Origin of the sequence: Ligilactobacillus sp. LYQ60 (assembly GCF_045033015.1) — a bacterium.
In the GTDB taxonomy this organism is placed as follows: Bacteria; Bacillota; Bacilli; order Lactobacillales; family Lactobacillaceae; genus Ligilactobacillus.
Genome location: NZ_JBJFZV010000003.1, coordinates 115,343 through 165,220 on the forward strand (window position 1 = coordinate 115,343; position 49,878 = coordinate 165,220).

At 47.8% G+C, this 49,878-nt stretch carries 54 protein-coding genes, 11 tRNA genes, 1 riboswitch and 1 other annotated feature (1 of these 67 running past the window's edge); of the genes, 10 read left to right on the forward strand and 55 right to left on the reverse strand.

Annotation, left to right across the window (positions count from 1 at the left end; translation table 11 throughout):
- From recO to rpsU, 7 genes are all read right to left on the reverse strand, one after another.
- Positions 1–343 carry the 5' end (the start) of a DNA repair protein RecO gene (recO, locus tag ACI3EZ_RS04250; protein ID WP_405025636.1) on the reverse strand. The gene continues 464 nt to the left of window position 1, outside the view, so only the first 343 of its 807 coding nucleotides appear in the window; it begins with the start codon at positions 341–343; the stop codon falls past the left edge of the window.
- Positions 344–355: 12 nt separating this feature from the next.
- The gene (gene era, locus ACI3EZ_RS04255; RefSeq protein ID WP_405025637.1) at positions 356–1,261 is read right to left on the reverse strand and encodes a GTPase Era; all 906 of its coding nucleotides are present in this window, start codon (positions 1,259–1,261) and stop codon (positions 356–358) included.
- 18 nt (positions 1,262–1,279) lie between these two features.
- Positions 1,280–1,669, reverse strand: coding sequence for a diacylglycerol kinase family protein (locus ACI3EZ_RS04260; protein WP_405024206.1), 390 nt, complete (start codon positions 1,667–1,669; stop codon positions 1,280–1,282).
- The gene (gene ybeY / locus ACI3EZ_RS04265) at positions 1,659–2,129 is read right to left on the reverse strand and encodes an rRNA maturation RNase YbeY (protein ID WP_405024207.1); all 471 of its coding nucleotides are present in this window, start codon (positions 2,127–2,129) and stop codon (positions 1,659–1,661) included. The genes ACI3EZ_RS04260 and ybeY overlap by 11 nt, the downstream gene beginning before the upstream one ends.
- Positions 2,129–3,106 (reverse strand): PhoH family protein, encoded by a 978-nt coding sequence (locus tag ACI3EZ_RS04270; protein ID WP_405025638.1) that lies wholly within the window; start codon positions 3,104–3,106, stop codon positions 2,129–2,131. The genes ybeY and ACI3EZ_RS04270 overlap by 1 nt, the downstream gene beginning before the upstream one ends.
- A 137-nt stretch (positions 3,107–3,243) precedes the next feature.
- Positions 3,244–3,690 carry a GatB/YqeY domain-containing protein gene (locus ACI3EZ_RS04275; protein WP_405024209.1) on the reverse strand — a complete coding sequence of 149 codons (447 nt, stop codon included), beginning with the start codon at positions 3,688–3,690 and terminating at the stop codon, positions 3,244–3,246.
- Positions 3,691–3,711: 21 nt separating this feature from the next.
- Positions 3,712–3,897, reverse strand: a complete 186-nt coding sequence (gene rpsU, locus ACI3EZ_RS04280) for a 30S ribosomal protein S21 (protein ID WP_283581936.1) — start codon at positions 3,895–3,897, stop codon at positions 3,712–3,714.
- A gap of 183 nt (positions 3,898–4,080) precedes the next feature.
- Between rpsU and ACI3EZ_RS04285 the strand changes: the two genes are divergently transcribed.
- Complete coding sequence (locus ACI3EZ_RS04285; protein WP_405024210.1) at positions 4,081–4,908, forward strand: pyruvate, water dikinase regulatory protein; 828 nt, start codon at positions 4,081–4,083, stop codon at positions 4,906–4,908.
- Between the two features lie 268 nt (positions 4,909–5,176).
- Positions 5,177–6,592, forward strand: coding sequence for an amino acid permease (locus ACI3EZ_RS04290; protein ID WP_405024211.1), 1,416 nt, complete (start codon positions 5,177–5,179; stop codon positions 6,590–6,592).
- Between the two features lie 185 nt (positions 6,593–6,777).
- Here ACI3EZ_RS04290 and ACI3EZ_RS04295 read toward each other — a convergent pair whose 3' ends face one another.
- From ACI3EZ_RS04295 to hisS, 5 genes are all read right to left on the reverse strand, one after another.
- Positions 6,778–7,686: a deoxyribonuclease IV gene (locus tag ACI3EZ_RS04295; protein ID WP_405025639.1), complete on the reverse strand. Its 909-nt coding sequence runs from the start codon at positions 7,684–7,686 to the stop codon at positions 6,778–6,780.
- Between the two features lie 11 nt (positions 7,687–7,697).
- Positions 7,698–8,870: a CDP-glycerol glycerophosphotransferase family protein gene (locus ACI3EZ_RS04300; RefSeq protein WP_405025640.1), complete on the reverse strand. Its 1,173-nt coding sequence runs from the start codon at positions 8,868–8,870 to the stop codon at positions 7,698–7,700.
- Positions 8,871–8,881: 11 nt separating this feature from the next.
- On the reverse strand, positions 8,882–9,754 hold the full coding sequence (locus ACI3EZ_RS04305) for a YitT family protein (RefSeq protein ID WP_405024214.1): 873 nt from the start codon (positions 9,752–9,754) through the stop codon (positions 8,882–8,884).
- 186 nt (positions 9,755–9,940) lie between these two features.
- Positions 9,941–11,704, reverse strand: a complete 1,764-nt coding sequence (gene aspS / locus ACI3EZ_RS04310) for an aspartate--tRNA ligase (protein ID WP_405025641.1) — start codon at positions 11,702–11,704, stop codon at positions 9,941–9,943.
- A gap of 10 nt (positions 11,705–11,714) precedes the next feature.
- Positions 11,715–12,992 carry a histidine--tRNA ligase gene (gene hisS, locus ACI3EZ_RS04315; RefSeq protein ID WP_405025642.1) on the reverse strand — a complete coding sequence of 426 codons (1,278 nt, stop codon included), beginning with the start codon at positions 12,990–12,992 and terminating at the stop codon, positions 11,715–11,717.
- 372 nt (positions 12,993–13,364) lie between these two features.
- On the opposite strand from hisS, the gene ACI3EZ_RS04320 reads away from it, so the two are divergent.
- Positions 13,365–14,222 (forward strand): N-acetylmuramoyl-L-alanine amidase, encoded by an 858-nt coding sequence (locus ACI3EZ_RS04320; protein WP_405025643.1) that lies wholly within the window; start codon positions 13,365–13,367, stop codon positions 14,220–14,222.
- An 80-nt stretch (positions 14,223–14,302) separates the two neighbouring features.
- Here the strand turns inward: ACI3EZ_RS04320 and ACI3EZ_RS04325 are convergent, their stop codons facing one another.
- Genes ACI3EZ_RS04325 through prmA form a run of 5 tightly spaced genes read right to left on the reverse strand, consistent with a single transcriptional unit; the run spans position 14,303 to position 19,318 of the window.
- Positions 14,303–14,932, reverse strand: coding sequence for an HAD-IA family hydrolase (locus ACI3EZ_RS04325; protein ID WP_405025644.1), 630 nt, complete (start codon positions 14,930–14,932; stop codon positions 14,303–14,305).
- Positions 14,933–14,946: 14 nt separating this feature from the next.
- Complete coding sequence (gene dtd, locus ACI3EZ_RS04330; RefSeq protein ID WP_405025645.1) at positions 14,947–15,393, reverse strand: D-aminoacyl-tRNA deacylase; 447 nt, start codon at positions 15,391–15,393, stop codon at positions 14,947–14,949.
- A 10-nt stretch (positions 15,394–15,403) separates the two neighbouring features.
- The gene (locus ACI3EZ_RS04335) at positions 15,404–17,620 is read right to left on the reverse strand and encodes a RelA/SpoT family protein (RefSeq protein ID WP_405024220.1); all 2,217 of its coding nucleotides are present in this window, start codon (positions 17,618–17,620) and stop codon (positions 15,404–15,406) included.
- Between the two features lie 40 nt (positions 17,621–17,660).
- The gene (locus ACI3EZ_RS04340) at positions 17,661–18,437 is read right to left on the reverse strand and encodes a 16S rRNA (uracil(1498)-N(3))-methyltransferase (protein ID WP_405025646.1); all 777 of its coding nucleotides are present in this window, start codon (positions 18,435–18,437) and stop codon (positions 17,661–17,663) included.
- Complete coding sequence (gene prmA / locus ACI3EZ_RS04345; RefSeq protein WP_405025647.1) at positions 18,437–19,318, reverse strand: 50S ribosomal protein L11 methyltransferase; 882 nt, start codon at positions 19,316–19,318, stop codon at positions 18,437–18,439. The genes ACI3EZ_RS04340 and prmA overlap by 1 nt, the downstream gene beginning before the upstream one ends.
- A gap of 176 nt (positions 19,319–19,494) precedes the next feature.
- On the opposite strand from prmA, the gene ACI3EZ_RS04350 reads away from it, so the two are divergent.
- Both ACI3EZ_RS04350 and ACI3EZ_RS04355 read left to right on the forward strand, forming a co-directional pair.
- Positions 19,495–20,451 (forward strand): nucleoside hydrolase, encoded by a 957-nt coding sequence (locus tag ACI3EZ_RS04350; RefSeq protein ID WP_405024223.1) that lies wholly within the window; start codon positions 19,495–19,497, stop codon positions 20,449–20,451.
- Between the two features lie 12 nt (positions 20,452–20,463).
- Positions 20,464–20,814 carry a hypothetical protein gene (locus ACI3EZ_RS04355; RefSeq protein WP_405024224.1) on the forward strand — a complete coding sequence of 117 codons (351 nt, stop codon included), beginning with the start codon at positions 20,464–20,466 and terminating at the stop codon, positions 20,812–20,814.
- Positions 20,815–20,875: 61 nt separating this feature from the next.
- On the opposite strand, the gene ACI3EZ_RS04360 is transcribed toward ACI3EZ_RS04355, so the two are convergent.
- On the reverse strand, positions 20,876–21,262 hold the full coding sequence (locus ACI3EZ_RS04360) for an iron-sulfur cluster biosynthesis family protein (RefSeq protein WP_405025648.1): 387 nt from the start codon (positions 21,260–21,262) through the stop codon (positions 20,876–20,878).
- 104 nt (positions 21,263–21,366) lie between these two features.
- Here ACI3EZ_RS04360 and ACI3EZ_RS04365 point away from each other — a divergent pair, with 104 nt between their 5' ends.
- On the forward strand, positions 21,367–22,161 hold the full coding sequence (locus ACI3EZ_RS04365; RefSeq protein ID WP_405025649.1) for a hypothetical protein: 795 nt from the start codon (positions 21,367–21,369) through the stop codon (positions 22,159–22,161).
- Between the two features lie 79 nt (positions 22,162–22,240).
- Here ACI3EZ_RS04365 and ACI3EZ_RS04370 read toward each other — a convergent pair whose 3' ends face one another.
- The 6 genes from ACI3EZ_RS04370 to ACI3EZ_RS04395 all read right to left on the reverse strand — a co-directional run bounded on the left by ACI3EZ_RS04370 (position 22,241) and on the right by ACI3EZ_RS04395 (position 27,209).
- Entirely contained in the window at positions 22,241–23,611 is a 1,371-nt protein-coding gene (locus ACI3EZ_RS04370) for a DUF975 family protein (RefSeq protein WP_405025650.1), read from the reverse strand.
- Positions 23,612–23,623: 12 nt separating this feature from the next.
- Positions 23,624–24,073, reverse strand: coding sequence for a DUF805 domain-containing protein (locus tag ACI3EZ_RS04375; protein ID WP_405025651.1), 450 nt, complete (start codon positions 24,071–24,073; stop codon positions 23,624–23,626).
- A gap of 188 nt (positions 24,074–24,261) precedes the next feature.
- Positions 24,262–25,137: a translation elongation factor Ts gene (tsf, locus tag ACI3EZ_RS04380; RefSeq protein WP_405025652.1), complete on the reverse strand. Its 876-nt coding sequence runs from the start codon at positions 25,135–25,137 to the stop codon at positions 24,262–24,264.
- A gap of 96 nt (positions 25,138–25,233) precedes the next feature.
- Complete coding sequence (gene rpsB, locus ACI3EZ_RS04385; protein WP_405025653.1) at positions 25,234–26,034, reverse strand: 30S ribosomal protein S2; 801 nt, start codon at positions 26,032–26,034, stop codon at positions 25,234–25,236.
- A 145-nt stretch (positions 26,035–26,179) separates the two neighbouring features.
- Positions 26,180–26,467, reverse strand: coding sequence for a GIY-YIG nuclease family protein (locus ACI3EZ_RS04390; RefSeq protein WP_405025654.1), 288 nt, complete (start codon positions 26,465–26,467; stop codon positions 26,180–26,182).
- Positions 26,451–27,209 (reverse strand): tRNA1(Val) (adenine(37)-N6)-methyltransferase, encoded by a 759-nt coding sequence (locus tag ACI3EZ_RS04395; protein WP_405025655.1) that lies wholly within the window; start codon positions 27,207–27,209, stop codon positions 26,451–26,453. The genes ACI3EZ_RS04390 and ACI3EZ_RS04395 overlap by 17 nt, the downstream gene beginning before the upstream one ends.
- A 103-nt stretch (positions 27,210–27,312) precedes the next feature.
- Between ACI3EZ_RS04395 and ACI3EZ_RS04400 the strand changes: the two genes are divergently transcribed.
- The gene (locus ACI3EZ_RS04400; RefSeq protein ID WP_405025656.1) at positions 27,313–27,942 is read left to right on the forward strand and encodes a lysophospholipid acyltransferase family protein; all 630 of its coding nucleotides are present in this window, start codon (positions 27,313–27,315) and stop codon (positions 27,940–27,942) included.
- A gap of 152 nt (positions 27,943–28,094) precedes the next feature.
- Here the strand turns inward: ACI3EZ_RS04400 and ACI3EZ_RS04405 are convergent, their stop codons facing one another.
- A complete protein-coding gene (locus tag ACI3EZ_RS04405) occupies positions 28,095–28,322 on the reverse strand; it encodes a YneF family protein (protein WP_405024234.1) in 228 nt (75 codons plus the stop codon).
- 75 nt (positions 28,323–28,397) lie between these two features.
- Positions 28,398–28,658 (reverse strand): DUF896 domain-containing protein, encoded by a 261-nt coding sequence (locus ACI3EZ_RS04410; RefSeq protein ID WP_405024235.1) that lies wholly within the window; start codon positions 28,656–28,658, stop codon positions 28,398–28,400.
- A 150-nt stretch (positions 28,659–28,808) separates the two neighbouring features.
- Here ACI3EZ_RS04410 and lexA point away from each other — a divergent pair, with 150 nt between their 5' ends.
- Both lexA and ACI3EZ_RS04420 read left to right on the forward strand, forming a co-directional pair.
- A complete protein-coding gene (gene lexA, locus ACI3EZ_RS04415; protein WP_405025657.1) occupies positions 28,809–29,432 on the forward strand; it encodes a transcriptional repressor LexA in 624 nt (207 codons plus the stop codon).
- A 17-nt stretch (positions 29,433–29,449) separates the two neighbouring features.
- Positions 29,450–29,959 (forward strand): YbhB/YbcL family Raf kinase inhibitor-like protein, encoded by a 510-nt coding sequence (locus ACI3EZ_RS04420; protein ID WP_405025658.1) that lies wholly within the window; start codon positions 29,450–29,452, stop codon positions 29,957–29,959.
- An 87-nt stretch (positions 29,960–30,046) separates the two neighbouring features.
- Here the strand turns inward: ACI3EZ_RS04420 and recN are convergent, their stop codons facing one another.
- From recN to pepV, 14 genes are all read right to left on the reverse strand, one after another.
- On the reverse strand, positions 30,047–31,714 hold the full coding sequence (gene recN, locus ACI3EZ_RS04425) for a DNA repair protein RecN (RefSeq protein ID WP_405025659.1): 1,668 nt from the start codon (positions 31,712–31,714) through the stop codon (positions 30,047–30,049).
- A 3-nt stretch (positions 31,715–31,717) separates the two neighbouring features.
- Positions 31,718–32,176, reverse strand: a complete 459-nt coding sequence (locus tag ACI3EZ_RS04430) for an arginine repressor (protein WP_405025660.1) — start codon at positions 32,174–32,176, stop codon at positions 31,718–31,720.
- 8 nt (positions 32,177–32,184) lie between these two features.
- Positions 32,185–32,997: a TlyA family RNA methyltransferase gene (locus ACI3EZ_RS04435; RefSeq protein ID WP_405025661.1), complete on the reverse strand. Its 813-nt coding sequence runs from the start codon at positions 32,995–32,997 to the stop codon at positions 32,185–32,187.
- On the reverse strand, positions 32,994–33,896 hold the full coding sequence (locus ACI3EZ_RS04440; RefSeq protein WP_405025662.1) for a polyprenyl synthetase family protein: 903 nt from the start codon (positions 33,894–33,896) through the stop codon (positions 32,994–32,996). Before ACI3EZ_RS04440 ends, ACI3EZ_RS04435 begins: the two co-directional genes overlap by 4 nt.
- On the reverse strand, positions 33,883–34,122 hold the full coding sequence (locus ACI3EZ_RS04445; protein WP_405024242.1) for an exodeoxyribonuclease VII small subunit: 240 nt from the start codon (positions 34,120–34,122) through the stop codon (positions 33,883–33,885). Before ACI3EZ_RS04445 ends, ACI3EZ_RS04440 begins: the two co-directional genes overlap by 14 nt.
- Positions 34,097–35,467 carry an exodeoxyribonuclease VII large subunit gene (gene xseA / locus ACI3EZ_RS04450; protein ID WP_405025663.1) on the reverse strand — a complete coding sequence of 457 codons (1,371 nt, stop codon included), beginning with the start codon at positions 35,465–35,467 and terminating at the stop codon, positions 34,097–34,099. The genes ACI3EZ_RS04445 and xseA overlap by 26 nt, the downstream gene beginning before the upstream one ends.
- The gene (gene folD, locus ACI3EZ_RS04455) at positions 35,457–36,317 is read right to left on the reverse strand and encodes a bifunctional methylenetetrahydrofolate dehydrogenase/methenyltetrahydrofolate cyclohydrolase FolD (protein ID WP_405025664.1); all 861 of its coding nucleotides are present in this window, start codon (positions 36,315–36,317) and stop codon (positions 35,457–35,459) included. The genes xseA and folD overlap by 11 nt, the downstream gene beginning before the upstream one ends.
- A 215-nt stretch (positions 36,318–36,532) precedes the next feature.
- Positions 36,533–36,928, reverse strand: a complete 396-nt coding sequence (gene nusB / locus ACI3EZ_RS04460; RefSeq protein ID WP_405025665.1) for a transcription antitermination factor NusB — start codon at positions 36,926–36,928, stop codon at positions 36,533–36,535.
- Positions 36,915–37,358, reverse strand: coding sequence for an Asp23/Gls24 family envelope stress response protein (locus ACI3EZ_RS04465; RefSeq protein WP_405024246.1), 444 nt, complete (start codon positions 37,356–37,358; stop codon positions 36,915–36,917). Before ACI3EZ_RS04465 ends, nusB begins: the two co-directional genes overlap by 14 nt.
- Positions 37,359–37,377: 19 nt before the next feature.
- Positions 37,378–37,935 carry an elongation factor P gene (efp, locus tag ACI3EZ_RS04470; RefSeq protein ID WP_405024247.1) on the reverse strand — a complete coding sequence of 186 codons (558 nt, stop codon included), beginning with the start codon at positions 37,933–37,935 and terminating at the stop codon, positions 37,378–37,380.
- A gap of 166 nt (positions 37,936–38,101) precedes the next feature.
- Entirely contained in the window at positions 38,102–38,383 is a 282-nt protein-coding gene (rpmA, locus tag ACI3EZ_RS04475; RefSeq protein ID WP_283581975.1) for a 50S ribosomal protein L27, read from the reverse strand.
- Between the two features lie 17 nt (positions 38,384–38,400).
- On the reverse strand, positions 38,401–38,721 hold the full coding sequence (locus ACI3EZ_RS04480) for a ribosomal-processing cysteine protease Prp (RefSeq protein ID WP_405024248.1): 321 nt from the start codon (positions 38,719–38,721) through the stop codon (positions 38,401–38,403).
- 11 nt (positions 38,722–38,732) lie between these two features.
- Entirely contained in the window at positions 38,733–39,041 is a 309-nt protein-coding gene (gene rplU / locus ACI3EZ_RS04485; RefSeq protein WP_405025666.1) for a 50S ribosomal protein L21, read from the reverse strand.
- A gap of 14 nt (positions 39,042–39,055) precedes the next feature.
- Positions 39,056–39,132 (reverse strand) — a sequence feature (ribosomal protein L21 leader region).
- Between the two features lie 54 nt (positions 39,133–39,186).
- Positions 39,187–40,584, reverse strand: a complete 1,398-nt coding sequence (gene pepV, locus ACI3EZ_RS04490) for a dipeptidase PepV (RefSeq protein WP_405025667.1) — start codon at positions 40,582–40,584, stop codon at positions 39,187–39,189.
- 89 nt (positions 40,585–40,673) lie between these two features.
- Here pepV and ACI3EZ_RS04495 point away from each other — a divergent pair, with 89 nt between their 5' ends.
- The gene (locus tag ACI3EZ_RS04495; protein WP_405024251.1) at positions 40,674–41,501 is read left to right on the forward strand and encodes an NAD(P)H-hydrate dehydratase; all 828 of its coding nucleotides are present in this window, start codon (positions 40,674–40,676) and stop codon (positions 41,499–41,501) included.
- A 79-nt stretch (positions 41,502–41,580) separates the two neighbouring features.
- Here the strand turns inward: ACI3EZ_RS04495 and ACI3EZ_RS04500 are convergent, their stop codons facing one another.
- The 15 genes from ACI3EZ_RS04500 to ACI3EZ_RS04570 form a co-directional block, all read right to left on the reverse strand.
- Entirely contained in the window at positions 41,581–43,167 is a 1,587-nt protein-coding gene (locus ACI3EZ_RS04500) for an oligosaccharide flippase family protein (protein ID WP_405025678.1), read from the reverse strand.
- Between the two features lie 191 nt (positions 43,168–43,358).
- Positions 43,359–44,705, reverse strand: coding sequence for an amino acid permease (locus ACI3EZ_RS04505; protein WP_405025668.1), 1,347 nt, complete (start codon positions 44,703–44,705; stop codon positions 43,359–43,361).
- 173 nt (positions 44,706–44,878) lie between these two features.
- Positions 44,879–47,293 (reverse strand): leucine--tRNA ligase, encoded by a 2,415-nt coding sequence (leuS, locus tag ACI3EZ_RS04510; protein WP_405025669.1) that lies wholly within the window; start codon positions 47,291–47,293, stop codon positions 44,879–44,881.
- A gap of 240 nt (positions 47,294–47,533) precedes the next feature.
- Positions 47,534–48,736 (reverse strand): methionine adenosyltransferase, encoded by a 1,203-nt coding sequence (metK, locus tag ACI3EZ_RS04515; protein ID WP_405024255.1) that lies wholly within the window; start codon positions 48,734–48,736, stop codon positions 47,534–47,536.
- Positions 48,734–48,817, reverse strand: a riboswitch (SMK box riboswitch). It overlaps the preceding gene by 3 nt.
- A gap of 119 nt (positions 48,818–48,936) precedes the next feature.
- A tRNA-Asp gene (locus ACI3EZ_RS04520) sits at positions 48,937–49,008 on the reverse strand.
- Positions 49,009–49,012: 4 nt separating this feature from the next.
- A tRNA-Met gene (locus ACI3EZ_RS04525) sits at positions 49,013–49,086 on the reverse strand.
- Between the two features lie 16 nt (positions 49,087–49,102).
- Positions 49,103–49,194: transfer RNA gene (locus ACI3EZ_RS04530), tRNA-Ser, on the reverse strand.
- Positions 49,195–49,202: 8 nt separating this feature from the next.
- Positions 49,203–49,274, reverse strand: a tRNA-Glu gene (locus ACI3EZ_RS04535).
- Between the two features lie 4 nt (positions 49,275–49,278).
- Positions 49,279–49,366, reverse strand: a tRNA-Ser gene (locus ACI3EZ_RS04540).
- A gap of 4 nt (positions 49,367–49,370) precedes the next feature.
- Positions 49,371–49,444: transfer RNA gene (locus tag ACI3EZ_RS04545), tRNA-Ile, on the reverse strand.
- 14 nt (positions 49,445–49,458) lie between these two features.
- Positions 49,459–49,529, reverse strand: a tRNA-Gly gene (locus tag ACI3EZ_RS04550).
- Positions 49,530–49,539: 10 nt separating this feature from the next.
- Positions 49,540–49,612 (reverse strand) — tRNA-Phe (locus ACI3EZ_RS04555).
- Positions 49,613–49,620: 8 nt separating this feature from the next.
- A tRNA-Asp gene (locus ACI3EZ_RS04560) sits at positions 49,621–49,692 on the reverse strand.
- 4 nt (positions 49,693–49,696) lie between these two features.
- Positions 49,697–49,770: transfer RNA gene (locus ACI3EZ_RS04565), tRNA-Met, on the reverse strand.
- A gap of 16 nt (positions 49,771–49,786) precedes the next feature.
- A tRNA-Ser gene (locus ACI3EZ_RS04570) sits at positions 49,787–49,878 on the reverse strand.

Below are 49,878 nucleotides of genomic sequence, written 5' to 3' on the forward strand. Positions count from 1 at the left end.
GGGCGAGGGCCAGATCGCCCCGAACCGCATGCCGCGCAAGCTCAAGAAGGTACGTACCATAGGCATTTAACATAATATCCTGGTACAACCCCGCCCACTGCTGTAAGTTTTTGGCCGCATTGATGTACGATAACCCGTTATCATTGACGTTGCCAACGTAAGTGCCCCACGTAAACGGAAGGATCGCTGCGGCTAACCGGAAACCCCGCTTGTGCGCTCCCCGCACGTAAAAGGTCCGGTACCCGAACCGGTCGGTATACATCGTTACCAGCATGTCCCGTTCCTTGTAGTCACGCCGGGAAACAATCATTCCCTGAAATTCAACTGCCCGGTAGATGGTCATGCTTGTCCTCCACTATTTGTAATCTTCGGCCCGGTAACCAAACTCCCGCAGGTCAACCTGCCGGTCCTTCCAGTTAGGCTGCACCCGCACCCATAGCTCCAGGTAAACCCGATCGCCCAGCATCCGTTCAATGTCCTTCCGGGCCCGCACACCAATCTGCTTGAGCATTTTGCCACCCTTGCCAATGATAATGCCTTTCTGGCTCTTCCGCTCCACGACAATGGTCGCCTGCACCAGGACCTTTTCGTCGTCCTTTCGCTGAACCCGGTCAGTAACCACCGCCACAGAATGCGGCACCTCTTCCCGCGTTAGCTGCAAAACCTTTTCCCGGATCAACTCGCTAATTACAAACCGTTCTGGGTGGTCAGTAATTTGGTCGGCCGGATAGTACTGGGGGCCTTCTGGTAACCGGTGAACCAGCTCATCCACCAGTTGCGGACAATTATTCCCCTCGAGGGCTGAAATTGGAAATACCCCCGTAAAATCCAGGCTATCCTGGTACGCCGCCACAATCTCTGGAAGTTGGTTAGGATGGACTTGGTCAATTTTATTCACCACCAGGTAAATTGGCTGATGGACCTGTTTAAGGCGGTTAATAATGAAATCGTCCCCGCGTCCGCGTTTCTGGGTTGCATTTACCATGAATAACACCGCGTCCACCTCATTAAGGGTGGAAAGCGCAGCATCCACCATGAAATCACCCAACCGACTATGCGGTTTATGAATTCCAGGGGTATCAATAAAGACAATCTGAGCGGCATCCGTCGTATAAATCCCCTGAATCTTATTCCGAGTAGTTTGCGCTTTGTCACTCATAATCGCAATTTTTTGTCCCACCACCCGGTTTAAAAAGGTGGATTTGCCGACGTTGGGTCGCCCCAAGATCGCAACAAATCCTGAATGAAAGTTTTCTTGCATCATTTGCTCCTTTCAGCGCTATTTCACTAACGCTAAGGCATGGGGGCCAAACACTAACACTGCTACCAGTACCGCAAACGCCGCAGCTACTAATACCGCTCCAGCCGCAACATCCTTCGCCTTCTTAGCAAGCTCATCACGCTGCAGGTGACTTGCCAAATCAGCCAAATTTTCCGTAACGGTGTTCCACAATTCACTTACTATCACTAATGTAACCGCTGCAAGCAGCCACAACCACTCCGAATATGTTACCCGGAAAAGAAAACCGCAGACAACAACGCCCACGGCAGCACAACAATGAAAGCGGAAATTTCGCTCTTCTTGGAACGCCGTGACGATCCCATCAAGGGCGTGCCGCAGCGCCTGAATAAAGTGGTGGTTCTTCCATTGATTTTGATTAGCGTTCAAGCCCAAAGTCCCCCAAAATTTTTCGCTGTAACCCAAACATTTCTTTTTCATCTTCCGGTTTCATATGATCGTACCCGTTAAGGTGCAAGAAACCATGCAGGGCCAAAAAGCCCAGTTCCCGTTCTTCAGAATGGCCCAGATAAGCGGCCTGTTCCGTTACCTTTTCCATCGAGATAAAAATATCCCCGATATTGCGGGGAAGCGCCGCCCCTTCTGGCATAATAATGACGTCGTCTTCCGGATCATCCTCAAGCGCAAAACTAATCACGTCAGTCGGCTTATCTACGCCCCGATACTTCTTATTAATCGCGTGAATCCGATTGTTGTCTACGAGTGTCACCGACATCTCCGTATTATCCGGAAGATCAATCGCCTTTCCCGCAAAGTTCAGAATATCGTTAATTAACTTAATTCGTTCCGCACTAACCTGTTTAGTTTCGTCATAAATCTCTAAGTCCACTACTGCTCCTCCTTTGCAGCCTGGGCGTACGCATTAATAATCTCAGAAACAACTGGATGCCGCACCACGTCAGCCTGATTAAACGTAACAAACCCAATGTGGGGTTGCTTCCGTAAAACACGCTGAGCATCCACCAATCCACTTGCCCGGTATCCTTGCGGCAAGTCAATCTGCGTTTCGTCCCCGTTGACAATCATCTTTGAGCCAAATCCGAGCCGGGTTAAAAACATCTTCATCTGTTGCCGTGTGGTATTCTGCGCTTCGTCCAGAATAACAAACGCATTGTCAAGCGTCCGCCCCCGCATGTAAGCCAACGGCGCAATTTCAATCACTCCGCGCTCAATCAGGCGGTCAGTATGATCAGCTCCGAAAATTGCATGAAGCGCATCGTATAGCGGTCGGAGATACGGGTCAACCTTTTCCTTGAGGTCTCCCGGCAGGAACCCCAACGATTCCCCCGCTTCAACCGCAGGCCGGGTCAAAATAAGGCGCTCAACCTCCTTACGCTTAAGAGCCGCCACCGCCATTACAACGGCCAAAAACGTTTTCCCCGTCCCCGCCGGACCAATACCAAACGTAAGGTCATTATGCTTAACGGCTTGCACGTACTGGCGTTGCCCGTAATTCTTTACCCGAATCGGGCGGCCCTTCGCATCTTTAAGGAGAATAGTCGTGTACAAATCAGGGAAATACTCTAACCGGTGATGCTCAGCCATCGTCATTGCGGAAACAATGTCCGGGCCGCCTAACCGGATTCCCTGATTAATAATCTTAATCAACGCATCGAAAATCGCCTTCACCCGTTGCACTGCTTCGACTGAACCAGTAATTTTCACGGTCTCGCCCATCGGATTAAGCGTCACCTTTTGTCCTTCCTCAATTAGGTGCAAGAACTCATCGTTAATCCCAAACAACGGCCCTGCAATCTTCGGATTAACGAGCCGGTATTCCCGTTCGACAACCGCTGTATTCGTCACCCACAAAATCTCCTTTACTTCGTTATTAATTCCAGCGTAATTATAGCACATTACATAATCTTACCCGACCATTGTACTGGAGAACAAAAACCGCTATCGTAACCCTCATAGCTACGGTAGCGGCCTCAGACACTGATCTACTCATTTAATTGTTCATTAACTAGCTGATTGACCAGCTTGCCATCAGCCTGACCCTTCAGCTTCGGCATAACCGCCTTCATTACCTTCCCAAAATCGGCTTTTGAGGTGGCACCTACTTCCGTAATGGTTTGGCTGACAATCGCGCGAACCTCATCCGTGCTTAACTGTTCAGGCATATACCCCTGAACAATCTTAATCTCCTGCTTTAACTGGGTAACCGTATCATCCCGACCAGCTTCCTCATACTCCTTAATGGAGTCCTTCCGCTGCTTCAATTCCCGGGATAAAACCGCCAGTTCTTCGTCCGGTGTGAGGTCATGACCAAGGTTAATTTTTTCGTTTGCCACTGCCGCCTTTAACATCCGCACCGTTCCTAACGTTGCCTTGTCATGGCTTTTCATAGCAGCAACCATATCCTTGTTTAATGAATCAAGCAAACTCATTAAGCCAACCTCCCAAAGCGACTAGAAGCGCCGCTTATTCTTCCGCTTACGTGCAGCTTCAGACTTCTTCTTCCGCCGAACACTAGGCTTCTCATAGAATTCACGCTTACGGTATTCTTGCAGAGTACCTGTTTTTGAAACGGAACGTTTGAAGCGACGAAGAGCGTCATCAATAGATTCGTTCTTACGAACAACTGTCTTTGACATGGTGTTTCCCTCCCTCCGAGCTTAAATGTAACCGTCGTTGTACATACGACCAACTTAAACAGTCCTTTCACATTGTACCCCCGTTAATGCACGCCAGTCAATAATCTTTTCACCCCATGCTAACCGCTTTCTTTTTGGTATAATATTTACGAATAAAAGCGCTTTACTTAGAGGAGGATTTCCATGACAACCAGTAACTCAATTCCGGTATATGTAATTTCGGATTCACTCGGCGAAACCGCCAAGCACGTCGTTGATTCAGCTCTTGTTCAGTTTCCTGATAATCACTTCACGGTTGAAAAATTTCCGTTTTCCCGAACGACATCAATAATTGACGGGATCTTAAACCGAGCGAAGCGGGAAAATGCTTTTATCATCCACACCCTCGTTGATCCCCAACTGGCCCACCACGTAAATACGTTCTGTGAAGAGAACCGCCTGGATTACTTTGATACCATGTCACCCCTGATGGCAAAGCTTGAACACCGTACGGGACAGCACGCCGCCCACGGAGTCAGCATGAACCACACCACAGATAAAAACTACTTTGATCGGATTAAGGCAATCGAGTTTGCAGTCACTTATGACGACGGCAAGGATCCAAGCGGTCTCTTAAAAGCTGACATTGTCTTGTTAGGAATCTCCCGGACTTCCAAAACACCATTATCACTCTACCTGGCTAATCAGGGATACAAGGTCGCAAACCTGCCCCTCGTTCCGCAAGCTCAGATTCCTGAAGAAATTTACCGGGTTAATAAGGACAAAATTTTCGGGTTGACGAACGATCCGGACGTCTTAAACGACATTCGGCGGGAACGGATGATTGCATACGGGCTTGATCCTGAAACAACCTATTCCAATACGGATAATATTGAAAAGGAACTGCAGTATGCTAACGACCTTTACCACCAACTTGGATGCCTCGTAATTAACGTTGCACACAAATCCATTGAAGAAACCGCCACCCTTATTATGGAAAGTCTTCCAGCCAATACATCACCCTATGACTAACCATGGAAATAATGCTTTCTATTGCTAGTCTCATGTAATTGAATTCTAAACAAACGGGCTAAATGAAAGCGGAAAAGCTAACGGATCACCGCAATTGTGACCCGCACAACTTATCGCTTTTACCACGCCCGTTTTTTATTGATTACATTTTACCTTCATCTGAAAATAAAATGATGATAAAATGAAAGAAATCTCATTTTATGCATTGCTTTTAAATTGCTTGTAGTAAAATGAAATTAGTTTTTTCAATGTGTGAGGAGGAAAATTTATGGCGACGGAGAAACGTAAACTCAAACGGTCCCTATCACCTGGTCAACTAGAAATGATTTCCCTTGGAGGGGCGATTGGGGTCGGCCTGTTTATGGGATCAACATCAACCATTAAGTGGACAGGACCGTCCGTTATTTTAGGATATGCTCTGGTGGGAGTAATCTTGTACATTATCATGCGAGCATTAGGAGAAATGCTATACGTCAACCCCGGAACGGGCTCTTTTGCCCAGTTTGCTACCGAATATATTCATCCATTAGCGGGGTACCTCGCTAAATGGGCTAATGTTTGTGAATACATTGTTGTTGGGATGTCCGAAGTTATTGCGGCAACCGAATACCTAAATTACTGGTGGCCACATCTTCCTGCATGGGTATCTGGGCTTGTCGTCATCGCATTTCTAACCCTTACTAACCTGTTATCGGCAAAGTCATATGGGACCCTCGAGTTCTACTTCTCCATGATTAAGGTTGTCACCATCATCCTCATGATCATTCTGGGAGCACTCATCATTGTTCTGGGCTTTGGTAATCACTGGCATCCTGTCGGTTTCAGTAACCTGTGGTCCCACGGTGGTTTCTTCACCGGCGGAATTAAGGGCTTCATTTTCTCGATGTCCATCATCGTTGGATCATACCAGGGAATTGAACTACTCGGAATTTCTGCCGGAGAAGCTAAGGACCCCAAGCACGCTGTGGTTAAGTCGGTTAAATCCGTTATCTGGCGGATTCTAATCTTCTACGTTGGGGCAATCGGCGTAATTGTCACCATTTACCCATGGAATAAACTAGGGTCAATTGGTTCTCCGTTCGTCCAAACGTTTGCTAAGATTGGCATCACGAGCGCTGCTGGAATTATTAATTTCGTGGTTCTTACTGCTGCTCTTTCCGGGGCAAACTCAGGAATTTATAGTTCCAGCCGGATGCTTTATATGCTGGCCCATGAAAACGATGCACCCAAAAAGCTCGGAAAGCTATCCAAACGCCTTGTCCCGAATAACGCCATCCTTGCTATTTCAGGCGGAATTCTCTTAGGCTTTATCCTTGACCTTGTGTCATCAGCATTCAATAAGTCCACCGCTGACTTGTTCGTGGTTGTCTTTAGTTCAAGTGTGCTACCAGGAATGATTCCGTGGCTGGTTATTCTTCTAGCCGAGCTTCGGTTCCGTAAAAATAACCCCGCGATTATGACCGATCACCCGTTTAAGTTACCCCTTTACCCGTGGTCTAATTACCTAGCGCTTGCCTTTATGGCCGTAATTATTATCTTCATGTTTATTAACCCGGATACGCGTGTTTCAGTTAGCGTTGGTGCCATTATCCTTATAATGCTAATCATCGTATACATCGTCCGGCACGGATTGGGAGAACGAACTGATTATGATATCAAAACAAACGAACGGAGTGGAAATTAACCCCAAATATGATAGTCCACATGGATAAGTTAACATTACCTTCTAGCATTTGTTTGGTTTAACTTGCAATCATACACAGATAACAAACAAAGAGCGGTTGTGTCAAAAAAATTCCCGAATCTTGTTTCTTCAATTCAAGATTCGGGAATTTTTAAGGCCGCAACCGCTCTTTGGCTATTAGTCGGCTACCCTTCTGTCACTTTTCCCTTCGCCGCAACCACATGAGCCTGAACATCCGGGTCATATTGATTCGTTGTTAACATTTGAATTTCAAACCCGTACGGCGCATACTTATGGTTTTTATCCGGGCCAACATAAGGTGTCTCCAAGATCTTCGGAACATCCGTTAATTGCGGATGGTGCGCAATATAATTCAACGCATCAAAACCGATTGTTCCGCAGCCAATATTTTCGTGCCGGTCCTTGTGACTTCCTTGTGGGTTCTTCGAATCATTAAGATGGATCACCTTTAACCGGTCAAGTCCAACAATATGATCAAACTCGTTTAAAACCCCATCAAAATTGTCCTTGATAGCGTACCCCGCATCGTTCGTATGACACGTATCCAGGGTAACCGAAAGCCGGTCGTTTAAAGTTACCTTATCAATAATTGCTGCCAGTTCCTCAAAAGTCCGGCCAACTTCGGTTCCTTTTCCCGCCATTGTTTCCAGAGCAATTTGAACGTGCTGTTCCCGAGATAACACTTCGTTAAGGCCGTGTGCAATGCTAGCAATTCCCGCTTCAGCACCAGCTCCAACATGCGCTCCCGGATGAAGGGTCATTTGCGGTGCCCCTAGCGCATCCGCCCGCGTCACTTCTTTTTGTAAGAACTCAACAGCAAACGCAAACTTATGCGAATCAGCATTCCCTAGATTAACAATGTACGGCGCATGCACAACGATGTCGTGAATCCCGTGTTCCTGCATAAATTGTTTTCCAGCCGGGATGTTCATCTCCTCAAGGGGCTTGCGCCGGGTATTCTGTGGTGCGCCCGTATATACCATCATCGTGTTGGCGTGATACCCCGCAGCTTCCTTGGCTGATCCCAAAAACATGTCCTTACCCCGCATTTTAACGTGTGATCCAATTAACATTACTTCTCACCTCATTTATTGACCGGAAGGTACGTATCAAGCACCCGCCTAGTTGCCTCTCCGTCATTCATTGTATTCCACTGGGCATTAAATGAAACTAAATTAGCCTGTCCGTTCTTGGACTGAAGCGCGGCGCTAACTTCCCGCGCATTCCGGCATATGGGGCCCGGAAGCCACGCTGCCATGTCAGGTTGCAGACCAACTCGCTGCTGATATTCGGCCTCATCATACCAATAAAAGATCATCCGCCCTGCATTAGGAAGAACTGCGTAATCGAAAATCACCGAAGAATAATCAGTAATCAGACAATCCGTTACCGTGAGCAGATCCTCCGTGGTAAAGTCAGGAATCACCATCACTTGCCGGCCAAACCGCTTAATAAATGCCTGCTCAGTAGCTTGAACGTGGGGGTGTAACTTAATTATCAATCGTTGCTTGGAAGACAACCCCGCAACAATTTGCGCAAAATCATCGGGGATATTAAATACCGGTTTCCCAACCGCATCTTCCCGGTACGTTGGCGCGTACAAAAAAACCTCTTTCCCCTGAAGTTCAGGATACTGCTTGTATATCCGATTAGGTATTTGTGTGCGCCATGTTTGATCAAATAACCGGTCGCTTCGCGGGTATCCTAATACGCGTCCCCGGGATTCTGGAACGTGGTAACTTCGCGCAAAAACCCGGGCCATCTGGGTGGAGCCAACGACGTATTCATCGAACTGATCGTACACACGTTGAAAACGCCGCTTATCTGCCCGGGAACGTTGCCGTGTTTGCGGTTCTTCCCACCCAAAGGATTTTACCGCTCCGTTTGCGTGCCATACTTGAACAACCGTGGTTTGCTGATGATCGAACGGACAGCCTGCTAAAAAGGCGTAATAGTTATCACAAAACAGTAACCGCGCATTCATAATTACCCGTAATGGCCGTCCCAAGAAACAAAGGCCTTCCGTAAAGGCCTGCACCTTAATTCCATCGGCGGCTAGCTGCTGGGCCGTTGCCACACAATTAGGCTTATACAGAATCGTGATTGGCACTCCTAGTTGCCGGGCCCGTTGTGCAAGCGCGCGAATAAACTCCTGATTATTACCAAAACTCATGACGTATGCAATCTCTTGTGGTGCCCGATTTTTAACCATTCCAGCCACCAACCGCACAAGCCATAAATAAATTACCTTCTTCATTAGGAACCCCCCTATGGCTCGGGTTCGTAAAAGTGTCCCATAATATGAACATTATCCGCAATACTGACGAAGGCGTGTGGATCCGATTCCTCCATTGCCATTCTTAATTCTGGTTGTTCATAGCGGGAAATGACAGTAAAGAGGATGGTTTTTTCATCATGCTTATACGCCCCTTCGGCGCCGTGAACAATCGTAATTCCCCGCCGCAAGTGATTTTGAATACAGTCAATTACACTCTTAGGCTTAGTCGTTACGATCATCACCTGCATCTTTTGCTGGCGGGTGTAAACCATGTCCATCACGCGCGCGTTGACAAACAAGCCCATCGCGGAGTAAAAAGCATATGGCCAACCGTAAACTGCCCCCGCCGCAAGCACAATTAAGGCGTTAAATAACAGGTTAAACGTCCCGATACTTTTTCCGGTTAGTTTCCGGAGGGTGAGCCCTAAAATATCCAGTCCCCCCGTCGAAATCCCGTTTTTTAGTGCTAATCCGGTTCCAAAGCCATTAATTACGGCCCCAAAAATTGAACAAATGATTGGGTCGGTTGTTAACGTCACGGGTTTAAGCACCTTAATCATGACACTTGAGCAAACAACCGCAATGAACGTAAAAACGGTAAACCGGTGTCCAATTTCCTTCCAGGCTAACCCGAACAACGGAACGTTTAATACAAACAGCATTAGGGCCGCTGATAAGGGATGCTGCCAGTGTGCTGTGAGGGAGGCAACCAGCTGCGCCGCTCCTGTTACCCCTGACGAGTAAATTTTTCCGGGGGTCCAAAAAAAATTCATTGCAACTGACACTAAGATACCGTAAATAAATGCCGTCGATGCCCGTGAAATGTAAGCATGACGCTTCCAGATTTTTTGTAATTCATTCACGCTTGGGACTCCTTCATCTTTTGCTGTCGTTAGGATAACGCACAACCAGTCCCCCGGCAAGCCAACACAGTAAAATTTATTAATTTCCCCCTACCGCAGCTAACCCGTTTATTAGGAACCAGACCATTCAAAAATAACAAGGAGGTCGCACCTTCTCTGGTACAACCTCCCGTAAATTATTGGGACTTATTCTTCCGTTTCAAGGTGTAACTCATCCAATTGCTTCTGAGCTACCGGTCGCGGAGCGTTTGTCAACGGATCAACCGCCTTTGAATTTTTAGGGAACGCAATGACTTCCCGAATGTTATCCCGCTTAGCAAGGAGCATCGCAAACCGATCCAGCCCCAGCGCCAAGCCGCCATGTGGGGGGAAACCATAATCTAAGGCATCCATAAACCAGCCAAACTGCGCCCTTGCCCTTTCTGGTGTAAAGCCTAACGCCTTAAACATCTTCTCCTGAACGTCACGCCGATGAATCCGGATTGAGCCCCCTCCGAGTTCATAACCATTTAACACAATATCATAACTTTGCGCGTGTGCCTTATGCGGATCCGTTTCAAGCAAGGCAACGTCTTCTTCATTTGGCATCGTAAATGGATGATGGGCAGCAATGTAGCGACCAAATTCCTCACTGTACTCAAATAACGGCCAGTCAACTACCCAAATAAAGGCAAATTCATCTTCATCAATCATGCCCTGTTCCTTAGCAATAGCACACCGCAGGTAACCGAGGGAATCCGCCACAACCTTTCGCTTATCCGCTACGAATAACAACAAATCACCCTCTGCGGCTCCCGTTGCGTCCTTAACAGCTTTTGCCACCGTATCGCCCTTAAAGAACTTAGCAATTGGCCCGCCAAAACCGTCTGCCGTAACCTTCATCCAGGCTAGGCCCTTTGCCCCAAAGCGCTTAATGTACTCCTGTTTTTGCTCAATCTGTTTCCGGGAATACTTATCAGCCCCGTTGGGAACGACGATTGCCTTCACCTGACCGCCGTTTTCAAGTACGCTATCGAAAACCTTAAACCCAGCCGGTCGTACTGCTTCAGCAACGTCCTTTAACTCCATCCCAAACCGAATATCGGGTTTGTCTGAACCAAACCGGTCCATGGCTTCATTCCACGTAATCCGCTGAATTGGCGTCTTGATGTCAATCCCCAGCGTTTCTTTCATTACCCGTTTAAGGAGGCCTTCAGTCATGGTTTGAATTTCTTCCGCATCCATAAACGACATTTCCATGTCAATTTGAGTAAATTCTGGCTGCCGGTCTCCCCGAAGGTCCTCATCCCGGAAACAACGGGCAATCTGATAGTACCGGTCAAATCCCGCCCCCATTAACAACTGCTTAAACAACTGTGGTGATTGCGGTAGCGCGTAAAATGACCCGGGGTAAACCCGTGACGGTACTAAATAATCCCGTGCCCCTTCCGGTGTTGACTTAGTTAGGTAAGGCGTTTCTACGTTAATAAAGTCATTTTCATCTAAGTACCGGTGAACGGCCTGGGTAATCCGGTTACGAATCAATAACGCCCGTTGCATTTCCGGCCGCCGCAAATCCAAATACCGGTATTTTAACCGTAAATCGTCTGCCGCACTAATATCATCCTTAATTTCAAACGGGGTGGTCTTGGCCTTATTAAGGATAATCATCTCCTGAACATTCACCTCAACCTGCCCGGTCTTCATTTCAGGGTTGACTGCGCCGTCTCCCCGTTTAACCACGGTCCCATGCACCTCAATAACATCCTCACCGTGCAAAGACTCTGCCGCCTCCCGGACATTAGCAGGCGTTTTAGGGTTAACTACCAGCTGGACAATTCCATGCCGGTCCCGTAAGTCGATAAATACCAGGTTCCCGAGGTTGCGCTTTTTTTGTACCCACCCCTTTAAGACGACCTGCTGGTCAACAAATGCCGACGTTAGATTCCCACAATACGTTGTTCTTCTCATTCTCCTACTCCTACTTCAGTAACTCATTAAAATGCTGTTCAACATCCGCCAGGGAAACCTGCCGCTCCGTTCCCGTCGCCATTTCTTTCAAATTAGCGGTCTGGTTGGCAAGTTCTTGCTGCCCAATGGTTAACGTGTAGCGGGCGTTTAACCGGCTAGCTGCTTTGAACTGCCCCTTCGGCTTTCTTGCCAGGTAGTCCCGGTCAGCACTGATTCCTTGCTTTCTAAGAGCCTGAACAACCCGTAACGTTGCCGCATCAGTCTCCGCGCCGATCCCAACCACGTACACATCTAACTGATCATCAGTAGGCAAGTTACCCTGTTCTGCTTCAAGGATTAGTAGAAGCCGTTCAACGCCAATTCCGAACCCAATTCCTGGTGTTTCCGGACCGCCAAGTTGTTCAACTAACCCGTTATACCGCCCCCCTGCACACACGGTCATCCACTTACCGCCGAAGGCTTGAGCGTTACTCATGATTTCAAAAATTGTGTGGTTATAATAATCTAATCCCCGGACCATATTCGGGTCAACTTCGTATTCGATTCCCAATTCATCAAGCAGGTTCTTTACCTGGTCAAAATGCTCCTGCGCCGCTGGTGTTAGGTAGTCAAGGATTGACGGCGCGTTCTTGACAATCTCCTGGTCGTGTTCATCCTTACTATCAAGCACCCGGAGTGGGTTTTTGTGTAACCGTTCCTTGGAGTCATCCGATAATTCCGCCTCGTACGGAGTTAGAAAGTCAATTAAAGCTTGCCGGTATGCTTGCCGGGATTCAACGTCGCCAAGCGTGTTCAGGGCAATTCTCAGTCCTTTTAACCCCAAACGGTGAAGAAAATCAACCGCCATGGCCATTACCTCAACATCTAAAGCCGGGCTATCCACCCCGAATGCTTCCACCCCAATTTGGTGAAATTCCCGGAGCCGGCCAGATTGCGGGCGCTCGTACCGAAACATCGGTCCCATATAGTAAACCTTTAGTGGCTTTTGTACTTCCGGACCATACAACTTATTTTCAACAAAGGCCCGAACGACCCCCGCCGTTCCTTCCGGCCGCAGCGTAATGTGCCGGCCACCCTTATCGTTAAAGTCGTACATTTCCTTAGTAACAATGTCGGAAGTCTCCCCTGATGTCCGGGAAAAAACTTCGTAGTTCTCAAACATCGGCGTTCGAATTTCGTGGTACCGGTACTGGTTAAATAATTTCCGGGCAACCCCTTCAACATACTGCCATGCAGCTGTTTGGGTTGGCAAAATATCCGCAGTTCCCTTCGGTTTTTGATACTTCATTTGATAACCTCCTTTAACAATGGCGACCCTACAGTTAATAAAATAAAAACGCCCCATCCAGTAACTGCCAGATAAGGGCGCAACGTGGCGCGGTACCACCTTATTTTTAACTTAACTGAGATAACGTATCACACGACATTGGTTTAATGTACCTCGAGGGTGTCTTCCCCAACACTAACCCCGAACCTTCCACCATTCATTCGGTCGCTACCGGTCGCTCATCGGGTACTAATCCCTGTCACTGGTTTTCATATTCAGTTTTCAGAATACTGACCGTACCCCTAAAAGTCAAGTCTTCCCCCGTTTTTAAAGCCCGTTTCTTTGTACTATAATAGCAGAGGACGACTAATTACACGGGAGTTGAACGTAATCATGCAAACAAACCACCAGCACCGGCAAATCCGGGGAGACCTCATCGTCCTCATTGCGGTGTTTTGCGTTTTAGGCGGATACCTTGCCTACCGAACAAAAACATACTTTAACCAAACAACAATTCAGCAAACGACAACCATGCGCACTGGTCCAGGGATCGAGTATCACGGTAGCATGGTTCTTCCCAAGGGGACCCGCGTGGCGGTTATCCGCTCAAAGTACGAATGGCTTAAAGTAACAACAAGTGCCAACCAACGAGGGTGGATTCCTGCGTGGAAAGTTCCAGCCAAATACCGGCCCGTAGTCCGGAGTTTAAAGGATACAACGATTGTAATTGACCCTGGCCACGGCGGATCTGATTCGGGGGCATTAGCCGTTCACGGACAAATGGAAAAAACGTATACCCTAAAGTTTGCGCAGATGGTCGCAAAAAAGCTGCGGGCAAAAGGCGCAAAGGTGTACCTCACCCGTAATAGCGACCGGTTTGTCAGCTTGAAATCCCGGCCAACCCTTGCAAAACAGGTGCACGCCAACCTCTTTATCAGCTTCCATTTTGACTCGTCACCGGACGAAAATGAAGCTTCCGGACTTACCACCTACTACTACCATCGAGGGGCATCCCTGCGTCTTGCCCAGGACATTAACCGTCAATTGCGACACCTCCCGATCACGGATAAAGGATCGCGCTTCGGGAATTTCTTGGTAATCCGGGATAACACCGTCCCCGCAATTTTAATTGAAGGAGGCTACATTAACACGAGTCATGATTTTCAATATATCCGTTCATACCGGTACCGTAATGTAATGACAAGTGACGTGGTCGCTGGAATTCAGCATTTCATTAAAACGAATCACTAAATTAAAAAGGATGTGACTTCCCATCACATCCTTTTTATTGCCCTTATAAGGCACACTTTATTGAATTAAAACATACTGGTTTAGGCCTTCTTGTCGACAAGCTCCCACATCGACTTAATCCGCTTATCCGGATTACCATCTTCATCAATAATGTTATCCGGGTCAAAAAGAATTCCCTTCATATCAGCGTTATGACCCGCCTCAACGTCTAAGGCGCGGTCCCCAATCATAACCGCATGCTCCTTATCAACAGAATACTCATTGCATAAATAGTTTAAGGATGCCGGATCTGGCTTCCGAGGAAACGACAACTTGGAGGTAACGAACCCACTAAAGAATCTCTTCAATCCATCACGTTCCAAAATCATTACGGCCTGTTCGTCCCGGTGAGTCAACAAGAAATTCCGTCCCCCGTGGTCAACAACTTGCGCGCACACTTCTGCAACCCCTGGAAACGGGTGCATTTCGCCATGGCGCTGCTCTTCATATTCCTTATATGCCGCCCGGGCGGTTGGCTCATCAAGCTCTGGATGGTTTGTTAACGCCCACTTAAATGTCCGCCCGAGTGATGTTTGCCGCATATGATGGTATACCTCGTCCTTTTTTACCTTAATGTGCTGTTCTTGCATTGCATAAATAAACGCAGCCACCATCACCGGGTATGTATTGTACAACGTTCCATCAAAATCCCAGAAGTAGGTCTCGTTCATGGTTCTCCCTCTTTCTACTTATCGTTAGTATCATAAATAATAGTAACCGGGCCGTCATTAACCAGTTCAACCCGCATGTCAGCCCCAAATTGCCCCGTTGCAACCGGAACTCCGGTTTCCCGTAAGCAAGCAATAAACTGCTCGTAATGGCTTTGCGCCTTCCCCGCTTCTTCGGCCGCCGTAAAGCTAGGCCGATTCCCCCGACGGGTATTGGCGTACAGGGTAAATTGGGAAACCACTAAGATTGCCCCGCCAACCGCCTGAATATTCTGGTTCATTTTACCATTCGAGTCAGCAAAGATCCGGGCCCGGGTAATTTTCCGGGTACAATACTCAATCTCTGCTGGCCCGTCCCCATCAGTGAACCCGACTAATAGTACCACGCCTGTTCCAATTTTACCAATTACGGCTTCGTTAACCGTTACCTGAGCCCGCTTAACCCGCTGTAAAACAACCCGCATTTTACTCCTCCTAGTGAATCGGACGCTTAACAACATACACGTCCGGGACACGCTTAACGTTATCAATCACCCGCTGAAGATGTGCTTGATCCCGAATAGCCATGACAACTGAAATAATTACCGTCCGCTGATGATTAACGCGCCCATTAATGGACGTAATGTTTTTCACAGTGTTAGTCACGGCTTGTAACACGTCCGTTAATAATCCTGAACGATTGTATCCTTGGACCTCAAGCTCGGCCTCGTACGTCCGTTCAGCCCCAGGAATCATGTTCCAATCGACCGCCACCAACCGGGCATTTTCACCCTGAGGAATATTAGGGCACCCGACGCGGTGGACTGACACTCCCCGCCCCTTGGTAATGTAACCAATAATCTTATCGCCCGGAATTGGATTACAACACCTGCTAAGGTGCATCATCATGTTATCTGCGCCTTCAAGGAGCACGGCATCGTTTGGCTTTTGCTTTTTCTTTTCGCGGTGATCATCAGTTACTGGAGCTTCACGTTGCAAAACAGCCTGTTCCCGGGCGGCATTCCGTTGCGCTTGTTGCTCCTTTCGAATCGCTTCTGTCAGCCGGTTTATCACTCCTTCAGGTTGCATCTCACCAAACCCAACCGCCGCATACATATCATCCGCCGAGTTCAGCTGCCGTTTAGCTAATACCCGTTCAATGTTAGTGGGGGTTAATACCTGCCGTGGGTCATACCCTGCATCCAACAGAGCATGATCAATGATGTCGCGCCCCTTATCAATGTTTTGCTCCCGGTCACGCCGCTTAAAGAAACGCTTAATCTTATTCCGAGCCCGACTAGTGCGAACCATATCAAGCCAGTCATTACTTGGCCCCGCTGAATTCTTAGAAGTTAAGATATCAACGATGTCCCCATTCTTCACACGGTAGTCGAGCGGCACAATCTTCCCGTTTACCTTCGCCCCCGTTGTGTGGTTCCCGATTTCCGTATGAATGGCATACGCAACATCAAGGGGGCCAGCCCCTTTTGGTAGTTCAACCACTTCTCCTTTAGGAGTAAAAATGTAAACGCGGTCACCAAAAAGGTCCCCCTTAACGCTTTCCATGAAGTCACTTGCATCAGTGGTTTCGTGTTGAAGTTCAACAATTTCCTTAAACAGATTCAACCGGTCACCCGTAGCACTCTGCTTCACCCCGGCAGTGTTACCTTCCTTGTATGCCCAGTGGGCAGCAATTCCGTACTCAGCAACCCGGTGCATCTTCTTTGTCCGGATCTGTACCTCTAACGGTTTCCCTTGCGGCCCAATTACCGTTGTGTGAAGCGATTGGTACATATTGGCTTTGGGCATTGCGATGTAGTCCTTAAACCGCCCCGGCATTGGTTTCCATTCCGAGTGAATCGCTCCCAGCACCGCGTAACAGTCCTTGATGGAATCTACCACTACCCGAACAGCTAATAAATCATAAATCTGGCTAAATTCCTTGTGTTGGTCGTGCATCTTCCGGTAAATGGAATAAATGTGCTTTGGCCGTCCGTAAATCTCACAATTCAGATGCAACCCCGCAATTACCCGGCGGATCTCCTGGATTGCCGTGTTAATGTAATGTACCCGTTCCTCGCGTTTAGCGTTCATTAAGTGAACAATCCGGTAATATTGCTGGGGGTTAAGGTACCGGAGGGAAAGATCCTCTAGTTCCCATTTAATGGTATTAATCCCCAACCGGTCCGCTAACGGAGCGTATATTTCGAGCGTTTCATTAGCAATCCGGCGTTGCTTATCTGGGCGCAAATGGACAAGGGTGCGCATATTATGTAGCCGGTCCGCAAGTTTTACGATAATTACCCGTAAATCCTGCGCCATCGCAAGTAACAGCTTCCGATGATTCGCAGCCAATCGTTCTTCGTGTGACTTATACTGAATTTTACTCAGCTTAGTCACCCCGTCGACAATTACTTCCACGTCATGTCCAAAAAGCTCACCCACGTCGCCAAGGGTTACAGGCGTATCCTCTACTACATCGTGAAGGTATCCCGCTGCTACCGTTTCTGGATCCATGTGTAGGTTAGCTAAAATTCCCGCCACCTGAATGGGATGGATAATGTATGATTCGCCAGACTGCCGCCGCTGTTCCCGGTGAACGTACGTTGCAAAATCACACGCCCGTTGCACAAACGCAACATGATCATCATTCATATACTCCCGACACATATCAACAACGTCTTGTGCATCCCAAACTGTTTCCTGCTTCACGGTCCCATTCCTCCATCCAGAAGTATTTATTCCTATCTTACTACTTATCCTCCAAAACGCCCATCCGGGTTTCCGAAGTAAGCTCAGTAGCATACGATAATGCTGCTAACACGTATAATGGAGCAGTTTCAGCCCGTAAAATCCGGGGGCCTAACCCCACTGCGGTATAGCCAGCCCGTTGCAGGACTATTACCTCTGCAGGCGCAAGGCCTCCTTCCGGCCCAATAACCACGTTTACCGTATCCCCCGGCATAAGGGCGTGCACCTGCTGCTCCAGCCGGGTTACCTCCCCTTGCTTGGCTTCTTCTTCGTACGCCACTAGTTGAACCATATACTTCTGCGTTGTAACTGCTGCAATTCCGGAAACATACTCAACGGTCGGAATAACGAGCCGATGGGACTGTTCAGCCGCTCCCCGGGCAATTTTTTGTAACCGTTCGATTTTCCGGGCCCGCTTGCTTGACTGCCACTTGGCCACCGCATACTGGCTATCACAAAAAATAAAATGCGTGGCGCCAAGTTCGGTTCCCTTCTGAACAATCCACTCTGCCTTATTCTGCTTAGGAACCCCACACGTAATTGTTACTTCCACGGGTAACTCAACTGGCCGGGTCACCTCCCGGACAACGTGGCCGGTCACCCGTTGTGGCCCTACTTCGTCTAATTCAACAACGTAACATCGCTGGTCTGGATGAACCAGTTCAACCTGATCACCCGCCTGCATCCGCATCACAGTCGCAATATGACGGTAAGTTTCTTCCGGGAGATCAAAGGTTGTTGTTAATGAGAATGGTGTAGTACTAAAATAGTGTTGCATTATTCATCCTTTCCGGGCCGGCGAGCAACTAGTGCAACCCAGTCACCCCGCTGAAACGTTTCTTCGAGTACAAAACCCGTAGCGGTCAATGCATCAACCAGCTGCTCCTTCTTCATAGCAATAATTCCCGATAATAACAGGTGCCCTGTCGGCTTCAACCACGTCCATGCCTGGGGAATAAGGGGGGTAAGGACATCCGGTAAGATATTCGCCGTGATTAAATCAACCCGATGAGTCACCCCATCTAACATATTCCCCACACTAACCGTAATGGGCGCTGCCTGAGGATTAAGCTGAAAATTCCGTTTAGCCGATTCAACCGCTTCTTCACTAATATCATTGGCCATCACCTGAGATACACCTAGCATCCGCGCGTAAATTGCTAAAATTCCCGAACCCGTCCCCACATCAATCATCTCTTCGCCCCCGCGCACAACTACTTCAAGGGCTTGCAACGTTAGCCTAGTTGTTGGATGGGCTCCCGTCCCAAACGCCTTTCCCGGATCAAGGTAAATCAAACGTTCATCTGCTTGTTGCGGCTGATAATCCTCCCACCGGGGAACAATCGTTAGCCACCGCGTTAGGCGAAGCGGATGGTAGTACTTTTCCCACTTATCAACCCAATCAGCATCATCCCGGGAACAAACGCTTACTTTTCCCCTTCCAGGATTTAGACCATACTGTGTTAACCCCTGCACCTGCGTTTCAATCTGAGTCACTACTTCAGGCAAAGCGGTCGTAGCCGGGAAATACGTAATTAATTGATATTCCGTCCCCGCATCATCAACCTGAACACCCCCGGCACCGTTTGTCATCAAAATATTGGTGACCGCATCTGCTGCCTCAGCGGTTGTTACCACGCGGACCTCATTCCACTTCATCTCATTACCTCTTCCTTTCAGTAACTATTTTTTACCAAAAATTTGGTCATCTTGCTACCAATATAGCGTATTTTCCGGACAACGACTAGTTCCGCCCTTAAAATCCCGAAGCGCCCCCCACACGGAAGAAAAATTCTGCTACACTGGAGATAATTATTATTATGGGAGTGACCAGCATGACCAAAAAGAAAATGATTTTAGACCTTGATACGGGAATTGACGACGCCCTTGCAATTGCGTACGCGCTTACCGTCCCCGAAGCAGATTTAATTGGAATAATTGGCTCGTACGGCAACGTTCTGACTCCACAAGCAGTCCAAAACTGTTTTGATCTGCTTGACATGCTTGGCCACCCTGAAATCCCCGTCTTTATGGGACCCACCCATCCTTCAACCGCCACAACATTTAGTGTTATGCCGATTAGTCAGCGTATTCATGGAATGAACGGGGTCGGGGATGTAATCCTGCCCCACTCTGCACGCACCGCTGAACAGATGAGCGGCCGTGATTTTATCATCGAAGCCGCTCACCAGTACGGAAACGACCTCATTGTTGTTCCCACTGACCCCTTAACGACACTTGCCGCCGCAATTAAAAAAGATCCGACCATTACCCATCTCATTGGAAACGTAACGTTAATGGGCGGGGCGTTGACAATTCCAGGAAACGTAACTTCCACCACGGAGGCTAACATCAACCAGGACCCTGCGGCCGCAAATGAAGTCTTTCAAAGTCCCCTCCCACTAACAATGGTGGGACTGGACGTTACGACCCGCACTATCCTCACGAAGGAGCAGACGGCTCAGTGGCGTTCGCTGGGAACAACTGCCGGAGAGAAGTACGCTGCCATTGTCGATTACTACATCGACATTTACGCGGATATTCACCCGCACCTGAACGGGTGTGCCCTGCATGATCCCTTGGCAGTTGCCGTCGCTGTTGACCCTAGCCTCGTAACAACGCTTGCGCTTAACATGAAAGTCGAGGTTGAAGGTCCGTGTGCCGGCCGCACAATCGGGGACGAAAAACTGCTTGATCAGCCCGCCCACAGCCGGGCAGCCGTCAACGTTGACAAGGATCGATTTGAACGCCTCTTTATGACGCGGCTTACAACCCTTTTTCAAAATAACTAACGGAGGCCCTTTATGGAATTAATCGCACTACTTTTATTTGTTTTCTGGCTTTTTACAACAGCTCTGCGCTTTAACATGCTCGCTTCCCGCTCCCAGTTCACGTACACCCAAATCTTTATGGGAAACGCACGGTGGTACCAAAGTCCGCGAATGATTATTCTTATCATCGCCCTTGCGCTACTAGTATACTTTGGCACCCTTCACATAATCTATCTTGTAGGCGCAATCACTGCCGGACTCATGCTCCTTCTCTTTATCCGTAACCTACTACACCATTGGGGAAATCAGACCATCACGCTTATTAACTGTGGGGTATGCCTCGTTATTTTAGGAGGAGCTTTGGTACTACTTCACCGACTCTAAAACCCTTATAAATACTAAAGACACCGCCATAGAGGCATATCCTCCATGGCGGTGTTTTAGGCTATTTTTCAATGTGTGCCGGGGCAAGCTTTTTTCCCCGAACATCCTTAACCCGTAAATCAGCTGATAGCAACCCAGAACGATTACCCTTTAATTCTAAGTTACTATACCGGGGATTGACGGTCAGCGTCATATCACTGTCCATGAACGCTGCACTATATCCTTTGTAATACCACGTTCCGTACGTTGCCGGCAGCTGCGTTTGGTAATCGCTCAAGTCAGTCTGGTGATTAGCAACAACTAGCGTAAACTCCTTATCAAACGAACAGGTCCCGGAGCCCTGCTTAGAAAGCCCAACGCCATCCTCAAAATCAAGAACAAACAGTGTTCCCGGTGTATTGTACTTAGCCAGCCTCTCCTTAGCCGCAGCAGTAACAGTTAACTTCATGCCATCACCCTCCTAATTCTCTTGTCAAGTTAAGCATACCCCCGAAGCAAACCGCCGGCAAGCAGTCTGCTATAATGACTGGTAGATTAACCGGAGGAGAAACCATGCAAATAATTAAGCACCTAACAGGACTAACACTTACAACTTCCCAAGCACACGTTAACGTTGATGAACTAACGGATAAAACAACTCCTGTAGTTATTAGTCACCTCACCCCAACAGTCATTACCCTTCTACACCAGCCGCTAACCATGCCCGTTTTTATTTCTCAAGATCTCTATGAACTCCTTCAAATTTTGACCGTAACCGGGGTACTTAAGCTTTCCCTTAAAGGGGTCCAAATTATGCCTACCGGGTACCCCACAATAATCGGCGATCTGCAAATCACCCCATTCCCAAACGATGATGGTCTATGGGGAAGTACCGCACTCCTTATTAAAGACACCGAAACAACTATTGGATTCTGTGCAACCTTTACGCCCCATGGAAATAAGAAAAAACGGCTAAAGAAATGGAAACGGCACTTCCGCGATGCTCACATCAAGCAGTTCTATTTCCTGGCCACTACGCTTGACACTCACCAGGAGGCCCCCGGAATCTTTGAGCCTGACCGGGTTCTTAATCTACTATCAACGGATTCCCACCAAACCGTCTCCCCCGCGTACGGTCGGGTGCTCCAGTTTCTGTTCCGCCGGGTGGACCACCAGCTCCCGGTTCAAACCGCCACCCACCCAACAATTCAACTGGCAACCACCGTCCCGGTTAGTCCGGTTGCAACCGCACCAACAGTTGCCGAATTACACGATATTGTGACGGTCCTGCAGGCGTCCCCGGTTCTTCTGGGAACGCCGGATGAACGGGTATCCCTCGCAAAACAGCTCAACCTGCCGGAAAGCTAGAACTGTCCCACACTACTTAGAATGAAATAACGGATTGAAATAGCAAAAGAAGTTGGGAACGAGTCCCAACTTCTTTTTACTAGTTAACTTTTTGAAGTTTAACGTGGTACGTCATATCAGTTTCCTTAACGTGCCACCGTGCAGTAAGCACCCTTCCGTGGTCCGAACGCTTTACGTGTTGCAATTCAATTGCTGGATCATTATCCCTATCATTCAGAATAATTTCATTCTGTGATGGTTTGACCTCATACTTTGGATAATTTTCAAGGTCATCAAGGAATGATCTAACCCGCCGGCGCCACCGCGCACGGTCATGATGCCCATCAACCGGCAGGAAGGTGAAGTGCTGTCCCTCGTCTCCGGTATTCATATATGCATTATTAGTATGAAAAATTATCCGGGCATGTTGGGTGTAATCAAAACCTAGAACTTCACCCTTAATCGTGACGCGGTATTCGTTACCACAAATAGTGGCCCGTAGATTTGGTGAGAGCCGACATAATCCCCAATTAAGGAATATTCCAGCAAGGAGTACAGCATTAACCGCAATCCCAATAATCCAGAACGGCTTACTTGACGGTCGCTTACCGACTTCTTCTCCTGCAAGCGTCTCAGCCTGCCCATTCGGGTATATCACAACGGGGATTGATGCCGTGGCACTGTGGAACTCCCGCTTTAACTGCAGGTAGAAACACACCTTCGTTAAGTACTGATACGTTGAAACAAACATCATTAGTAAAATAGCAACAATACACCCTGCTACTACGGGAATAATACTCGAACCCCACAACAGAAAAACTTGGTTAAGCCGTTGCAAGAAGAGGGCAACGATAAATCCGACTAATACAACTGGAAGTTCCCAGTTCATGAAACTTAAATCAAGAATAAACAGGTCTTCCTTCCACCCGTTCATCAACCGGCGACTTTCATTAATACACTGCCGGGCCGTCACCTTTTCCCCTGCCTCAACGTGTTCGCGCATAATTAACATTGTCTGCGAATATGCATACTCCTTTGCCCATCCTAAGGGAACAAAGAAAAGCTGCCAGAAGAACGTCCAAATAAACAGTAGCAACGAAACCCGTAATGTTAGCCAAAAATAGCCTGCCGTAAACGGGGTAACAATGAGATGGAACCAGTGCTGCGGACGCTTCTTGGTTTTCGCCCACTCCAGCATCAAGAAACACAGCCCCGTGCTAAAGTAAGAAGAAATAATAGCTCCTAATAATATCCCCAATAATAGACCTACTGCCAAAGCAATCGCTGACGCACTAGTAGAATCGCCATTAAAGAAGAGTGTAATGAATTTTGCACAGCATGCAACTAAAAGTCCACAGCCAAAAACACAAACAAAAGCTATCACAAGGCCTGCAAAGGAATAAAGTGCCCCCATCCACCAGTTATTACGGAGTAGGTTCTTTGCTTGCTGCTTTAACTCAGAACGATTCAATTCATTTTCCTCCTATCGTAAAACATACCGTAACCAGTTATCCTTGTGAAACACCAGCTTGTCCGTTGGTACAAAAATCATGATTCCTAACAGGCATCCCAGCATAATGAGTCCGAGTAAATCCAGAACCATCATAAACACAAAGGTAACAACCAGACCAATAAACGCTGCCCAGCCCTTAACTCCTGCATCGCGAAACCGCCGAATAATAACGGGAACTAAGGATAAAATAATTACCCACGTCAAGACGTTTTCAACTACATTAGAAATGTTTCCATACTGCCAGTACGTCGTTAGCCCGTCCAAAATATTTTGCATAAATGCTATTACGACAAACGCACCAATCAATGTCCACGCTAACCCGCGCCGCGTTGTTCGACCCTTAAAGTTAAACAGCCCGTGAAAATAATCGCTTCCAGCTTGCCAGAAGGTCACCTTCCCGTGCTCATCAATCCTCTTCATTAGAATTAACTCCTCACTTTCATACGATATGGAAAATAATAACTTAATTTAATGTATCATATTTTGCTGACCTTTTATAGTTTCTTAAAGAATTATTCATCAACCATTTTTAACACTGAGAATCGTATATCGGCATAAAAAAAGGACGTGATGCCCACCACGTCCTTTCTAGCAATTAACAATAATTGTTACTTAATCTGCCCCATAACCTCGTCAACGAAGTTATCAGCCTGCTTTTCAATTCCTTCACCAACTTCGTAACGGACAAAGGATTCAACCTTGCCACCCTTCGAAGCAACGTACTTACCTACCTTCTGGTCAGAATCCTTAACGAATTCCTGGTCGTCCAGGCAAATCTCACCGAAGAACTTGTTCATCCGGCCCATCACCATCTTTTCAACGATCTTCTCCGGCTTGCCTTCGTTCTTGGCCTCTTCAGTCAGCACTTCTTTTTCGTGAGCGACAACATCAGCCGGGACCTCATTGCGGTTAACGTACTTCGGGTTGATAGCAGCAACGTGCATTGCAACGTCCTTAGCCGTTTCATCGTCCGCCCCGTTAACCTTAACGAGAGAAGCAATCTTTCCGCCCATGTGGATGTATGCGCCGAAGTGTTCATCTTCATTCTTCTCAACAACCGCAAACCGCCGCAGAGAAATCTTTTCCCCGATTACGGCCGTGGCTTCAACGATTTCGTCGTTGATTGTTCCCTTGTCCGTCTTAACCTGAAGGGCAGCCTCAACGTCTACCGGCTTTTCAGCAGCAATCACCGCGCCAATGTGCTTAACCAGCGTCTTGAACTGGTCGTTCGCAGCAACGAAGTCCGTTTCAGCGTTAACTTCAAGGATTGCGGCGGTGTTACCATCAATCACAACGTCAGCTAATCCTTCAGCAGCAACCCGGCCGCTCTTCTTGGCAGCCTTGGCCATGCCCTTTTCACGTAAGAAGTCCGTTGCCTTGTCCATGTCACCGTCACACGCAACCAGCGCCTTCTTGGCGTCCATCATTCCAACACCCGTCTTATCACGGAGTTCCTTAACCTGCTTTGCAGAAATACTTGCCATTTTTGTGGCCTCCCTTTCTTCTAGTTCGTTGTTTAATAAAAAGCCGCCCCGTTCGGGCTTAACGCCCTCCCGAGACAGCCCAAGATTGTTGATTAATTATTCAGCATCCTTTTTGTCGTTGTCACCTTCAACGGCCTCAACGATGTCTTCAATTGAGTCAGCCTTAGCATCATCTTTGTTATTGAATGATTCTTCATTAACATCGTTGTCGTCTTCACCCTGACGACCTTCAACGATTGCGTCAGCCATCTTTGAAGTAATCAGACGAACGGCCCGGATAGCATCATCGTTTGACGGAATCTTAACGTCGATTTCATCCGGATCAGCGTTCGTGTCGACCATGGCAACAATCGGAATGTTCAGCTTCTGGGCTTCCTTAACGGCAATCCGTTCCTTCCGCGGGTCAACGATGAACAGAACGTCTGGAATCCGCGGCATGTCTTCAATCCCGCCAAGGAACTTCTGCAGGCGGTCACGCTGCTTTTCTAACTTAGCAACTTCCTTCTTTGGAAGCCGGTCAAACGTACCGTCTTCAGCCATCTTCTTGATCTGCTTTAACCGCTTGATCCGGGTCTGGATTGTATTCCAGTTAGTCAACGTTCCCCCTAACCAACGATGGTTAACGTAGAACTGACCACACCGCTTAGCCTCTTCTTCAATTGAGTCCTGGGCCTGCTTCTTGGTACCCACAAACAGAACAACGCCGTCGTTTGCGGCAACATCCTTCATGTAGTCGTAGGCTTCATCAATTAACTTAACCGTCTTCTGTAAATCAATGATGTAGATCCCGTTCCGTTCGGTGAAGATGTATTCCTTCATTTTTGGATTCCACCGGCGGGTTTGGTGACCAAAGTGCACCCCGGCTTCAAGCAACTGCTTCATGGTAATAACTGCCATTGAAATTCCCTCCATATTGTTTTTGCTTCCTCCGATCTCCACGAAGACAAGGACTCATCCGAGCACCCCCGTTTTCATCCACCGGAGTGTAAACTAGCGTTGCCGAACAACGCCTTTCCTAGTTTACCGGATTTGTTCCCAAAATTCAACACCTTTCGGAAACAATTACGCCATGTTGGCGTAAAAAACGCACTTTTGCGTGGCGGGATTGATGTTTGAACGCATACTCCGCTTTTAAGGCTGCTGATTTAGTTGAATATTCCTCAGAATAAATCATCTTTACCGGCCGCCGGGTACGGGTGTACTTGGCCCCCCGTCCGCTGTTATGCATAGCAAGCCGATGTTTTTTGTCCGTCGTAAACCCACCGTACAGCGTCTGGTCGGCGCACAGCAGGACGTAAAAGTAATATTTTTGTTCACTGGTGGGCGTCACCGTACAACATCTCCCTCACTGCTGGCGTATACTGCCCGTCCTTCCCGTAAGTTAGCACTGGTGGTTCAAACCGCATGCCTCCCGGGCGGCCATCCTTAATCCCTTCGACCAGCACAATGTTGGCGTCCCGGCCCGCCTTCGGGTAAACCAATCGTACCCGTTTAGGCGCAAGCCGGTATTCTCTCATCAGCATAATCAATTCACCTAGCCTGTCCGGTCGATGCACCAAATAAGCATGCCCATTTGTTTTTAAAAGCCCACTAGTTATTCGAATAACCTGCTCAAGGGTTACCGTTAACTCGTGACGAGCAACGGCAAGGTACCGGTTGGGGTTTTTCTTACTTACCGGGGTTACCGGAAAGTACGGGGGATTACACGTAACCGTATCTACCGAATCCTTAGGAATCCGCGTAAACGCATCATTCAGGTCTAACGTTAATACCTGCATCCGGTTTTCTAAATTATTTAGCAAAACACTGCGCCGGGCCATATCAGCTAACCGAGGCTGAAGCTCAACAGCAGTAATGGTGGCCCGGGTTTTTGCTGATAAAAACAGTCCCACTGCGCCGTTCCCCGCGCAGAGGTCAACAACTTGTCCGGTTCTTTTCAGTATAGGGCGGGCAAAGTCCGCTAGAAGCACCGCGTCAAGGGAAAACGAAAAAACACTTGGGCTTTGAATAATTCGAATGTCGTGGGCATATAACTGATCAATCCGCTCATCTGACTGTAACCTTACCTGCACTACTTCCCCTCCGTTTCACCAGTTCCTTCTTGCACCCGGTACAAAAATCCGGCATACTAGTCATGATTTAATTTTACCATTACATGCGAAAGGAATGACCACCGTGTTTTTCTCGTTTATCCGTTTTATCGGAACCACGTTTCTCCGAATCATTAACGGAGCACCCCGCGTTTTAAATAAAGAACGCCTTCCTGAGGGAAACTACATTCTTGTTGCTCCGCACCGCGCCTGGTTTGACATGGTCTACCTCTCATGGGCAGCAACCCCTAAACAATTTTGCTACATGGCCAAGAAGGAGCTCTTCAAAAACCCACTCTTGCGTTGGTTGATTACCCACCTCAACGCCTTTCCGGTTGACCGGAGTAAACCAGGCATAAAGGCAATTAAAACCCCCGTTAAGTGGCTGAAGGAACGGGATATCTCCCTCATTATGTTTCCGTCCGGAACCCGCCACTCCCAAAAGTTAAAGGGCGGCGTACTTCTCATCGCCAAAATGGCCAACGTCCCAATTGTCCCCGCCGTTTACCAAGGCCCCCTCACATTCCGGGACATATTAAAACGCCACAAATCAACCATTGCGTTTGGTAACCCGATCACCGTTGGACAAGGACGCCTTAGTAAAGACAAACAAGCTCTGATCCTTGAACAAATGAATACTGCTTTCCAGCAGCTTGATAACCAAATCGATCCAAATTATGTTTACCAGGATCCCACTAAAACTAAAAAACAATGATCAAATGTGAATAAAAGTAAAGGGGTTGGGGCGTTAAGCCCTAACCTCTTTACTTCTGATGGATAACCTAGTGCCAAAATAAACGGGCTGAATTGACTCGCTGCTTTACGATTTTCCCTATACCCGTTTTCTTCGCCCCTACATCCCGATAATTAGTTTTGCTTCTTGTAGCTGGCCTTCATTGCTGTCATCATTTGGTGCAATTTCTTTTCTGACGGGCGTTGTCCCATCTGAACCATCATCGTCCGTAACATTTGCTCGTTAAACGGCGGGTTATTTTTGAAGTAATTTTCCATGTATTTCCGGGTAAAAAAGAAGCCCCCTACAAATCCGCCAACTACGCCAATTACTACAATTAGAATCCATATCCCTGTTGACATCCTAAAATTCCCCTTTCTAAACTTTCACCTAACAATTCTACATAATAATAAGAAGCGGAGCAACACCCGCTTCACTTAATCGTCCCGGAGCCCGCGGTCCCGCTGAATCTGCTTAACCTTTTCGGGCGTGACCTCTTTTCCGTTTTTATCATATACCTGTAACATTTCAACCTGACTCCGAAAGTTTGCGCGAAACCGTGCTAGGTAATCTTCCCGCAGTCGTTTTTGTTCAGCCTGCTCCTCTACGGTAAGCCCCGTCGCCTTTTTCTTCCGGGCTAATTCATTAATCCGATCAATTAAGTCCTGCGGAATCTTCCCCTGTCGTTCATCTGCCACTGTCCACTCCTCCTTTGTTTACACATTTATCACCATTTATTTTACCGAAAACCGCGGAGTGGTACAAGCATGGTGCGAACATCCGTTTGCACCACAGCGTTCTTCTATGGTATCCTAGCGATAGAGAGTACTTATTATAGGAGTTATAAAATGTCTCAACCAACCGAAAAGCGGCAGATTGCCGTCTTACGCTATATCTATGATCACGTTAATAAACAGGGGTACCCGCCAACCGTACGAGAAATTTGTCAGGCTGTTAGCCTCTCGTCAACTTCAACCGTTCACGGCCACCTTGCTCGTCTTGAAAAGAAGGGTTATCTCCAGCGGGATCCTACTAAACCCCGGGCCATTGAAGTTACCGTTGCTGGAAAAGAAGTATTAGGAATTCGCCCCCACGCTAAACAAATTCCAGTAATTGGAACCGTTACGGCGGGGCAACCAATCTTAGCAATCGAAGATACGGATGAGTTTTTCCCGCTTCCTCCGGAATTTAGTTCCGCCGAAGACCTGTTTATGCTAACAATTCGTGGTGAGAGTATGATAAAAGCGGGGATTCTTGACGGAGATAAGGTAATTGTACGCAAGCAACGTTTTGCTGATAACGGCGATATTATTATTGCCATGACAGCCGAAAACGAAGCAACGTGCAAACGATTCTTTAAAGAAAAGGATCATATCCGGCTACAGCCTGAGAATGATACCATGGCACCGATTATTCTTCCTGACATTACCATTCTCGGAAAAGTTATTGGCCTTTATCGTAATACAATTTAATTATTGGAGGACTTCATATGAAAATTACAGTTCCACTCGTTGACGGGCATCTTGCTGACCAGTTTGGAAGCCGAGCACCCCAAACAGACCAAGTTGCTAATCATCCGGTACGGTCGTTTCCGGTAACATTTACCGGTTTCCCAAAAACAACCAAAACGCTGGCCCTTACCCTTGTTGACTATGATTCTATTCCCGTATGTGGGTTTGCTTGGATCCACTGGACCCTTGCCAATCTTCCCGCAACAACTCCTGTATTGCCCGAAGATGCAAGCCGACAACTCGCTGCCCAGTTCATTCAGGGAAAGAATAGTAATGCCAGTAGGTTTGTGACTGCCCCAGCAGAAATTTGCCAAGGATATACGGGACCGCGACCACCGCACGGCGTTCATGACTACCTTCTTACAGGATATGCGCTGAACACATTCCTCTCCCTCCCACAAGGATACTGGATGAATGAATTACTGCACGCCATGGAGGGCCACGTCCTTGACACCGCCCGGATACCTCTTCCATATTCTGCTGATTAACCCCAAACGAAAGAAGCGAGCATAATAAAAAGAGCAACGGGAGGGACAGTAAGTCCCTCCCGTTGCTCTTTTTACATAACTATTTTCTTACTCTTTTTGCATTGCTGACAGCATTTCCTGCGCATGTTTCTGGGTTAATGGTGTCACCGTGCTCCCAGCTAACATCCGGGCAATCTCATCAACCCGCTGCGCATCGTTTAACACTGTTAGGTGCGTGGTTGTACGCCCTGCCCGCACCATTTTTTCAATGTAATAGTGATGCTGCGCAATTGATGCCACCTGAGGCAAATGAGTAATACAAAGTACCTGCGAATTAGTGGCAATCTGGTAAATTTTTTCAGCAATCGCCTGCGCTACCCGGCCGCTTACTCCGGTATCCACCTCATCAAAAATGATACTGGTAACGTTTTTCCGGTGTGCAAAAATTGTCTTTAACGCCAGCATTATCCGGGACAACTCTCCACCCGAAGCAATTTTCGCCAGCGGACCAATTTCTTCCCCTGGATTAGTCTGAACGTAAAATTCAACCCCATCCTGACCGTTAAATGTTAGCTTTTCTTTACTAAAACGGACTTTAAAAATAACCTTGTTCATGTACAACGCCGCCAATTCAACATGAATCGCCTGTTCAAGTCGCCGGGCCGCTTTTTTCCGGGCAGTAGTCAGTTGGTCTGCAAGGGTTTGCGCCTTTTTCTTAATGGATTGCACGCCCCGCTCAAGGGACTGAAGGTCAGCATCCTCTCCTTGCATCGTCGTAAGCTCCCGCTTAATTTTCTCGTAATGTTCTAACACAGCCGCAATTGAGTCACCATATTTCCGCTTTAATTGGTGGATTACTTCCAAACGCTGTTCAATTTCATCAAGGCGGCCTTCGTCCCATGCCGAATTATCACGTTCATCCGCAATATCCCGCTCGACGTCCTGCAGGCTATAAAACGCCGCACCGACTGTTTCGCTAATCTGCGTTAACCGGTCGCTATACTGGGCCACCTGCTCTAGCTCATCCATTGCCGTCCCCAAATGGCCGAGGACGTCTGCCTGACCGTTAAGTAACTGATAACTATGCTCAAGCGCATCATGAATTGCCTGGTAGTTAACAAGGCGCTCCTTTTCAGCAGTCAATTTCTCCTCTTCGCCTGGTTTTAAGTGGGCTGCTTCAATTTCCTTTACTTGAAAATCAAGCATATCGAGTCGTTGGGCCCACGCTTGTTCATCCTTTTTTCGCTGGTTAAGGGCCTGCTGTTGTTGCTCATAATCCTTATAGACAGCCTGGTAACGCTCCCGGAGTGTGTGCGTTTCCTGCGCATACTCGTCAAGCAATCCTAAGTGTGTCTCGGGTCGCATCAGCTCTTGGTGTTCATTTTGGCCGTGAATATCAATCAAACGTTCCCCGACCGCTCGTAACGTTGCCAAATTTACCAGGGTCCCGTTCACACGACATACGTTCCGGCCCGCCCGGGTAAGGTTTCTTTCAAGGAGAATTTCACCGTCATTAACAGAAATTCCCCTATCCGTTAACTCTTGAACAACCGGTGCATCTACTGGAACAACAAAAAGACCACGTAAAACCGCCCTTTGAGCCCCTTTCCTAATAAATTCGCTAAGGCCCCGTCCCCCAGCAAGAAGCCCGAGGGCATCAATGATAATGGATTTCCCTGCTCCTGTTTCTCCTGTAAGCACGGTCATTTGGTCATAAAAAGTAACGTTTAACTGCTCAATAATCGCAAAATCATGAATTTCTAACTCCTGGAGCATGCCCTACACCTCCTTACTCCAAGCCATAACCTGATCCGCAAACTGCTTAGCGGCCGCCGGATTATTCATAAATACCACCACCATAGCATCGTTTGCTAATGCTGCAAAAACCGTTGGAAACTGCGCTTGCTCAATTAAATGCGCTAACGCCGGACCATTTCCGGGGAGAACCTGGAGGGCACACATTGAGTCGTGCACCCGAATTCCCACCAAAGCCCCCCGAACCGTTCGTTCAAGGCGAGGTAAGACGGGGGAACCTTCTGCTGTTGGAAGCCGGTAATATCCAACTCCCGCCGCGTTCGTCGCCTTTTCAACCCGGAGTGCAGTTAAATCCCGGGACACCGTCGCCTGCGTAACGTGAATTCCCTGGTGTGCAAGGGCCGTAACAATTTCTGCTTGGTTGTGGTACTGCCCATCCTGCAATAACCGTTTTACGGCTTGTTGCCGTGCCTGACGTTGCATTCAATCACCTACTTTAACGTTGCGTGTGCCTGTTTCACAACAGCCACCGGATCAATTGCAGGATCAATGGTTGCGGTGGTTGCCGTTGCTTGTAAATCAACCAAAAACTCGATATTCCCGTGCCCCCCAGTAATCGGGGAAAAGTCCAGGTGGCACACGTTAAATTCCGCTTCCGTTGCCATAACCATTACATGCTGGAGCACATCACAATGGACAGCTGGCTCACGAACAATTCCGTGTTTTCCAACCCGATCACGCCCTGCTTCAAACTGGGGCTTAATTAACGCTACCACGTGTCCCCCATCCTTAATAATTGCGTGCAGCGGGGGAAGAATTAACCCCAACGAAATAAATGAAACGTCAATTGAAGCAAATTCCGGTTGCCCGTGGGTAAAATCAGCAGGTTTACTGTACCGAAAATTGGTATTTTCCATAACAACAACCCGGGGATCCTGCCGCAGTTGCCACACCAGTTGGTTGGTTCCCACATCAAGGGCATAACTAAGTTGCGCCCCTTTTTGGAGCATCACATCCGTAAACCCTCCCGTGGACGAACCAATGTCAAGCACCGTTCGGTTACGGACACTAAGGTGAAAAACCTTCAACGCCTTAGCGAGCTTGAGCCCCCCCCGACTAACGTATGGCATTTTAGTTCCCTTAAAATGAAGTTTCGTTGTCGGGTCAATTTTCACTCCTGGTTTATCAAGGCGTTCTTCATTCGCTCCTAAAATTTCACCGGCCATCACCGCACGCTTGGCTTGCTCGCGCGTTGCAAACAGTCCCTGTTTAACTAATAAAACATCAACCCGTTCCTTCGTCATTGCACCTCATCCTCAAAATACCGCAGCATTTCGCCAAGTAACGTTCCGTCAAGACCAACCCGTTCCATTTGCCGGACACAACGCCGAGCCGCCATTACCGCTATGGTTAATTGTTCCCGCGCACCGGCCATACCAAGTAATCCCGGGTAAGTATTTTTATGAGCAATAGCATCCTTATTTACTGCCTTTCCCAATTGCTCCTGTGTCCCGGTGACATCAAGAATATCATCATAAATCTGAAAAGCTAGCCCAAAGTGTGCCCCGTATTCACTTATCAAATCAATTACCGCCCGGGATTGGTCACTTAAAACCGCTCCCGCATAGCACGCATATTTAATTAGGGCTCCGGTTTTCCCCCGGTGCAACCGCTGTAATTGTGGGAGTGTTAATTTTTTACCGGTATTAGTCACATCAAGCGTTTGTCCTGCTACCATTCCTTCAGGTCCAGCTGCCCGGGCCAACGCACTGACAAGCTTCGTTGTAGTAACAGTTGGTAATTCCGCCCGAGTAACTAAGTCAAAAGCCGCTGTTAGTAACCCATCACCTGCCAAAATTGCAACCGCTTCACCAAATTTTTTATGGCTTGTCGGTTGTCCCCGCCGTAAATCATCATTATCCATTGCGGGCAAATCATCGTGAATTAGCGAATACGTATGCAATAATTCAAGGCTAGCCGCAACCTGTAAGGCGGCTCTATCCGCCCGCTGACCGCAACTTACCGCGGTTGCAAGTACTAACAAGGGGCGGATACGCTTTCCTCCAGCCATCACGGAATACTTCATTGCATCTCGGAGCTGAGCAGGAGCTGCTAATCCGTCTAAGTACGTGGTTAAGGTTTCGTCAATGAGCGGTAACATTTGCTGCTCAAAATTCATTAGAACGCTACTACTTTGCATCATGGTACGTATCCCGCTGGTAATCTGTTTCATTTCCGTCCGGGCCAATAATTTGTGTCATCATTTGTTCCGCGTCGGCTAACTTATGCTGTAATTTTTTGCTCAGGGTGACCCCCTGTTTAAACTTTGCAAGGGAATCGTCCAGCGTTAGGTCGCCCTGCTCCAACTGCTTAACAATTTGTTCGAGCTGACTTAGCTGCTCCTCAAACGTTGGTTGTTTTACTGCCACCATTATCATTCCTTTCAATTTGTTCAATCCGCGCCGTCGCTTGTCCCGTGCTCATATGCAAGCACACCTGGTCATCCGGTTCAAACGTTGTTACGTCCCGAACAACCTGGCCAGCAGCATCGGTTACGTATGCGTATCCCCGTGTCATAATTTTCAGTGGGCTCAACGCATCAAGCTGTCCAACCAACTGCCCCGCTTGGTGCTGCTTGGTTTGAATCAACCGGGATTCATCCGTTTGCAGCCGGTGAGCCAACGCCAGTGCCCGCTGCTTCCATGCCGCCACCTTAGTCTGAGGGGACTGGCGTTGAAGACGCGTTGTTATTGTCATCACACGTCTTTGTAATTCCTTCAACCGTGTTGTTTGGCAGTTTTCTAATCTAAGCATTAGTTGATCAAGCGTCTGTCCCCGCTGTTCGAAAAGCCGGTGCGGGTGCTGTAAAGCAGGTGCGGTTATCAGTTGTTGAACCCGCTTAGTTTGGTAATGAAGCGTCTTACTTTCCGCCCGTACCATCCGATTTCGCATTTCAATAATATTAGCAATTTCATCAGTTAACACGGGGGTAGCAATTTCTGCCGCCGCGGTAGGAGTTGCTACCCGACAGTCTGCTACTAAATCAGCAATGGTTGTATCCGTTTCGTGCCCAACCGATGAGATTACGGGAATCTTACTAGCGACGATTGCCCGCGCAACTTCCTCTTCGTTAAACGGCCAGAGGTCTTCAATGGATCCTCCGCCCCGCCCGATAATAATCGTATCAAAGTTTCCCCGGGCATTGACCTCCTTTAGACGACCAACAAGGGAGGCCGCCGCCTGCTTCCCCTGAACAGCCGCCGGAAAAAGGACCAACTGCACAATTGGATAGCGGCGGTTAACGGTAGTCATAATATCCTTAATTACCGCCCCGGATTGGCTAGTAATGACCGCAATCCGCCGAGGAAACCGCGGAATCGGCCGCTTAGGACGATCAAATAATCCTTCCGCCTTCAGCTTTGCCTTTAACTGTTCATAAGCCTGATAAAGAGCACCGATGCCCTGGGGCTCCATGTGGTCAATGATCAACTGGTACCGTCCACTTTTTTCATACACATCAACCCGCCCCGTCGCAAGTACCTTCATCCCCTCTTCGGGTTTAAACTTAACCTTTTGGTACGCCCCCGCGTACATTACCACCTCAAGGACCGCATCCTTATCCTTTAAGCTGAAGTACTGGTGCCGCGGCCGTTCCCGAAAATTAGAAATCTCTCCCGTCACATACACTCGCTCAAGGTACGGATCCGCCGTAAATTTTCGGTGGATATAACGGGTCAGTTGCCCGACTGTTAGGTATTCATGCTCACTTGTCATTATGGGTATTCCTTTCAGCAAACTCGACCACCTGTTTCATTAACATTGCAATGGTCATTGGGCCAACTCCCCCCGGAACGGGCGTAATGTAACCTGCTTTCTGGGCAACATCATCCTGGGCAACATCGCCGACAAGTTTTCCAGCAGCATTTCTATTCATCCCCACGTCAATTACAATAGCGCCATCCTTAACGTAATCCGCGGTAATCATTTCAGATTTTCCAACTGCGGCAATTAAAATGTCTGCCTGCCGGGTAATTGCCGCCAAATCCTTCGTATGACTATGGGCAATTGTCACCGTTGCATCATGATTCAACATCAGTGCTGCCATGGGACGGCCAACTATATTACTCCGCCCAACAATCACCACGTGCTGTCCGGCAACTTCAATCTTCTCAGCAGCAAGGAGCGCCATGATCCCCCGGGGCGTACATGGTAAGGAATTTGGTTCATTCATGAACAAGTGACCCATGTTAATGGGGTGAAACCCGTCAACATCTTTCCGGGGATCGATTTCCCGCTCGACCGTATCTTCGTTAATGTGGGGAGGAAGCGGCAACTGAACAAGAATTCCATCAATGGATTCATCCGCATTGTACTTTGCGATTAATTGCAGCAAATCATACTCGCTCGTTTCAGCCGGAAGACGCACATCAAGGGTTTCAATTCCGATTGTCTCCGCTGCCCGCTTCTTATTTCGAATATAGACCTCACTTCCGGTATCGTTCCCTACCAGAATAACTACGAGCTTCGGCACCACGCCACGTTGCTGTAAGCGCAACACTTTTTCCTTTAAATCAGCCCGAATTTCCCGGGCCACACTGCGACCATCAAGTATTTTTGCTGTCATCTTTTCACGTCCCTTACTCCACTATTTCCCTGTTATTTTAGCATACTCCCACGTTAAAAGCGGGCGGGGTTAAAACGATAAAACGAATGAAACACGGAGCATAAATTAGGTAGCCAGCATATTCCCGCTTTTCCCTTTTTCCGCAGTCGACACAACAAAAAAGCTGAGATCCGTACCCCAGCTTTTCTCACTATTCGCAAACCATTAATCCCAAACTAGTCCTTCAAAATTGCAGCGAGTACCCCGTTAATAAACCGCCGGGATTGGTCGTCGCTAAACTCCTTGGCTAACTGAAGAGCCTCGTTTACAGCCACCTTATTTGGAACATCCGAACAATACTTAATTTCATACGTTGCTAGCCGAAGAAGATTCAAGTCAACCTTGTTTAATCGTTCAAGTGACCACCCCTTCGCCAAGTGCGGGATGATTGCCTGGTCAATTTCCGTTTGGTGCGCTAACACACCCGCAACAAGTCCGCTAAGAAACGCTGGGACGGTTGTTGTCCCTAAAATTCCCTCATACACATCAACTGGTTTTCCTTCAGGATTACTCGTCAGGGCAAACAGTGTCTGAAACGCCACCGCGCGCATTTTATGCCTACTTAACTCCATCAGTACCTTCCTCTTCGTCCGCAAATAAATTATCCGGATCAACCGTTGCCGGCTGCTTTTCGGGCATAATGCCCTCAACATGAACATCGACTTCCTGAATTTCTAATCCAGTCATAAACAAAAGTTGCTGCTTTACCCGTTTTTGAATTTCAAGCGCAGTTTGGGGAATTGAAACGCCGTAAGCCAGGGTAACATACACTGCAACTTGCAGGTGCCCCCCATCATCCTGACTCAATTTAACGCCCTTCCCCAGTGACGACCGCCCTAACAACTCAGAAAAACTCGTGGCCAACGACCCGCTCATGGAAAATACACCATCGACCTGACTAGCGGCAATTCCAATCATAATTTCAACAACTTCTGGCGCAATCCGGATTTGTCCGTTTTCATCACCCGAACCAGCTAAAATAATATTGCTCTCATCAGCCATTACTGTTTCCCCCTATCCGCTAAGCCCGTGAAATATACGTCCCGTCCTGGGTATTAATTGTCAACACATCGCCTTCGTTAATGAAGAACGGCACCTGAACAACCAGTCCGGTTTCCATCGTTGCAGGCTTGGAACCACCAGAAGCGGTATTCCCTTTAATCGTTGGTTCGGTCTCCTTAACTTCCAAATCAACCGTGTTTGGTAGGTCAACCCCCAACGTTTCACTCCCATACATCATGATGTTCACTAACATGTTTTCCTTCATGAACTTCAACTCATCTTGAATCTTGTCACCCGGCAATTCAAGCTGTTCATACGTTGTCGTATCCATGAAGACATAGTTATTCCCATCAGCGTACAGGTACTGCATTTGCTTGTTATCAATCTGGGCCTGTTCAACCTTCTCACCAGCACGGAACGTTTTTTCCTGAACAGCACCAGTCCGCAGGTTCTTCAGTTTTGAGCGTACAAATGCTGATCCCTTTCCCGGCTTAACGTGCAGGAACTCAATTACCCGCCACAGTTCGCCGTCAACTTCAATGGTTAATCCAGTCTTAAAATCGTTAACTGAAATCATAATAATTCACTCCATTTAGGGGATACCCCATCCCCACCATTTTAATCACACCTAATCATAGCAGGACTAACCCATAAAATGCAAATGGTTATCCTACCGCTGTTAAATTCCAGTATAAAAAAAGAGGTTCATTATATAAATGAACCTCCCAAACAGCTAACCGGAATTATTCAGCAACCGGATAAACGGAAACCTGCTTCTTATCGCGGCCCTTCCGTTCAAACTTAACAACGCCTTCAACCTTAGCGTAAAGGGTGTTGTCACCGCCCATACCGACGTTCTTACCCGGGTAAATATGTGTTCCCCGCTGCCGGTACAGGATTGATCCTCCTGAAACAAACTGGCCATCAGCCCGCTTAGCACCAAGCCGCTTAGCGTTTGAATCACGGCCGTTAGCTGATGAACCGCCCCCCTTTTTGTGGGAGAAGAACTGTAAATCCATTAACATCTGCGCGCACCTCCTCGTTAATCCTGCGTTATTCTTATACGATCATAATAATTTTGCGCAACGTCCCGGATGCCCCGCTCAAAAACAGCCATAATTGTCACTGCTTTTTCCGGTAACGGTTCATTAACGGTAACCTTCATCAAACCACCGTTAATTGTATCAGCCGTTACCTGCGGATGAACTCCTGCAATTTGCTCAAGGCAATTCACCGTATTAATCGCTAATACCGATGCTGCCGCACAAACAATATCTTGACCGTACGGTCCTGCGTCGGCATGCCCCGTCATTTGGAATGCTACTAACTGATTATCATCATACGTTAGCTTTACGGTAATCATCGTTAACGCTATTATGCTTTAATACTGTCAATGACGACCTTGGTGTATGGTTGCCGATGACCTTGCTTGGTGTGCTGGTGCTTCTTTGGCTTATACTTAAACGTAACAACCTTCTTTGCCCGGCCCTGCTTTTCAACAGTTCCCGTAACACTTGCACCATCAACAAGCGGTGAACCAATCTGCGGCTTGTCACTCCCAACGAAGATCACCTCGTCAAAAGTTACCTTGTCACCAGCCTTGGCATCCAGCTTTTCAACGTAAATCGTTTGTCCTTCTTCGACCTTTAGCTGCTTACCACCAGTTTTAATAATTGCGTACATTCTGTGCACCTCCTTAATTGACTTAGACTCGCCGTAATGTGGTGGGCATTTGCCACTTAAAAAAACCTAAAACGTGCGGTTGCAGTTGTGACATGCACAAATACAACGGGTACATGTTATCAAATAATCATTCATCCGTCAATTTTTACTTAATTAATTCGTAAATTGATTCGGCATAAATTGCCGCCGCCTTCATGATATCCTCAACCGGCATGTATTCATCCACCTGGTGCATCATGTTCGGGCAGTCCGGAAAAAGTGCCCCAAAGGCTACTCCCCGCTTCATCAATCGGCCGTACGTTCCCCCACCAACTACCTCGGCAGGAGCATCCGTTCCCGTTTGGCGGTGGTATACGCCAAGAAGCGTTGTAACCAACGGGTCGTCTAATGCAACGTAATGCGGCGCCATCGCTTCCCCAACACTAATTACAGCATCCCACTGGGATGTCACACGATCAATTGCTGTCCGAATTGTCGCTGGCTCAATTCCTTGCGGATACCGGAAGTTAAGGGTAATTGATCCGGTTTGGCCAGCAGTAAAGTTTAACAGTCCGGCGTTCATGGTGAGATCTCCCATCACCGGGTCGGTAAAGGCAGCACCAAACTTTTCTAACCGCGAAGCCTCGTGCAGGTAATTTGCGATAAACGTAATAAAATGAGCGGCATCGCCCCCAAAATCATAGTTTTTCAAGAATGTAGCCAGATACGTCCCGGCATTAATTCCTTCCCGTGGCTCCATCCCGTGGGCAGCTTTCCCGGTAACTGCAAGCGTTAGTCTATCCAATGTCCGCGTTGCTTTACCACTTACAGGGGCTGTTTTTATAAACCGGTTAAACGCCTGTTCAATTTCGTCTAAGCACGCACCACTCACCGTCGCCTTCGCATTGCCAGGAACCATATTTTCGCGTAATCCAGCGGTAAATTGGTGTAGCATTACGGTCCCACCATTTGTTCCCCCAAACTTAAGTTTCAGGCTAACATTGCCTTTCTCCCCGTTAATTAAGGGAAACTCGGCATCAGGCGAGAAACCAAAATCTGGTGCAGGCATGTGGGCAAAATAATACTTCATTCCCCGCCAACTACTTTCTTCATCCGTTCCTAGAATGAACCGTACCCGTTTGGTTACCGGCAACCCTGATTCTTTAACCACCTTTAACCCGTAGTACGCTGCCATGCTTGGGCCCTTATCGTCCATCGCTCCCCGGGCATAAATCTTACCATCCTTAATAATCGGATCAAACGGCGCGTGACTCCACCCGTCACCAGCAGGCATCACGTCGACGTGCCCCAAGATTCCCAAAGTTTCATTTCCAGTACCAAACTCGATATGTCCCGCCATCCCATCAACGTTCTTCGTTTTAAATCCGTCCCGGGCACCCAACGCCAAAAAATGGTCAAGGGCCTGCTGGGGACCAGGACCAAGCGGTGCATCCGGGGTTGCTTGCCTCTCATCCCGAACGCTTTTAATCCGTAACATTGCCTTGAGGTCTGCTAATAACTCGTCGCGGTGTGCTGTAACCGCCTGCTGCCAATCATAACCCATTGCGAAATTGCCCCCTTTGTGAATAGTGCCTTTATTTTACCATAGTGTTCCCTGTTCCTGTGGTATGCTGAACCCATGGAGGGATTGCAATGCATCAAATCACAGCGAACGTTTTATCACGAATAATTACCCCACGGCCCCGGCAAAGTCATAAGGGAACCTATGGCCGGGTTCTTTTAATCGGCGGAAATACAACCATGGGTGGCGCCATTTTAATGGCATCCCGCGCAGCAGTAAACACGGGCGCAGGCCTTGTTGTGTGTGCCACTGCGCCAGCCAACCAAACTGCCCTCCATGTTGCCGTCCCCGAAGCACTGTTTACATCCCTTTCAGACCAGCACGCAATCCTCGCGCAAGCTAAAAAGGCCACCGTCGTTGCGGTGGGACCCGGATTAGCACTGACGTTAACAAACCAAGCCCTCCTCAAAAAACTTTTCAAAACGGTAACCGTCCCGCTTATTATTGATGCGGGCGCGCTAACCATATTGGCTGCACACCCCGCTTTTCTTGCAACAACAAATGCTCCTGTTATAATGACCCCTCACCAGATGGAATGGCAGCGCCTGAGCCGAATCCCAATTAGTGAACAAACACCAGCACAAAATTGGCGGATGCGCTCACGTTTGGGAGGAACCCTTGTTCTAAAGGGCGCACCCACCATGATTTACCATACTGACAACACCGTGGGCCAGCTCACCGTAGGCACCCCCGCAATGGCAACCGGGGGGATGGGCGATACCCTCACAGGAATCCTTGCGGCATTTTGTGCACAATTTACCTCTCCCCTTAAAGACCGGGTTGAAGCAGCAGTTTACCTCCATAGTGCCCTTGCCACAGAATTAGCCACAACCCACTACGTCGTCACTCCTACGCTTCTAAGTAGCCAAATCAGTTCGTTCATGCGGCGGTTTATATAAATCTGTAAAAAAAGCAGGCGACTGCGACTTATGTCACAATCGCCTGGTTTTAACTACCATTCAAGTTTTATTTTACAAATTACCGAATATGGAACACGCGCCGCAATCCAGCAATCCGGCTCCCTAAAACATCATCCGCAACGCGTGACCGCAGGCACAAATAGCCGTACAATGCCGCCCCGATAATTCCGGCAATAATAATCGTAATTACAGCTTGGAAACGACTAAAGATATTGAAAACGTGTCCGCTCAGCCACACAAAGGTTAGCACAACAGCGAACATGATTAACCCAAAACTGACCAGCCTGTTAAACGTTTGCTGAAGGTGGTTTGTCTGAAGGTTATAACGGTAATACATGTAACGGAAAATCAAAACATCAGTTACCATCATTCCAATCCCCGTTGCCAATAACGGCCCGTATACATGTAATAATGCTGTTAACGGAAATTGAATTATAATTTTAGTTCCGAGCCCCACAAGCGTGTATTTAATCGCCCGTTTATTTTCATAAATCCCCTGGAGAACTGCACTTAACAAATAAAATAATCCAATAAAGACTGCCATATAAGCGGCAATACACAGTACGAAAAAGCCTTGGAGATCATATCCATAAAAAAGAGTATATAGTGGGCGACTGACTGCAGCCATCCCTAAAGCAGCGGGAACCATTACAATCAAGAATAACTCAATTGCATCGGTAATTTGCTGCCGGACGCCCTCATAATCTTTCTTCGTAAACATCTCAGAAAGCACCGGAATTGACGTATCCCCCATTGCAACCGCTAATGAAATCACAATCATCATCAGTTTATTAGCGTTTCCTGCAAACAGTGCATACAAATTATTAACTGCATGCACTGACAAATTAGTTGTCATTCGCATAATTGGCTGGAAAGAAATTAAATCAAATAAATTATATCCGTTAAAAGCAGCCCCAATTATAATAAACGGAACAGACTGAATCAGCACATCCTTAATAATTCGCCGATCCGAAACAACCAGCTCATTATTACTTTGAGCAACTAACATGTCATGCTGGCGCCGATTCCGCATTAAAAACCATCCCAGAACCAATAACCCCGCACTAGCGCCAATGAACGCGGCAAAAGTTGATTGCACGATTGCCGTTTGATAACGTCCCTGCCACACCCGCATAATGAAAAAGGTGACAAGAAGCATGTATAAAACCCGCACTAGCTGTTCCGCTAACTGTGAAATCGCTGACGGCGCCATATCTTGGTATCCCTGAAAATAACCCCGAGTAAGGCTAAGGGCAGGAATAACAATTAAGGCAATTGCTAACGACCGATAAACCGGAATTACCGCCTTTGCCCCCTGCGTAATGTACGGTGCCGCAAACCACATAATGGCCGCACTAATAATTCCTAAAACTGTTAATAATGCTAAACATTTTCGAAAAAGGCGCCGCCCAATGCCATATTCGTTTTGTGAATTATAATGAGAAACCTGTTTTGATACTGCGCTTGGCACTCCAGCCGTCGAAATCATTAAAAACGTGCTATACAATGTGTATCCCTTAGTGTATAAGGCATTAGCCTGAAGACGATTGGGACCCAACCATGCATACCACGGAATTACGTAAATTGCCCCCAAAATCCGGGAGAAGATGCTTCCGATTGTTAACCATGACGATCCTCGCAGCATTTTTTCCTTAGCAGAAACATCCTGTTGCTTGGCCGTTGCAATCGTCCCAGCCGTTGTTTCATCATTTATGTGTGTATGTGTTTCGTTATCCACGCCGTGCGTTCCTTTCCGTTTAGTTTTACTCATTTTCCAGCGCTTAAAACGCCGCATAAACACCTTACCACAAACCACAACTAGGGGGAAACTTCATCCTATTGTAAACGGCTGCGGAACCACTTAAGTAAACTATATCCGCCTAAAAGGACAGCCACCCAAATAACAGCAAAAACTAACGCTAACAACGTCGACGGTTGCATTACCAACAATCCCAAAACACCAACGAAAAAGAGCACTGTTAGAATTGTTGTCCACGGGTATCCTGGCATCTTAAACGTTGTTGTCAAGTGCCGTTGCTTAAACTTCGCATGGCACCACAGAAGCGCTAACCACACGAAAACAAAACTTACGGTCGCAACGCTGGAAATGATGGAAAAAATTTTTGCCGGAAGAACATAATTCAAGAAAACAATGATTAACAAAACTGCTGACGAGAATATAAGTGCGCTTACCGGAACACTTCGGTTATTCGTCTGGTGCATCCGCTGAGGGGCAAAATGACTCTGAGCAAGAACAAAGAGGGTTCGACTAGTACTGAAAAGTGTACTATTACATGCTGACAATGCTGCCGTTAACACCACAAAGTTAATAATTCCGGCTGCAGCCTTCACTCCCAATGCACTGAATACCTGCACAAACGGGCTGGCAGTGGTTGTAACCTTATTCCACGGATAAATACACATCAATACAAACATTGAACCCACGTAAAAGAGAGCGATCCGCAGCAACAGAGTATTAATTGCCTTGGGGATATCACGATGAGGATGAGCTGTCTCACCAGAAGTTAACCCCACCATTTCAATTCCAGTAAAAGCAAAAATCACCATTGGTAATGCACTAAGAATCCCCCGAATTCCCCGGGGAGCGAACCCCCCGTAGTTCACCAGATTACGCATTGTTACCACCTGTCCGCCTATATGAGCGTGTAAAACAAGGAGCACCACTCCAGTCACAATTAAGGCAAGAATGGCAAAAACCTTAATGCTTGAAAACCACGATTCAAGTTCACCGAAAAGGCCAACACTTAAGAGGTTAAACGTCAATAAAACCGCAACGATTACCAGCGCCGTCACCCACTGCGGAATCCACGGGAACCAATATTTAATATAGATTCCACTTGCCGTTAAATCTGCCATTGCCAAACTTTCCCAGCATAACCAATAGGTCCAGCCAACAACAAATTCCCACCGTTCTCCCAGATACTCGCGAATAAACTCGATAAACGATGATTTACCAGTATCAGACAACACCAGCTCGCCAATCGCCCGCATCATAAAAAAACAGAATAAACCGGCTAACGCATATAATCCCAACAAAGCGGGACCAGCGGCATGGATTGCCGTCCCAGAGCCCAAAAATAATCCAGTTCCGATTGCCCCACCAATCGCAATCATCTGAACATGTCGGGAAGATAACTGGCGAGCCAACTTATTTTCACTCATTTTCCTTCACTCCACTTCGTTTTCGTTCACTAATCATTTCTTCAAAAATAAAATTGTGCCTTTAATTATACCGCAACCTCCCATTAAAGCGAACTAAACCTGGCAAATAGTCACAAAAACGTTCGGTTATAAGTGGAATTTCCACCATTAACCGAACGCTTTATCACCATATTCTAATTAGCCACTACGTTAATCAGCTTGCCTGGAATAACGATTATTTTCCGAATTGTTTTTCCTTCAAGGTGATGGCGCACCTTTTCATCCGCTAACGCTTGTTTTTTAAGCGCATCCTTCGTGATGTCCTTCGGCACCGTTAACTTCGCCCGTAACTTCCCGTTAACCTGAACGATAATTTCAGCAGTGTTTTCTTCCAGCTTACTCTCATCGTAGGTCGGCCACTGGGCATACGCAATACTTCCAACGTGTCCCAGTTTCGTCCACAGTTCTTCTGCAATATGAGGGGTTAACGGAGCAATTAACTTCACGAATCCCTCAACGTATTCAAGTGGTAGCGCATCAGCTTTATAGCACTGGTTAACGAAAACCATCATCTGTGAAATCGCCGTATTAAAGTGTAACTGCCCAAAGTCGTCCGTTACCTTCTTTACGGTTTGATTATAAATTCGGTCAAGCGAACCATCGTTTTCGGTTGTCACTCGATCACGTAACCGGTCCTGCTCATCAATTAACAGGTTCCAAATCCGCTTGACAAACCTATGAGCACCGCTCAAGCCATCTTCACTCCATGCGATGGAGGCATCCAGTGGACCCATGAACATCTCGTACAAACGCAGGGTATCCGCCCCGTACTGCTCAACAATATCGTCCGGGTTAACTACGTTTCCCTTTGACTTCGACATCTTCTCGTGGTTATCGCCAAGAATCATTCCCTGGTTAACCAGGCGCTGGAACGGCTCCTTTGTCGGAACAACCCCGAGATCATACAAAAATTTATGCCAGAAGCGCGCGTACAGAAGGTGCAAGACGGCATGCTCCGCTCCCCCAACATATAGATCCACTGGTAACCACTGCTTTAACTTATTATAATCAGCAAGAGCCGCCTGGTTATGCGGATCAACGTAACGCAAGAAGTACCACGAACTTCCAGCCCACTGTGGCATGGTATTCGTTTCACGCCTTCCGTGCCGACCGTTTTCATCAACAACGTTAACCCAATCGTCTAGGTTAGCCAACGGACTTTCTCCCGTCCCAGACGGCTTAATGTTATCCGTCTTAGGAAGCCGTAGCGGCAACTCATCCTCCGGCACAAGGGTCGTTTCCCCATCATCCCAGTGGATTACCGGAATCGGTTCTCCCCAGTACCGTTGCCGGGAGAACAGCCAATCGCGGAGACGGTAATTAACCTTCTTGTCACCAACACCGTGCTCCTTCAACCAGTCGATCATCCGGGTAATGGCCTCTTGCTTCCTTAACCCATCAAGAAACCCTGAGTTAATGTGCTTACCATCGCCGGTATATGCTTCCTTTTCCAGGTTGCCCCCTTCAATTACGGGTTTAACCGGTAAATCGAATTGCCGGGCAAACTCATAATCCCGGTCATCGTGCGCCGGAACGGCCATCACAGCTCCTGTCCCGTATGATGAAAGAACATAGTCCGCAACCCAGATCGGAATCCGCTCTCCGTTAACCGGATTAATTGCATAACTTCCGGTAAAGACTCCCGTTTTCTCCTTTGCAAGGTCGGTCCGTTCCAGATCGGACTTATGCGCCACTTCTTCCAGGTACTTATCCACGGCAACCTGATGTTCTGGGGTGGTAAGGTGCTTTGTTAGCGCGTGTTCCGGTGCCATCACGATGTACGATACCCCATAAATAGTATCTGGCCGTGTCGTGAAAACCTCAATTTCGGCATCTTCATCCCCAGCAACTGGGAAGTTAACCCGTGCCCCCACAGAACGACCAATCCAGTTCCGTTGTTGCTCCTTAATTGCTTCCGGCCAGTCAAGGTCATCCAGGTCGTCAATTAACCGGTCCGCATAAGCAGTAATCCGCAGCATCCACTGCCGCATTGGCTTCCGAATAACCGGGAAGCCACCCCGCTTCGTTTTTCCATCAATAACCTCTTCGTTAGCCACAACGGTCCCTAAATCAGGACTCCAGTTTACCGGAACCTCTGCTTCATAGGCTAATCCTTTTTCGTACATTTTCTCAAAAATCCACTGGGTCCACTTATAATAGTCCGGATCCGTCGTATTAACTTCCCGGTCCCAATCATACGACAACCCCAGTGACTTAATCTGCCGCCGAAAATTATTAATATTCTTTTTGGTAAATTGGCGGGGGGAATGTCCCGTTTTTAACGCATATTGTTCAGCCGGTAATCCAAACGCATCAAATCCCATCGGATGAAGAACGTTATACCCTTGCATTCGCTTCATTCGCGCTAAAATATCCGTTGCCGTGTACCCCTCAGGGTGCCCAACGTGCAATCCCTGACCAGACGGATACGGAAACATGTCTAAAGCATAATAGTTTTTCTTATCCGGATCTTCCGTTGTTTTAAACGTCTTATGCTCATCCCAGTAACGTTGCCACTTTTGTTCAATCTGCTTGTGATCGTACGCCACGATTTATTCGCCCCTTACTTCTCTTAATTAAAAACGTCCTGCCGGGAAACTCCCGACAGGACGCTTACACGCGGTACCACCCATCTTCTAGTCCGCAGAGCGGTACTAGCACTTTTTCTTTTAGTTCACTTAATCATGCACAGCAAGTTCGGGGGCATCCCTATGACCTCACAGCACCGATCACTCTCTGAAAAGAATTTACACCCTACTACTCTGTACCACCCAATCATAACAAAGCCCCTACTTGGATTCAAGCGCCTTAACTGCCTGCTTTAACTGCTCAATTCGGTCGGTATGCTCCCACGGAAGATCGATATCCGTTCGGCCAAACGCACCATATGCGGCGGTTGGTTTATAAATTGGTCGCCGTAGATCAAGCATCTGAATAATTCCTGCTGGACGTAAATCAAAGACTTGCCGCACCACTTGTTCAAGGAGCGCTTCTTCAATTTTGCCTGTGCCAAACGTATTTATGTTTACCGAAACAGGCTGAGCAACTCCAATTGCATACGCTAGCTGAACCTCAACTTCGCGGGCTAATCCAGCCGCAACAATGTTTTTTGCAATATACCGGGCTGCGTAACTTGCTGACCGATCAACCTTGGTAGCGTCCTTTCCGGAAAAGGCACCGCCACCATGGTGGGCCGCCCCGCCATACGTATCAACAATTACTTTTCGTCCGGTCAATCCAGCATCACCGTGGGGACCACCAATTACAAAACGTCCCGTTGGGTTAACCAAAAACCGGGTTTTTTCATCAAGCAAATCGGCAGGAATCACCTGCTTAATAACACGTTCGACCATGTCACGACGAATCTGATCGAGGGAAGCCGTCTCCAGGTGCTGGGTTGAAAGAACAACCGTATCTACCCGAAATGGACGATCATCCTCACCGTATTCAACCGTTACCTGTGTCTTAGCATCCGGCCCTAAGTACGTTAACTCTCCTGATTTACGTATCTGAGCAAGCTTAATCATTAACTTATGACTCAATTCAAGAGCTAACGGCATTAACTCGGGTGTTTCATCGGTTGCGTACCCAAACATTAACCCTTGATCTCCAGCGCCAATCTGATCAAGCGGGTCTGTATTCCCGTCCCGTTGTTCCAATGATGCATCAACGCCCTGCGCAATGTCCGGGGACTGTTCATCAATCGCCGTCATTACCGCACATGAGTCACCATCGAACCCAAAACGGTTGTCTTTGTATCCAATTTCCTTAATGGTATTCCGCACAACCTGCTGGATATCAACGTATGCCGTTGTTGAGATTTCCCCGACGACAACAACCAATCCTGTTGTTACGGTCGTTTCACAGGCAACCCGTGCATTAGGGTCCTGTGTCAATAATGCATCAAGAATTGCATCGCTAATTTGATCCGCAACTTTATCTGGGTGCCCTTCTGACACTGACTCTGATGTAAATAAATGTTTCTCGGTCATTTAAAATTCCCCCAAAGATAATTTGGTTACAAGGCATCTTCACGATTGTGAATCCTATCGGGAAATGGACTTATAACAGTCCTAGTCTAACACAAACAGCAGGGCAATGTAGGACATCATACATTACTTGATACTTAGTATGGTTAATTAAAAGCAATAAAAAACCGCCGCAATAGCGACGGAAAAATAATTAAGTCACACGGTCGTACCGAGAATCGAACTCGAATCTCCGCCGTGACAGGGCGGCGTCATAACCATTGGACCATACGACCATAATTGCGGGAGCTGGATTTGAACCAACGACCTTCGGGTTATGAGCCCGACGAGCTACCAGACTGCTCCATCCCGCGATAATTTTACCTCTAAAGGAGGGTGAGAGATTCGAACTCTCGCGCCGAGTTGCCCCGACCTGACGGTTTTCAAGACCGTTCCCTTCAGCCAGACTTGGGTAACCCTCCGTAAAAAGTGACCCGTACGGGATTTGAACCCATGTTACCGCCGTGAAAGGGCGGTGTCTTAACCACTTGACCAACGGGTCATAACGGAGAAGGAGAGATTCGAACTCTCGCGCCGTGTTACCGACCTACACCCTTAGCAGGGGCGCCTCTTCAGCCACTTGAGTACTTCTCCAATATGGGCCTAAGTGGACTCGAACCACCGACCTCACGCTTATCAGGCGTGCGCTCTAACCAGCTGAGCTATAGGCCCAAATATTTAAATAAAGCGGGTAACGAGAATCGAACTCGCGACAACAGCTTGGAAGGCTGTGGTTTTACCACTAAACTATACCCGCATGGGTCAAATGGCGCGGGACAGAATCGAACTGCCGACACACGGAGCTTCAATCCGTTGCTCTACCGACTGAGCTACCGAGCCATTTATAACGGTCGTACCGAGAATCGAACTCGAATCTCCGCCGTGACAGGGCGGCGTCATAACCATTGGACCATACGACCATAATTGCGGGAGCTGGATTTGAACCAACGACCTTCGGGTTATGAGCCCGACGAGCTACCAGACTGCTCCATCCCGCGATAATTTTACCTCTAAAGGAGGGTGAGAGATTCGAACTCTCGCGCCGAGTTGCCCCGACCTGACGGTTTTCAAGACCGTTCCCTTCAGCCAGACTTGGGTAACCCTCC

Coding starts and splice junctions, on each gene's coding strand:
- era (WP_405025637.1), bottom strand. CDS start 1,261: ATGCAAGAAAACTTTCATTCAGGATTTGTTGCGATCTTGGGGCGACCC.
- ACI3EZ_RS04275 (WP_405024209.1), bottom strand. CDS start 3,690: ATGAGTTTGCTTGATTCATTAAACAAGGATATGGTTGCTGCTATGAAA.
- rpsU (WP_283581936.1), bottom strand. CDS start 3,897: ATGTCAAAGACAGTTGTTCGTAAGAACGAATCTATTGATGACGCTCTT.
- ACI3EZ_RS04285 (WP_405024210.1), top strand. CDS start 4,081: ATGACAACCAGTAACTCAATTCCGGTATATGTAATTTCGGATTCACTC.
- ACI3EZ_RS04290 (WP_405024211.1), top strand. CDS start 5,177: ATGGCGACGGAGAAACGTAAACTCAAACGGTCCCTATCACCTGGTCAA.
- ACI3EZ_RS04295 (WP_405025639.1), bottom strand. CDS start 7,686: ATGTTAATTGGATCACACGTTAAAATGCGGGGTAAGGACATGTTTTTG.
- ACI3EZ_RS04300 (WP_405025640.1), bottom strand. CDS start 8,870: ATGAAGAAGGTAATTTATTTATGGCTTGTGCGGTTGGTGGCTGGAATG.
- aspS (WP_405025641.1), bottom strand. CDS start 11,704: ATGAGAAGAACAACGTATTGTGGGAATCTAACGTCGGCATTTGTTGAC.
- hisS (WP_405025642.1), bottom strand. CDS start 12,992: ATGAAGTATCAAAAACCGAAGGGAACTGCGGATATTTTGCCAACCCAA.
- ACI3EZ_RS04320 (WP_405025643.1), top strand. CDS start 13,365: ATGCAAACAAACCACCAGCACCGGCAAATCCGGGGAGACCTCATCGTC.
- ACI3EZ_RS04325 (WP_405025644.1), bottom strand. CDS start 14,932: ATGAACGAGACCTACTTCTGGGATTTTGATGGAACGTTGTACAATACA.
- dtd (WP_405025645.1), bottom strand. CDS start 15,393: ATGCGGGTTGTTTTACAGCGGGTTAAGCGGGCTCAGGTAACGGTTAAC.
- ACI3EZ_RS04340 (WP_405025646.1), bottom strand. CDS start 18,437: ATGCAACACTATTTTAGTACTACACCATTCTCATTAACAACAACCTTT.
- prmA (WP_405025647.1), bottom strand. CDS start 19,318: ATGAAGTGGAATGAGGTCCGCGTGGTAACAACCGCTGAGGCAGCAGAT.
- ACI3EZ_RS04350 (WP_405024223.1), top strand. CDS start 19,495: ATGACCAAAAAGAAAATGATTTTAGACCTTGATACGGGAATTGACGAC.
- ACI3EZ_RS04355 (WP_405024224.1), top strand. CDS start 20,464: ATGGAATTAATCGCACTACTTTTATTTGTTTTCTGGCTTTTTACAACA.
- ACI3EZ_RS04360 (WP_405025648.1), bottom strand. CDS start 21,262: ATGAAGTTAACTGTTACTGCTGCGGCTAAGGAGAGGCTGGCTAAGTAC.
- ACI3EZ_RS04365 (WP_405025649.1), top strand. CDS start 21,367: ATGCAAATAATTAAGCACCTAACAGGACTAACACTTACAACTTCCCAA.
- ACI3EZ_RS04375 (WP_405025651.1), bottom strand. CDS start 24,073: ATGAAGAGGATTGATGAGCACGGGAAGGTGACCTTCTGGCAAGCTGGA.
- tsf (WP_405025652.1), bottom strand. CDS start 25,137: ATGGCAAGTATTTCTGCAAAGCAGGTTAAGGAACTCCGTGATAAGACG.
- rpsB (WP_405025653.1), bottom strand. CDS start 26,034: ATGGCAGTTATTACCATGAAGCAGTTGCTTGAAGCCGGGGTGCACTTT.
- ACI3EZ_RS04405 (WP_405024234.1), bottom strand. CDS start 28,322: ATGTCAACAGGGATATGGATTCTAATTGTAGTAATTGGCGTAGTTGGC.
- lexA (WP_405025657.1), top strand. CDS start 28,809: ATGTCTCAACCAACCGAAAAGCGGCAGATTGCCGTCTTACGCTATATC.
- ACI3EZ_RS04420 (WP_405025658.1), top strand. CDS start 29,450: ATGAAAATTACAGTTCCACTCGTTGACGGGCATCTTGCTGACCAGTTT.
- recN (WP_405025659.1), bottom strand. CDS start 31,714: ATGCTCCAGGAGTTAGAAATTCATGATTTTGCGATTATTGAGCAGTTA.
- ACI3EZ_RS04430 (WP_405025660.1), bottom strand. CDS start 32,176: ATGCAACGTCAGGCACGGCAACAAGCCGTAAAACGGTTATTGCAGGAT.
- ACI3EZ_RS04435 (WP_405025661.1), bottom strand. CDS start 32,997: ATGACGAAGGAACGGGTTGATGTTTTATTAGTTAAACAGGGACTGTTT.
- ACI3EZ_RS04440 (WP_405025662.1), bottom strand. CDS start 33,896: ATGATGCAAAGTAGTAGCGTTCTAATGAATTTTGAGCAGCAAATGTTA.
- xseA (WP_405025663.1), bottom strand. CDS start 35,467: ATGACAAGTGAGCATGAATACCTAACAGTCGGGCAACTGACCCGTTAT.
- folD (WP_405025664.1), bottom strand. CDS start 36,317: ATGACAGCAAAAATACTTGATGGTCGCAGTGTGGCCCGGGAAATTCGG.
- nusB (WP_405025665.1), bottom strand. CDS start 36,928: ATGGAGTTAAGTAGGCATAAAATGCGCGCGGTGGCGTTTCAGACACTG.
- ACI3EZ_RS04465 (WP_405024246.1), bottom strand. CDS start 37,358: ATGGCTGATGAGAGCAATATTATTTTAGCTGGTTCGGGTGATGAAAAC.
- efp (WP_405024247.1), bottom strand. CDS start 37,935: ATGATTTCAGTTAACGATTTTAAGACTGGATTAACCATTGAAGTTGAC.
- rpmA (WP_283581975.1), bottom strand. CDS start 38,383: ATGTTAATGGATTTACAGTTCTTCTCCCACAAAAAGGGGGGCGGTTCA.
- ACI3EZ_RS04480 (WP_405024248.1), bottom strand. CDS start 38,721: ATGATTACCGTAAAGCTAACGTATGATGATAATCAGTTAGTAGCATTC.
- rplU (WP_405025666.1), bottom strand. CDS start 39,041: ATGTACGCAATTATTAAAACTGGTGGTAAGCAGCTAAAGGTCGAAGAA.
- pepV (WP_405025667.1), bottom strand. CDS start 40,584: ATGGGTTATGATTGGCAGCAGGCGGTTACAGCACACCGCGACGAGTTA.
- ACI3EZ_RS04495 (WP_405024251.1), top strand. CDS start 40,674: ATGCATCAAATCACAGCGAACGTTTTATCACGAATAATTACCCCACGG.
- ACI3EZ_RS04500 (WP_405025678.1), bottom strand. CDS start 43,167: ATGCTGCGAGGATCGTCATGGTTAACAATCGGAAGCATCTTCTCCCGG.
- ACI3EZ_RS04505 (WP_405025668.1), bottom strand. CDS start 44,705: ATGAGTGAAAATAAGTTGGCTCGCCAGTTATCTTCCCGACATGTTCAG.
- metK (WP_405024255.1), bottom strand. CDS start 48,736: ATGACCGAGAAACATTTATTTACATCAGAGTCAGTGTCAGAAGGGCAC.